At 61.1% G+C, this 57671-nt stretch carries 50 protein-coding genes and 1 tRNA gene (2 of these 51 cut by a window edge); 37 read left to right on the forward strand and 14 right to left on the reverse strand.

Annotated elements, in window-relative coordinates; all coding sequences use genetic code 11:
• Positions 1–51: the 5' portion of an amidohydrolase family protein gene (locus tag KGJ62_05730; protein ID MDE2126070.1), read on the reverse strand. 1206 nt of this gene lie to the left of the window's left edge; the window shows 51 of its 1257 coding nt (coding positions 1–51); it begins with the start codon at positions 49–51; the stop codon falls past the left edge of the window.
• A 114-nt stretch (positions 52–165) separates the two neighbouring features.
• Between KGJ62_05730 and KGJ62_05735 the strand changes: the two genes are divergently transcribed.
• Complete coding sequence (locus tag KGJ62_05735; protein MDE2126071.1) at positions 166–2661, forward strand: DPP IV N-terminal domain-containing protein; 2496 nt, start codon at positions 166–168, stop codon at positions 2659–2661.
• A gap of 6 nt (positions 2662–2667) precedes the next feature.
• Here KGJ62_05735 and KGJ62_05740 read toward each other — a convergent pair whose 3' ends face one another.
• Entirely contained in the window at positions 2668–3570 is a 903-nt protein-coding gene (locus KGJ62_05740) for a hypothetical protein (GenBank protein ID MDE2126072.1), read from the reverse strand.
• 163 nt (positions 3571–3733) lie between these two features.
• Between KGJ62_05740 and KGJ62_05745 the strand changes: the two genes are divergently transcribed.
• Entirely contained in the window at positions 3734–4141 is a 408-nt protein-coding gene (locus KGJ62_05745; GenBank protein MDE2126073.1) for an MscL family protein, read from the forward strand.
• A gap of 27 nt (positions 4142–4168) precedes the next feature.
• Here KGJ62_05745 and msrA read toward each other — a convergent pair whose 3' ends face one another.
• On the reverse strand, positions 4169–4639 hold the full coding sequence (gene msrA, locus KGJ62_05750) for a peptide-methionine (S)-S-oxide reductase MsrA (protein MDE2126074.1): 471 nt from the start codon (positions 4637–4639) through the stop codon (positions 4169–4171).
• A 301-nt stretch (positions 4640–4940) separates the two neighbouring features.
• Between msrA and KGJ62_05755 the strand changes: the two genes are divergently transcribed.
• The 3 genes from KGJ62_05755 to KGJ62_05765 all read left to right on the forward strand — a co-directional run bounded on the left by KGJ62_05755 (position 4941) and on the right by KGJ62_05765 (position 10789).
• Entirely contained in the window at positions 4941–6488 is a 1548-nt protein-coding gene (locus KGJ62_05755) for an amidohydrolase family protein (GenBank protein MDE2126075.1), read from the forward strand.
• Positions 6485–9211: an amidohydrolase family protein gene (locus tag KGJ62_05760; protein MDE2126076.1), complete on the forward strand. Its 2727-nt coding sequence runs from the start codon at positions 6485–6487 to the stop codon at positions 9209–9211. The genes KGJ62_05755 and KGJ62_05760 overlap by 4 nt, the downstream gene beginning before the upstream one ends.
• A gap of 78 nt (positions 9212–9289) precedes the next feature.
• Entirely contained in the window at positions 9290–10789 is a 1500-nt protein-coding gene (locus KGJ62_05765) for a chloride channel protein (GenBank protein ID MDE2126077.1), read from the forward strand.
• Positions 10790–10854: 65 nt separating this feature from the next.
• Here the strand turns inward: KGJ62_05765 and KGJ62_05770 are convergent, their stop codons facing one another.
• A complete protein-coding gene (locus tag KGJ62_05770) occupies positions 10855–11553 on the reverse strand; it encodes a protein phosphatase 2C domain-containing protein (protein ID MDE2126078.1) in 699 nt (232 codons plus the stop codon).
• A 118-nt stretch (positions 11554–11671) separates the two neighbouring features.
• On the reverse strand, positions 11672–11977 hold the full coding sequence (locus KGJ62_05775) for a hypothetical protein (GenBank protein MDE2126079.1): 306 nt from the start codon (positions 11975–11977) through the stop codon (positions 11672–11674).
• Positions 11978–12134: 157 nt separating this feature from the next.
• On the opposite strand from KGJ62_05775, the gene KGJ62_05780 reads away from it, so the two are divergent.
• From KGJ62_05780 to KGJ62_05790, 3 genes are read left to right on the forward strand one after another with little or no spacing between them, the layout of a single operon-like run.
• Entirely contained in the window at positions 12135–15191 is a 3057-nt protein-coding gene (locus tag KGJ62_05780; GenBank protein MDE2126080.1) for a tetratricopeptide repeat protein, read from the forward strand.
• Between the two features lie 24 nt (positions 15192–15215).
• Entirely contained in the window at positions 15216–15962 is a 747-nt protein-coding gene (locus tag KGJ62_05785) for a phytanoyl-CoA dioxygenase family protein (GenBank protein ID MDE2126081.1), read from the forward strand.
• Between the two features lie 2 nt (positions 15963–15964).
• The gene (locus KGJ62_05790; protein ID MDE2126082.1) at positions 15965–17926 is read left to right on the forward strand and encodes an acetylxylan esterase; all 1962 of its coding nucleotides are present in this window, start codon (positions 15965–15967) and stop codon (positions 17924–17926) included.
• Here KGJ62_05790 and KGJ62_05795 read toward each other — a convergent pair.
• Both KGJ62_05795 and KGJ62_05800 read right to left on the reverse strand, forming a co-directional pair.
• Positions 17923–19581, reverse strand: a complete 1659-nt coding sequence (locus KGJ62_05795; GenBank protein MDE2126083.1) for a family 20 glycosylhydrolase — start codon at positions 19579–19581, stop codon at positions 17923–17925. The two genes, KGJ62_05790 and KGJ62_05795, sit on opposite strands and share 4 nt — an antisense overlap.
• 140 nt (positions 19582–19721) lie before the next feature.
• Positions 19722–20129, reverse strand: a complete 408-nt coding sequence (locus KGJ62_05800) for a hypothetical protein (protein ID MDE2126084.1) — start codon at positions 20127–20129, stop codon at positions 19722–19724.
• A gap of 131 nt (positions 20130–20260) precedes the next feature.
• Between KGJ62_05800 and KGJ62_05805 the strand changes: the two genes are divergently transcribed.
• From KGJ62_05805 to KGJ62_05820, 4 genes are all read left to right on the forward strand, one after another.
• Positions 20261–21289 (forward strand): aspartate-semialdehyde dehydrogenase, encoded by a 1029-nt coding sequence (locus KGJ62_05805; GenBank protein MDE2126085.1) that lies wholly within the window; start codon positions 20261–20263, stop codon positions 21287–21289.
• Between the two features lie 52 nt (positions 21290–21341).
• Positions 21342–22226: a 4-hydroxy-tetrahydrodipicolinate synthase gene (dapA, locus tag KGJ62_05810; protein ID MDE2126086.1), complete on the forward strand. Its 885-nt coding sequence runs from the start codon at positions 21342–21344 to the stop codon at positions 22224–22226.
• A 74-nt stretch (positions 22227–22300) separates the two neighbouring features.
• Positions 22301–23902 (forward strand): ribonuclease J, encoded by a 1602-nt coding sequence (locus KGJ62_05815; GenBank protein MDE2126087.1) that lies wholly within the window; start codon positions 22301–22303, stop codon positions 23900–23902.
• Positions 23903–23907: 5 nt separating this feature from the next.
• The gene (locus tag KGJ62_05820; protein MDE2126088.1) at positions 23908–24465 is read left to right on the forward strand and encodes an HAD family hydrolase; all 558 of its coding nucleotides are present in this window, start codon (positions 23908–23910) and stop codon (positions 24463–24465) included.
• A 9-nt stretch (positions 24466–24474) separates the two neighbouring features.
• On the opposite strand, the gene KGJ62_05825 is transcribed toward KGJ62_05820, so the two are convergent.
• Genes KGJ62_05825 through KGJ62_05835 form a run of 3 tightly spaced genes read right to left on the reverse strand, consistent with a single transcriptional unit; the run spans position 24475 to position 27796 of the window.
• Positions 24475–25173, reverse strand: coding sequence for a methyltransferase domain-containing protein (locus KGJ62_05825; GenBank protein ID MDE2126089.1), 699 nt, complete (start codon positions 25171–25173; stop codon positions 24475–24477).
• Positions 25170–25991, reverse strand: a complete 822-nt coding sequence (locus tag KGJ62_05830) for a metallophosphoesterase (protein MDE2126090.1) — start codon at positions 25989–25991, stop codon at positions 25170–25172. Before KGJ62_05830 ends, KGJ62_05825 begins: the two co-directional genes overlap by 4 nt.
• 14 nt (positions 25992–26005) lie before the next feature.
• Positions 26006–27796 carry a protein kinase gene (locus KGJ62_05835; protein ID MDE2126091.1) on the reverse strand — a complete coding sequence of 597 codons (1791 nt, stop codon included), beginning with the start codon at positions 27794–27796 and terminating at the stop codon, positions 26006–26008.
• Between the two features lie 98 nt (positions 27797–27894).
• On the opposite strand from KGJ62_05835, the gene cdaA reads away from it, so the two are divergent.
• From cdaA to KGJ62_05890, 11 genes are all read left to right on the forward strand, one after another.
• On the forward strand, positions 27895–28830 hold the full coding sequence (gene cdaA, locus KGJ62_05840) for a diadenylate cyclase CdaA (protein MDE2126092.1): 936 nt from the start codon (positions 27895–27897) through the stop codon (positions 28828–28830).
• Positions 28827–29846, forward strand: a complete 1020-nt coding sequence (locus KGJ62_05845) for a hypothetical protein (protein ID MDE2126093.1) — start codon at positions 28827–28829, stop codon at positions 29844–29846. The genes cdaA and KGJ62_05845 overlap by 4 nt, the downstream gene beginning before the upstream one ends.
• Positions 29833–30882, forward strand: coding sequence for a hypothetical protein (locus KGJ62_05850; protein MDE2126094.1), 1050 nt, complete (start codon positions 29833–29835; stop codon positions 30880–30882). The genes KGJ62_05845 and KGJ62_05850 overlap by 14 nt, the downstream gene beginning before the upstream one ends.
• The gene (locus KGJ62_05855; GenBank protein ID MDE2126095.1) at positions 30879–31667 is read left to right on the forward strand and encodes a DUF4129 domain-containing protein; all 789 of its coding nucleotides are present in this window, start codon (positions 30879–30881) and stop codon (positions 31665–31667) included. Before KGJ62_05850 ends, KGJ62_05855 begins: the two co-directional genes overlap by 4 nt.
• Positions 31668–31670: 3 nt before the next feature.
• A complete protein-coding gene (locus KGJ62_05860) occupies positions 31671–32777 on the forward strand; it encodes a DUF4350 domain-containing protein (GenBank protein ID MDE2126096.1) in 1107 nt (368 codons plus the stop codon).
• Entirely contained in the window at positions 32774–33766 is a 993-nt protein-coding gene (locus KGJ62_05865; protein MDE2126097.1) for an AAA family ATPase, read from the forward strand. The genes KGJ62_05860 and KGJ62_05865 overlap by 4 nt, the downstream gene beginning before the upstream one ends.
• A 21-nt stretch (positions 33767–33787) precedes the next feature.
• Positions 33788–34903, forward strand: a complete 1116-nt coding sequence (locus KGJ62_05870; GenBank protein ID MDE2126098.1) for a glycosyltransferase family 4 protein — start codon at positions 33788–33790, stop codon at positions 34901–34903.
• Complete coding sequence (rsmG, locus tag KGJ62_05875) at positions 34900–35595, forward strand: 16S rRNA (guanine(527)-N(7))-methyltransferase RsmG (GenBank protein ID MDE2126099.1); 696 nt, start codon at positions 34900–34902, stop codon at positions 35593–35595. The genes KGJ62_05870 and rsmG overlap by 4 nt, the downstream gene beginning before the upstream one ends.
• A 1-nt stretch (position 35596) precedes the next feature.
• A complete protein-coding gene (locus KGJ62_05880; protein ID MDE2126100.1) occupies positions 35597–36124 on the forward strand; it encodes a hypothetical protein in 528 nt (175 codons plus the stop codon).
• A gap of 237 nt (positions 36125–36361) precedes the next feature.
• Positions 36362–37177 carry a prepilin-type N-terminal cleavage/methylation domain-containing protein gene (locus tag KGJ62_05885; protein ID MDE2126101.1) on the forward strand — a complete coding sequence of 272 codons (816 nt, stop codon included), beginning with the start codon at positions 36362–36364 and terminating at the stop codon, positions 37175–37177.
• Between the two features lie 266 nt (positions 37178–37443).
• Positions 37444–37683 carry a hypothetical protein gene (locus tag KGJ62_05890; protein ID MDE2126102.1) on the forward strand — a complete coding sequence of 80 codons (240 nt, stop codon included), beginning with the start codon at positions 37444–37446 and terminating at the stop codon, positions 37681–37683.
• A 96-nt stretch (positions 37684–37779) separates the two neighbouring features.
• On the opposite strand, the gene KGJ62_05895 is transcribed toward KGJ62_05890, so the two are convergent.
• The gene (locus tag KGJ62_05895; protein MDE2126103.1) at positions 37780–40194 is read right to left on the reverse strand and encodes a sodium-translocating pyrophosphatase; all 2415 of its coding nucleotides are present in this window, start codon (positions 40192–40194) and stop codon (positions 37780–37782) included.
• Positions 40195–40501: 307 nt separating this feature from the next.
• Positions 40502–41635, reverse strand: coding sequence for an ABC transporter permease (locus KGJ62_05900; protein MDE2126104.1), 1134 nt, complete (start codon positions 41633–41635; stop codon positions 40502–40504).
• A gap of 204 nt (positions 41636–41839) precedes the next feature.
• Here KGJ62_05900 and KGJ62_05905 point away from each other — a divergent pair, with 204 nt between their 5' ends.
• From KGJ62_05905 to KGJ62_05950, 10 genes are all read left to right on the forward strand, one after another.
• A complete protein-coding gene (locus KGJ62_05905) occupies positions 41840–43000 on the forward strand; it encodes a vitamin K epoxide reductase family protein (GenBank protein MDE2126105.1) in 1161 nt (386 codons plus the stop codon).
• On the forward strand, positions 43000–44109 hold the full coding sequence (locus tag KGJ62_05910; GenBank protein ID MDE2126106.1) for a carboxypeptidase regulatory-like domain-containing protein: 1110 nt from the start codon (positions 43000–43002) through the stop codon (positions 44107–44109). Before KGJ62_05905 ends, KGJ62_05910 begins: the two co-directional genes overlap by 1 nt.
• Positions 44110–44126: 17 nt before the next feature.
• Positions 44127–45050, forward strand: a complete 924-nt coding sequence (gene hemC, locus KGJ62_05915) for a hydroxymethylbilane synthase (protein ID MDE2126107.1) — start codon at positions 44127–44129, stop codon at positions 45048–45050.
• The gene (nadB, locus tag KGJ62_05920; protein ID MDE2126108.1) at positions 45051–46613 is read left to right on the forward strand and encodes an L-aspartate oxidase; all 1563 of its coding nucleotides are present in this window, start codon (positions 45051–45053) and stop codon (positions 46611–46613) included. It abuts the gene before it with no gap.
• Positions 46610–48214: a uroporphyrinogen-III C-methyltransferase gene (gene cobA / locus KGJ62_05925; protein ID MDE2126109.1), complete on the forward strand. Its 1605-nt coding sequence runs from the start codon at positions 46610–46612 to the stop codon at positions 48212–48214. Before nadB ends, cobA begins: the two co-directional genes overlap by 4 nt.
• The gene (hemB, locus tag KGJ62_05930) at positions 48168–49127 is read left to right on the forward strand and encodes a porphobilinogen synthase (GenBank protein ID MDE2126110.1); all 960 of its coding nucleotides are present in this window, start codon (positions 48168–48170) and stop codon (positions 49125–49127) included. Before cobA ends, hemB begins: the two co-directional genes overlap by 47 nt.
• A gap of 37 nt (positions 49128–49164) precedes the next feature.
• Positions 49165–50502 (forward strand): GAF domain-containing sensor histidine kinase, encoded by a 1338-nt coding sequence (locus tag KGJ62_05935; protein ID MDE2126111.1) that lies wholly within the window; start codon positions 49165–49167, stop codon positions 50500–50502.
• A 161-nt stretch (positions 50503–50663) separates the two neighbouring features.
• Positions 50664–51422 carry an alpha/beta fold hydrolase gene (locus tag KGJ62_05940; GenBank protein ID MDE2126112.1) on the forward strand — a complete coding sequence of 253 codons (759 nt, stop codon included), beginning with the start codon at positions 50664–50666 and terminating at the stop codon, positions 51420–51422.
• A 75-nt stretch (positions 51423–51497) separates the two neighbouring features.
• The gene (locus KGJ62_05945; GenBank protein MDE2126113.1) at positions 51498–52598 is read left to right on the forward strand and encodes a Gfo/Idh/MocA family oxidoreductase; all 1101 of its coding nucleotides are present in this window, start codon (positions 51498–51500) and stop codon (positions 52596–52598) included.
• A gap of 121 nt (positions 52599–52719) precedes the next feature.
• Complete coding sequence (locus KGJ62_05950; GenBank protein MDE2126114.1) at positions 52720–54027, forward strand: MFS transporter; 1308 nt, start codon at positions 52720–52722, stop codon at positions 54025–54027.
• Positions 54028–54093: 66 nt separating this feature from the next.
• Here KGJ62_05950 and KGJ62_05955 read toward each other — a convergent pair whose 3' ends face one another.
• The gene (locus tag KGJ62_05955; GenBank protein MDE2126115.1) at positions 54094–54909 is read right to left on the reverse strand and encodes a sugar phosphate isomerase/epimerase; all 816 of its coding nucleotides are present in this window, start codon (positions 54907–54909) and stop codon (positions 54094–54096) included.
• Between the two features lie 142 nt (positions 54910–55051).
• Between KGJ62_05955 and KGJ62_05960 the strand changes: the two genes are divergently transcribed.
• Entirely contained in the window at positions 55052–55717 is a 666-nt protein-coding gene (locus KGJ62_05960; GenBank protein MDE2126116.1) for a ThuA domain-containing protein, read from the forward strand.
• A gap of 15 nt (positions 55718–55732) precedes the next feature.
• On the opposite strand, the gene KGJ62_05965 is transcribed toward KGJ62_05960, so the two are convergent.
• A tRNA-Leu gene (locus tag KGJ62_05965) sits at positions 55733–55815 on the reverse strand.
• A gap of 70 nt (positions 55816–55885) precedes the next feature.
• Here KGJ62_05965 and KGJ62_05970 point away from each other — a divergent pair.
• The 3 genes in view from KGJ62_05970 to KGJ62_05980 are tightly spaced (at most 5 nt apart) and all read left to right on the forward strand, a layout consistent with a single transcriptional unit that may run on beyond the window.
• Complete coding sequence (locus KGJ62_05970; GenBank protein MDE2126117.1) at positions 55886–56872, forward strand: polysaccharide deacetylase family protein; 987 nt, start codon at positions 55886–55888, stop codon at positions 56870–56872.
• Between the two features lie 5 nt (positions 56873–56877).
• Positions 56878–57480, forward strand: a complete 603-nt coding sequence (locus tag KGJ62_05975; protein MDE2126118.1) for a sigma-70 family RNA polymerase sigma factor — start codon at positions 56878–56880, stop codon at positions 57478–57480.
• A protein-coding gene (locus KGJ62_05980; protein MDE2126119.1) for a zf-HC2 domain-containing protein crosses the window boundary here: on the forward strand, positions 57477–57671 show its beginning. It continues 420 nt past the right edge of the window; the window shows 195 of its 615 coding nt (coding positions 1–195); its start codon is at positions 57477–57479; its stop codon lies beyond the right edge, outside the window. Before KGJ62_05975 ends, KGJ62_05980 begins: the two co-directional genes overlap by 4 nt.

The following is a 57671-nucleotide window of genomic DNA, read 5'->3' on the forward strand; positions in this document are numbered from 1 at the left end:
CGTATCGACGACGCGCATGTTTTCGATATGGAGTTGGAGGTCGGTTGGCAAGGGCGATACTCCCCGATTGGTTAGTTCCTCGCGATACTGTTCGATCCTGCTCGGCGCCGGCAGGGATACCAACTTAACGCCGAGAACAACCGAACGCACGGGGTGCAGTACACAATGAAGCGTTCAAGCTCGCAGTCGGCAAACAGTGCGGAGGCCGCGCGTCAGGCATGGGACCGTTATCAGTCCCTACCGACCCGTGTGACCGGTATCATTGCCGGCGACGCAGTAACGGCGCGCTGGATCGGCGACACCGGAGACTTTTGGTATGTGCGCAACCTCGGTGCCGGCCGGCATCAGTTTATTCATGTGGATGCCACAGGACGGAAGCAGGCGCCGGCTTTTGATCACGCAGCCGTTGCCGGGCTGCTCACCAGAGAACTGGGCCGAACGGTGGAGGCCGACCTGCTGCCCATAGAGTTCCTGCACTATTCGGATGCCGGTGAGTTGAGCGTTCAGGCCGAGGGCCGGGTCTTCTCACTAAAAGGCGCCGCCGGGCCACTGGTCGAAGAACCCGGTGAACTCAACTCTCTGAAAGCGCTTGACCCGGCACATGGTCCCACCCGCTCCGGCACGGCCGGCGGCGATACCAGCGTTACGTTCGTCAATCGCACGGATGAGCCGTGCTCCGTCTGGTGGCTGGATGGAGCGGGAAACCGCCGCAGTTACGGCCAGGTTGAGCCCGGTCGATCCAAAACGCAGCACACGTTTGCCGGCCATGTCTGGCTGATAACATCGGCCGAGAATGTGCCGCTGGCTGTATTCCGGGCAGAGCCCCTGGCGGCTGCAGCCGTGGTGACCGGTCCTGTGCGCGATAACCCGGAGCCGCGGGCCGCAGCCGGCTACGCGTCGCCGGATGGTAAGTGGCGCGCACTCGTGAAAGACCACAACCTGTGGCTGACCGACGCGGGTTCCGGCGCGCAGTCGCAGCTATCGGCTGATGGCTCTGCCGCGAACGCCTATACGGAACCGGTCGTATGGTCGCCCGACTCGCGCTCCATTGCCCTCTACCAGACCGAGCCCGAACAGGAGCATCTGGTTTCGTTTGTTCAGTCTTCTCCGACCGACCAGCTTCAGCCGAAGCTGCATCAAAACCAGTACCTAAAGCCCGGCGACCGCGTTGCTCATCGCCACCCCAGGCTGTACCGTCTCGATCGGAAGGCGTGGCTACCGATCGAAGAGAGTGAATTCCCCAACCCGTACGAATTGGGCGACCTGCACTGGGAGCCGGAGAGCCGATTCTTTACATTCCTCTACAACCAGCGCGGTCACCAGGCGCTGCGCATCATTGCAGTAGACGCCCGCACTGGCGCGGTCCGCGTGGTTGTGGACGAATCGAGTCCGACCTTCATCGACTACGCGGGAAAGTACGCGGCGGAGTATCTGTACGAGAGCGGCGAGCTTATCTGGATGAGTGAGCGGAGCGGGTGGAACCATCTCTACCTGTACGATCTTCATACCGGAAGAGTGAAGAATCCAATCACACAGGGCAACTGGGTCGTGCGATCGGTAACGCACGTGGACCCAATCGCACGGACCGTCGATTTCGTCTCAAATGGTAACTTCCCGGGCCAGGATCCCTACTTTCTTCAACACTGGCGCGTAAAGCTGGACGGAACACAGTTGACATGGCTGACGCACGGCGCCGGCACGCACAAGGTGCAGTTTTCGCCCAACCGCCAACTCTTTGTGGATACCTGGTCCCGAGTCGACAGCCCACCGGTGAGCGAATTGCGGAGCGGCGTCGACGGCACGCTGGTGATGCCGCTTGATCGGGCGGTGATCACGTCACGCAGCAGAACCGGTTGGCAGCCACCCGAGCCGTTCGTGGCGAAGGGACGGGACGGAGAAACCGACATTTACGGTGTTATCTACCGTCCGACGAGCTTCGATGCGCGCCGGAAGTATCCGGTTTTGGAGGCAATCTACGCCGGACCGCAGGATGCATACGTTCCCAAAGCTTTCTCGCCATTTCATCAGCCCCAGCAGTTCGCCGAACTGGGGTTTATCGTGGTGCAGATCGACGGCATGGGCACCAACTGGCGGAGCAAGGCGTTTCACAATGTCTGCTGGAAGAACCTGGCCGACGCAGGGTTTCCCGATCGCATTCTCTGGATCCGGGCGGCAGCCGCAAAATACAGGCAGATGGACCTTCAGCGCGTAGGAATATACGGCGGATCGGCCGGTGGCCAGAATGCCGCCCGAGCCCTGATGGCACATGGAGACTTCTACCATGTAGCGGTTGCCGACTGCGGCTGTCACGACAACCGCATGGACAAGATATGGTGGAACGAGCTCTGGATGGGCTGGCCGGTTGGCCCACAATATGCAGCCAGTTCCAATGTTGTGGACGCACACAACCTTCGCGGCAGGCTGCTGCTAATGGTCGGCGAGATGGATACCAATGTCGACCCGGCATCGACAATGCAAGTGGTCAACGCACTCATCCGGGCAAACAAACCATTCGAGATGCTCGTGGTTCCCGGATCGGATCACGGTTCGGCGGAAACGCCTTACGGTACGCGCGTACGCGCGGCGTTCCTTGCACGCCAACTGCTTGGCCTGGAGATTCCAGCGTTCGATCAGCCCTTCACTCCCCCGGCTGCACCCTGAACGCAGCTATTGTGCGAACGGAAAGCTGAACTTTCGCCCCAGCATCGTATGCCAGGTCTGCAACTGCTCCGGCGAGAGCGCCTGCAGCACCGCGGCCTCCTCCTTCGCCTGAACCACTGCGGCGTTCTTCTGAGCCGCGGTCACGGCCTTCTGGGCGGCGGCCTGGTCAAACGTTCCTCCGGAATTGAGCGGATTGGTTGCGGCCAGAGCCTGCGTTGCCCCACCAGCGTCCGGCTTGCCGCCATTGGTTTTGGCGTTGTTTGCATCCATCAGCGCCTGCATGGGCGACATCGTATAGCGGATTGCGGTCTGCTCGGCCGTGTTGAACGTGTTGTACGCTGCATCGATCGCGACTCGCTGCGGCCCACTGAGCTTTAGCTGTTCACCAATGCTTTTAGCCGCTATAGCGAGCGGCCCGCGCCACTGCAGGTCTATCTGATCGAGCCGCTCCATCTGTTGCGGCGTGAGTATCTGAGCCAGTTGGCCGTCAACGTTGTCGATATAGTTGCCGACCACGTTTTCGATCTTCACGCGGCGGTCAGCCATCACCTGGCGCCGTTCCTCGATCGGGATGCCGCGATATCCGCCCATCTTACGCACCTGTAATCGGATCTGCGCCTGAACGCCTTCCACAGAGGCCAGTTCAAGTGCATCCAACTTCTCACGCTCGGGCGAAGTAATCGACAGCTCGGCGTAGACGTCTGCCCGGTGCAGCAAGGCAAACTTGTGCGACCGCACAGGGTCCTTTTGTCCGTACGGACCGCCAATCTGCAGATAACTCAGGGTTCCAGGCTGGCCGGTGCCCACGCCGTTTGCGATCCGCTGCGGCGCCTGCGCCCGCGATGCCGGCGCCAGTACTGCCACACCAGCCACAACAACCAATCGGCCAATCCGTCTGGCTATTTGCATATCAACCTCCTACAACCCGCGAACTGCTCAACAAGTGCCAACAGCCCATTAGACGCCTGCCGTCGCCGTTTTGTATCGCCAAAATCCTGCGTAGATTGGTCTACAACGCGTGTTATACTATGCGTAATTCGTGGGCCTATTTCCTTCTTGAAGGAGTGCAAGCATGATTCAGGAGTTCAAGGCGTTCCTTACGAAAACGAATGCCCTGGCGCTGGCCATCGCGTTCATTATCGGAGCCGCGACCGGAAAGGTAGTTACGGCGATCGTCAACGATGTCCTGATGCCGATTGTTGGTCTTATACTGCCCAAAGGCGACTGGCAGTCTGCTCAGTTAGTCCTCTCCAAGGCGGTGGATGCCACCGGTAAGACGACGGTGAATGCGCTGAAGTACGGCGACCTCGTTGGCGCCCTGGTCGATTTTGTGGCCGTGTCGCTTATCGCGTTCTTGATTGCCAAGATGCTCATCCGACCTGCCCCTGCCGGTCCACCCACGAAGGAGTGCGGATTCTGCAAGGAGACCGTACCTCAGGCCGCAACCCGCTGCAAGTTTTGTACTTCCACACTGGAGTAGGCAGGCGATCCGGGAACGGCCGCCACGCTAAATGTGGCACGCAGCGCGGCCATGCTTTACCAGATACTGCTGGTGATACTCTTCAGCCGGATAGAATTCGCCCGCATCCTCCACGCTGGTGACAATCGGTCGACGTAGCGTACCGGAGTTGGCAAGGGCCTCCAGGCTGGTCAGCGCTTCGCGCCTCTGCTCGGCATCCTGAACGAAGATCGCGGACCGGTATTGACTCCCGTGGTCCGGTCCCTGCCGATTAAGTTGCGTGGGGTCATGCGCCTGCCAGAATATCGCAAGCAGGCGACTGTAGGTTATCTCCGCTTCCACGTACTCAACCCGTACCGCTTCCGCATGGCCGGTGTTGCCCGAACAGACGTCGGGATATGTTGGATTAACGGTGTGACCACCCGTGTAACCGACGGTTGTGCGGATAACTCCAGGCACGGTCCGAAACGCCTCTTCCACACCCCAGAAGCAACCTGCCGCAAACGTGGCTATGGCCATGGGAAGCTCCTCTCTTCCGGTCCGCTCTCAACGCTGCAGTTTACCACGCCGGGTGAGCGAGTGACAGTGTGCTAGTTGCACTCGTTATAATATAGATTCGGATTGTGTGGTACACTATTCACTACATCGGCTCCGGGCTGCCCATCGAGTGCTGCAACGACAGGGCAGCCCGGAGAAAACTTCCTGAAGCGGACCGTTGAATTTCCGGCAGGAAACCGTTGCATTCGCGGCCAATACCCCGGCTGTTCGCCTACCCACTCGGGCTTTGCCTGTTCACCCTGGTAGTCGCGGAGGTTCTGCAATGCGCCGACCCTGCATCTCTCTTCCGGTGTTGTTGACGCTGCTCTTCCCCGCCCTGGCGCACGCGCAGCTACCCGGCTTACCCAAGGTGTTTGCGATCGTTGGCGCACGGGTTGTGGTAGGTAACGGCCAGGTCTTGCCAGGCGCCACCGTGGTGATCCGCGATGGCGTTATAACCGCCGTCGGCGCCAACGTCCAGCCGCCGGCAGACGCGCGCATTACGCAAGGCGCGGGGCTGGTGGTCTATCCCGGATTCATCGACGCGCTCGACAACCCCACTCTGGACCTGCCCGCTGTAGCGGCTGATCAGGGCGTGCCGGTGGATACCAGCGACACGCCGCCGGTTATGATGCGCGAGGCCGACCGTAAAGGCGTCCGAGCGGATGTACTGGCTACCCGGTTTCTAACGTACACTTCGCAGGAGCTGGCGGCGCTTCACAAGGATGGCTTTTGTACGGCGCTGGTAATGCCAACCGGCGGCATGATAAACGGCATCGGCGGCGTTGTAACGTTGAGCGGCGCCCCAACGCGTGATATTGTGGTGAATGGCGCGGCCGCGATGGGTTTTGGATTCGCCACAGGCGGCGGTCCGCGGTTTGGCGGGGGCGGCCCAGGACCGGCGGCTGGCGCACCGGCCGTACCGCCCTACCCCGGGACGCTGCTTGGCATATTTGCAACCATCCGCCAGACGCTGCTGGACAGCCAGTGGCTCAACAAGTGGGATGCCGTCTACCGGAAGTATGGCGGCCAGCGCCCACCGGATGATCCTGTGCTCGGGTTTCTTCACCTTGTGTTCAATGGCATGCCCGTAGTCTTCGAAGCGAATACTCGCAATGAGATCTACCGTGCCATCCACCTGGATGACGAGTTTAAGCTCAACACCGTTATCGGCGGGGGGCTGTACGCGTACCGATGGGCTGCAATGCTGGCTTCGAGGAAAATCCCCGTTGTGGTAGCGCTCAATTTCGGCGCCGAGCCTTATGCTCCGCCTATAGCGCGTACCGCTGGTCTGCCCCGCTTTGGCGGCCGCCGTTTTGGCGGGCCGCCAGGCACAAGCCGCCGGCCGGATGGCGTCGGCGGTCCCGGCATGACAGCAGCCACGGATGCCAATCAGGATGTGCCGCTTGCAGCGCAGCGCGATGCCCAACGTCAGTGGCGTGCCCGGCGCGACAATGCGGCCGCGCTCGCCCGCGCCGGCGCCACATTCGCCTTTACTGCGCGCGGCTTGCCGCCACAGACCGATTTCCTCACCCAACTGCGCAGTGCGGTTCAGAATGGGCTGCCGGCCGATGCAGCGCTTCGGGCGCTGACCATCGACGCGGCGCGCATTCTGCACATCCAGAAGCAGTTTGGTACCGTGGAGGTTGGCAAGCAGGCCTCGCTGACGGTGATGACAGGCGACTTTACAAAGAGCGACTCCACGGTCAAGTACCTGTTCATCGATAACAAGCGGATCGAACCGGCGAAAGAGACCGCCGGTTCCGGCGCCCCTGCGGGGATAGGCGGCCGGGTTCGCCGTCCCACAAGTGAAGACGGTGACCAACGATGAAATGGATCGCAAGCCCACTCTGCCTCCTCACCCTGGCGCCTGCTCTCACAGCGGCCGTGCTTGCTGCCGACGCGGTTGCTCAAAGGCCGGCACGGCCCGCGCAGAGCATGCCCGTTGAGCTGCCGGCCCAGCGGAAGCCAACCATCATCACCAACGGCAGCTGCTTCATTCGCGGCGGAACCGTGATGACCGTGTCGCACGGCGATATCAAAAACGGCGACATCCTGATCGAAGGCGGAAAGATCACGGAAGTTGGTCCAAACCTCACGCCGCCCGCTGGAATAACCGTGATTGATGCCGTTGGCAAGTTCATCACGCCAGGCATCGTTGATGCACACGAACATATCGCACTGGATACGATCAATGAGGGAACGGATGTAGTTACGCCGGAAGTGTCCGTGCGTGACGTCATCGATCCGTACAGTCTTTCTATCTACCGCGGTCTCAGCAGCGGCGTCACATCAACACTGCTGCTGCACGGGAGCGCCAATGCTATTGGCGGGCAGAGCGTGGTGGTAAAGATGAAGTTCGGCAAGCCTGCCGACGAACTGCCGGTGCCCGACGCCCCACGGATGGTGAAGTTTGCGCTCGGTGAAAACCCAACGCAGATGAACTTCGGCGGATTCCGCCAGGGGCCGCAACGCTATCCGCGCACACGGATGGGAGTGGAATCGGTCTATCGCCGCGCATTCGCGGCAGCGAAGCAATACCAAAATGAGTGGGCTGCCTATAACGCCGCAGTGGCGGCACATCCCGAGCTCGTTCCACCACGGCGCGACCTGCGCCTGCAGGCGCTGTCCGATATTCTTGAGCGCAAGCTCTGGGTTCAGTGTCACTGCTACCGCGCCGACGAAATACTGATGCTGCTGCGACTCAGCAAGGAGTACGGGTTCAAGCTGGCAACGCTACACCACGCTCTGGAAGCATACAAAATCCTGCCCGAGATCAAGGCCTCCGGCGTTGGCGTCTCGACCTTCTCGCAAGACTGGGCCTACAAGGCTGAGGCGTACGATGCCATTCCGTACAATGCCGCAATGTGTATGGACGCGGGCATCGTAACCTCCGTAAACTCCGACAATACGCAGGGAAGCTACCACCTGAACGTTGAGGCGGCGCGCTGCATTCCGTATGGCCGCCTTAGCGAGCAGCAGGCGCTTAAGCTGATCACAATCAATGCCGCGATCCAGCTTGGCATCGACCATCGGACCGGCACGCTGGACGTTGGCAAAGACGGCGATGTCGTGATCTGGAGCGGCGACCCACTCTCGAACTTCTCGCGGTGCGAACTGACGATGATCGAGGGAGATGTCTACTTCCAGCGCCATGACGCATTTGGCTGCGATGCGACGGCAACCATCAAGAACCACGCACGCATGGATCCGGTCGACCCACTAGCCCTGGCGCCACTGCGCAGCGGAGCCACATACGCAATTACTGGAGGAACGGTTCATACCATGGCGGGGCCCGTAATCCCCAATGGAACCGTAGTGCTCCATGACGGGCGCATTCAAGCGGTTGGCGCTCACGTTTTGATTCCGCATGGCGCCATTCGTGTGGATGCGCGCGGCGAGCAGGTCTATCCCGGCCTGATAGACGCCGGCTCTCACATTGGCCTGACTGAGGTGGAATCGATCGCCTCAACGCAGGATGACTCCGAGATTGGCGCCTTTCAACCCGATATCACTGCCGCGACGGCCGTAAACGCTTCCAGCGCCATAATTCCGGTAACACGCGTCTCAGGAATCACGACGACGCAAACCGAGCCGGCCTCCGGCGGCGGATTCCGCGGCGGTGGCGCCGTGATAGGCGGCCAGGGTTCTCTCATCACCCTCGCCGGCTGGACGACGCAGCAGATGGACCTGAAGCAGCATCTGGCGCTTCACGTCAACTATCCGGCACCGATTTCCGCCGACCGTCTGGAGCAGTTGCGCCAGTTTCTGCCGCCAGCCCAGGTGGCACAGATGGAAAAGGCAGCCGGCGCTAATCAGGCGAAACTGAACGCGTTCTTTGAGAAGGCTCAGCAGTACGATGCAATGCGCAGCGCTGCCGGAAATCAGGTTCCGCTGGATGTGCGGCTGGAAGCGATGCGCCCGTACCTGCACGGCGCGCTGCCCGTGATCTTCCACGCGAACTCCGCGGCTGCGATCCGCGATGCGGTTACCTTCGCCGGCAAGTTCCACCTGAAACCGATTATCGCTGACGCAGCAGAGGCGTGGCGTGTGGCGCCGCTGCTTGCATCGAAGCACATACCGGTTCTCTATCAGGTTCCCATCAGCGATAGCCTGGGTAACGTGACATGGGAATCGTACGATCCGTACGATACGCCATACGCCTGCGTCGAAGTGCTGCACCGCGCCGGCGTGCAGGTAGCTTTTGAGAGCGAGGATGCCTCATCGGCGCGCAATCTGCCTGCGCAGGTTGGCATGCTTTGTGCCTTCGGCCTGCCACACAACGTCGCGATCGAGGGTCTTACAACCACAGCGGCCGAGATACTCGGTGTCGGCAACGAGATCGGCGCACTCAAGCCCGGAATGCGCGGCGACGTTATCGTCACATCGGGCGACCCGATGAGCATAACCTCCGACGTCGATCGGCTGTTTATCGGAGGCAAGCCGGTGACGCTGCAAACCAGGCAGACGCGACTGTACGAGAAATACTCCCGTCGGCTCGCCGAGATCCCGGGCGCCAGGCTGCCGGGTACGATAAGCGCGGCACGGCGCTAGAACCGCTCAACCCATCATCGTCTGAATCGCGCGAGCCGTAGCCGCAAACCGCCATGGGTATGGTAGTTTCGCAGCTGAATGACCCTCGACAACGATAACCCTACTCCGGAAGCTTCGGAGGCAGCGGCAAACAGCGCCGACCGCATCCGGCCCAAACTCTCCGGCGTGGAACAGGATGCGGCTCATCCGGAGATCGAGCGGCTGGGCTGGTACGTGGAGCATACCGCTCTCCTAATCGCCACGGCCAAATGGGCCTTACTTGGTGGTCTGTCCGGCGTGCTCGTTGGCCTCTGTTCCCGGCTGTTTCTGGCGGTTATGTATGCGGGCATTCACTATGGATCGGCGATCCACGCCGGTCCGATTCGCTCGTTCTGGCTGCTGCCCGCTGCCCTGCCTGTGTGCGTGGGAATCGGCCTCTGGTTTGCTCCCGGCGCCGGCGGCGACGGCACTGATCAGGTAATAACGGCCATTCACACACAGAGCGGCCGGATTCAGCCGCGGGTAACAGCTGCCAAGCTCCTCTCTACACTGATCACCCTCGCTGCCGGCGGCTCCGTTGGTAAGGAGGGTCCGTGCGCGCAGATAGGCGCAACGGTTAACAGCCTTATCTCGGATGTTGTCCGGCTTACTGACGATGACCGGCGCAGGCTCGTCATCTGCGGTATCGGAGCCGGCTTCGCCGCGGTGTTTGGGACACCCGTGTCCGGTGCTATCTTTGGCATCGAGGTTCTCTATCTCGGCCGAATCGAGTATCCGGTTATCTTTCCGTGCCTGGTCGCATCTATCGTCGCTCAGCTGGTGTGCGGCACACCAGCGCCAACGGTCAATGCTGCCACGTTCGGAGCTATTAGTGCACCAAAGGCGTTCCTGCTCGTGCTGGTGTTCGGCGCGATTGTGGGACTGCTTGCGGTTTTCCTGATCGAATTCACAAAGTGGCTGCAGCGGCGCCTCCACCTTATCCGGGGTCGGCGACCGTTCATCACGGCGGCGTGCGGTGGGGCGCTGCTCGCAGTCTTTTTCCAGCTTGTCGGACCGGCGTATTCGGGCCTGGGCGTGCCGGTAATCAACCAGGCGCTGGAAGGCATATTCCATCTCGCGCTGCTGGCTTGCATTATCAAGTGCGTCGCAACCGCGCTCACCTTTGAAAGCGGTGGCAGTGGCGGAATAGTCACTCCGTTGTTCTTTATCGGAAGCACCGCAGGAGCGGCATTCGCAATTCGACTTGGACTACCGGTGCGCGCATTCGCCGCCTGCGGCTTTGTCGCCATGGTGGCTGCGGCGGCTAACACGCCAGTTGCAGCAGCGATCATGGCGATAGAGCTCGTTCACGGTCGTGTCGGTGTCTATGCCGCCCTCTGCGCATGCACCGCCTACCTTATTGTGGGTCACCGGAGCATCCATGCCAGCCAGATGCTGGGCGTGTCGAAAGCCGGCGGACTCGATATGCGCCAGGATGTCCCATTCGGCGACGTTTCACCGCGTTCGGCCAGCCTTCGGGCCGGGTCCCTGGCGTCCAGGATACTGCGCCAGCGGAAGCCGGCCAAACCTGCGCCACGAGACGACGACCAAACTGTTTGATGGCTGCTCACCGAGGCGATTTACAGGTTCCCGCGCGTCCCGACAGGTTTCACTTGATACGCTTGTTACTCTGAACAGCGGGCGGCAACGAACAACGTCACGTCATCGCTCGTGCGCGCTGCCACACGTTCCGACCGCAGCCATTGTGCCAGCTGCGGTGAAAAGTCAGACGGGTTCCGAGTTACCGCATCCAGAATGGGACGGAAGAACCCCGCATGCGGAGTGTGCTGCCTTCGGTCTACCGCCATATCGTACAGGCCGTCGGTGAGAAGCGCCCAGCCGTTGATGACTGCGGTCACAGCACCGACGGCCACGTGGTCCATCGCGTCGCTGTCGGTAATGAAAGCCGTTACGTTAATGTACTCCCCGTTTACAGGCTCGGAGAGTGTCTCAAGCACGCCGCTTTCGTGCTCCACCACGCAACAACCGTCTCCTACGTGATTTACGAACAAGCCTTCCGGACCAGCCGCAGCCACCAGCAGCGTGCAAGCGTACGCAGATTCGGGCTCACCAGACGATAGAGCCTCAGCCAGCAGCCGGTCGCGTGCGGTATGCATCGCGCTGCTAACGGCCTCGGCAGGGTTCGGGGAGCTTCCCGCAAGCTGGATGCTCACCGTTTCAAGTGCAGTTTCACAGGCCAGTTCGGCGCCTAACGCGGAGCGTGTGGCGGAGCCTGCGCCGTCGGCCACCGCGGCCACAAGGTACGGCTCAACAAACGCCCAGTCGCACCAGTCCTGGCACATTGTGGCTGCTTCAACGTGCACCGATCCGGCGACAGAGCAGCCGGCCACCCTCCAACAGTTTCGCCGCGTCAAAGTACGCTACACGCCGTCGAGATACGAGGGCCAATCCATGGCGCTCGGTGCGGTGAACTGCGCGGGATTACGGGTTGATAGAGGTCTCGGGCCGCTTTTTGTCGGCGTTCGGTTCCACACCCGGGAAGTTGCCACTCTTGCCCGCGCCCGTCCCATCGCCGGTCAGCACCGAATCGGTACCCGTTCCTTTTCCTTTGTTCGGTGTTTCGGGCCGTTCACCTACGTCATAGCCGCCGCCCCCGGTGTTACTGCCCTTGATATATGCAGGTCCTGGCTCCGGCCCCGGCGCCGAGTAACCATCGCAGCCTACGATGGCCGAAACCATTACGGGAAGAGCAAATGCAAACACGATCAGGCGGAATCGATGGCGCATCCAGGGCTCCCTGCGACCGGTACGGATACCAACAATTATACCTCCACACCGGTTGTTTGCGGCCACATTCACGCCTGCCCAGGTGGAGGCGTTCTGCTTACCACCGGCGTCCGCGTCGGGTACGATAACGCGAATTGATCTGCCCTCGCGTCCCACTATGAACGGCCTGCCCACCGGAAGGATCACCTTCCTGTTAACCGACATCGTGAACAGCACGCCACTGTGGGATACCCACAGCGAAGCGATGCGTATCGCGCTCCAGCGCCACGATGCCATCGGTCAGTTTCAGATCACGCGGCATGGTGGACATTTGGTCAAGGCCCGCGGCGAAGGCGATAGCCTGTTCTGTGTGTTTGAGCGGGCAGACGATGCTGTTGCCGCATCGCTGGCGCTGCAGCGGCGCATGGTCCACGAGGACTGGAATATCGAAACGGCGCCGAATGTATGTGACCGTTTGAATATCCGCGTTCGCGTAGCGCTGAACACCGGCGAAGCGGACCACCGTGACGGTGACTATTTCGGTGGAGCTGTAAACCGGTGCGCGCGAATTCGGGCGCTGGCGCATGGCGGGCAGATACTGCTCTCTGCCGAAACCGTGGAGGCCTTGACGGAGCCGCTGCCGGAGGGAGCCCGGCTCCGTGATGTCGGCAGGCTAAGGCTGCGCGGCTTGAGCCGACCCGAGCGAATCTATCTGCTGACACATCCCGAACTGCCGGCCGATATGCTTCCGATTCGGCTCGACTCCGACTATCCGAATAACCTGCCGCGCCAGCTTACCACGTTCGTCGGGCGCGAAGATGACATCAGCGCGGTGAAGGACCGGCTGCTCTCGAGCCCCATGGTCACGCTGGTTGGTCCCGGTGGCAGCGGCAAGTCACGCCTCGCCCTCGAAGTCGCGGAGGACCTGCTGGCGGAATACACCGACGGCGTATGGCTGGCTGAACTCGCCACCACCACCGATGCGATGATGGTGGCTCATCATGTGGCAGGCGTGCTGAACGTACGCGAGGAACCGGGGCGAACGGTCGAGCGTTCTATAGCGGACCACCTGCGAGATCGCCGGGTGCTGCTGCTGCTCGACAATTGCGAGCATCTCATCGCGGCGACGGCTCAGCTTGCTCACAACCTGCTGCAGGCGTGCCCGAGGCTGCATATTCTGGCGACCAGTCGCGAGGCGCTCGGTATACCCGGTGAAAACGTCTACACAGTCCGGTCGCTCTCGTTTCCGGCATCCGGTCAGCCAACCCACTCGTTGATCCACGCACCAATAACGGCGAGCCCTCCAACAACGGCGCGACATATCGAGAAGTTTGAGTCGGTGAGGCTGTTTGTGGACCGCGCTGCCGTTGCGTTCCCCGGCTTTCGTCTCGCCGACGATAACGCACCGTCAATCGCACAGATTTGCCGCACGTTGGATGGGATTCCGCTAGCGATTGAGCTGGCTGCGGCGCGCGTAAAGTCGATATCCACCGAGGATATCGCCACGCGTCTGAACGACCGGTTCCGACTGTTGACCGGCGGTGCGCGCACCGCCCTGCCGCGACAGCAGACGCTCAGGGCGCTGATCGACTGGAGCTACGACCTGCTCACGCCGGAAGAACGCGAGATGTTCCACCGGTTGTCGGTTTTTTTGGGTGGATTCAGCCTGAAGGCGGCCGAGGAAGTAACGGCAGATCGGGACGAATCGGGCCGCGTCCGCGATGGGCGCCGCGCAAGCGCTGGTGGCGAACGCTATAGTACCCGGATGATGCTGCAGGCGCTGGACGTTGTGGACTTGCTGGGTCGACTGGTAGATCGCTCGCTGCTGGTGTGCGAAGACGATCACGACCAGGTGCGGTATCGCATGATGGAAACGCTACGACACTATGCCCGCGAAAAGGCGGTTGCGTGCGGCATTCTGCCGATACTGCAGCGGCGCCACCTGGATTACTACGTCGGCCTGTCTGAGGAGGCTGAGAAGCGGCTGCGTGGCACGGAACAGGCTGCGTGGCTGGAGCGGTTGGAGACCGAGCACGACAATATCCGCGCTGCTCTGAACTGGGCATTGAGTGCCGGGGCCGATCCTCAAGCCGGCCTACGAATCGCGGCGAACGTCTGGTGGTTCTGGCACGTTCGCGGCCACTTTACCGAGGGGCGGGAATGGCTGCATGCGGCACTCGAGGAGGCGCCGGAGCGGACGGCTCTCCGCGGACGCGCTCTGAACAGTGCATCGGTCCTTGCTCGTAATCAGGGTGACTACGATTCTGCTCAGCGGCTGGCGAGCCAGAGCCTCGAGATCAAGCGGGCAATGGGCGACCGTCAGGGCATAGCATCATCACTGAACAGTTTGGCCACTCTGGCGCTCTCGCGCAGTGACTACGATGCCGCGCGCCCATGGTATGAGGAGAGCCTGGACATCGAGCGCAGCCTGGGCAATCGTCAGGGAGTAACTGCTTGTCTTATCGGCCTTGCAAACATTGCCGTTGAGCAGGGCGACACGGCACAAGCAAGGCGACTTTATCAGGAGAGCCTGAACATCAAGCAGGAGTTCGGTGATCGCAGGGGCATCGCGGCGTCGCTCGTCGGCCTTGCCAAGGTGGCCACACTGGAAGGAGACTGGGATGAGGCGCATCGCCTCTGCAACGAGAGTCTGGATCTTAGACGCGTTCTCGGCGACCAGCGCGGAATCGCGCACTCTCTCCAACATCTTGGCGAGATCGCCATGGCGACCGGACGATGGGCGGCCGCAGCAGACCTCCTCGACGAAAGCCTCGCGCTGCGTGTGGTGCTCGGCGACAAGCAAGGTGTTGCCACTGCCCGCCGCTTGCAGGGGCACGTAGCCCTTGAAACTCGCGACCTGCCGCTGGCGCTTGACGCCGCGAGCGAAGCGCTTGTTATTTCACGCAAGCTGGAGGCGCGGCGCCCGATCGCAGCCGCGTTATGTCTCTATGCCTGCATCGCGAGCTACGTCGGCGCATTCGAGTCGGCGGTGCGCCTTCTGGCTGCCGGGAATCGCCTGCGAGCGGAGGTTGGGTCACCGGCGAACAGGACAGAGGCGGAACTCTACAGCGTGGTTACCACGCGTGCCTCCAAGGCGCTTGGCGCACAGGTAGTAGCTCTCCTGCAACATGAAAAGGTCCCGTTGGCAGACGCTGAACTGGACCAACTGATCGCGGCACTCCCACAAACGGCGCCTGGTTTCACCACCGCGGGCGCCTCCGCCGCCGCAATATGAGGCCGCCTAACCGTGAATGACGACATGCGTGCGCGGTACGCAAACGATGGGTATCTGGTTATGGACGCGCTTGTTTCGGCTGAAATGTGCGCCGAACTGCGCGAGCGTGTCGATGAGCTGATTCATGCCGAAGCCGTCCCGAACGGTATTGTAATGCAGGTTGAGCCGCGCGTTGAGCGCGGCGAACGACGAGCAGCCAGCAGAGCGCACGCCATCCGTAAGATCGATGGCCTGGCCGTTAACGATCCGCTCTTCCGGGCGCTGACCGCTCACGGTGCGATCCTCGATGTGGTCAAAGCGCTGCTAGGTCCAAATCTGAAGCTCTTTCGGAACTCGCTGCTCCTCAAGCCGCCCTCCGTTGGGAGCGCAAAGGGCTGGCACCAGGACTCACCATACTGGCCAATTCAGCCGATGGCGCTCTGTTCGCTCTGGCTTGCGCTGGATGACGCTACAACGGAGAATGGCTGCATGGTGGTTCTACCGGGCCAACACATGCGTGGGCCGCTGGCGCACCAGGCGGTCTGCGATGATTACGTGATTGAAGATGGTCTCATCGACCCGGCGATGGGCGTCGCGGTACCGATGCCGGCGGGCAGCGGACTGTTTTTCCACTCGCTGCTGCCCCACTACACGGCCCCAAACACTTCGTCCCACTGGCGCCGCGCCATGGTTCTGTCGTTTATGTCTGCCGACTCGCGATATACGGGCGATGGCCCAGGGCCGGTCTATGCTCACGTGGCAGGCGAGACTCTGGAAGGATGCGTCCGGTAAACATGGCAGACCTCGAACAACTCTCCCGGCGATCACCCGGTGACTGGTTCTACGATGTGCGCGATCAGTTAAAGCAGCACATCTACAACCGTTCGCGCGCAGCCTTCGACGCCGGTGACGCCGAGCGCGACGCGCTCGATTCAGCCGATGCCGTAGAGGCGCGCAGTCGAGCAATTCGCGAGGCGCTCGTCGCGGGATTTGGAGGTCTCCCGGAGACAGGCGGACGGTTGAACGCGCGTACGGTGGGTGAACTGGACGAAGGCTGGCTGAAGATTGAAAAAGTGATCTTTGAGTCGCGACCCGGTCACCACGTTACGGCAAACCTCTATCTTCCGGAAGACCGTCCGCATCCGGCGCCGGCCATCCAGTTCCTGTGTGGCCACTGCAGCCGCGCAAAGCACGAGCCGGAATACCAGCGCGTCTGCCGCTACCTGGCGTGTGCCGGATTCATCGTGCTGGCGCAGGATCCAATCGGCCAGGGCGAGCGCTTCAGCTATTACGACGCGCAGCTCAGGCGGGAAGTTGTAAGCAGCTGCTGTCCGGACCATGATCACGCAGGCGCACAGTTGATACCGCTTGGCCAGGGTCTGGCACGCTATTTCCTGCATGACTCCATGCGGGGCATCGACTACCTGCTCTCGCGACCCGAGGTAGACGGCGCAAGGATCGGTGTGACCGGCAACTCCGGCGGAGGTACTCAGACATCGCTCATGATGATGGGTGACCCGCGCATTGCCGCGGCAGCGCCAGGCACGTTCCTGAACAGTCGGCGCAGCTATCAGCTGGTGGGCGGCGCTCAGGATGCCGAGCAGATTTGGCAAGGGTTTACGGCGCGCGGATTCGATCACGAAGATGTGATTCTGGCCATGGCGCCCAAGCCGGTCTGCGTGCTGGCAGTTACTCAAGATTTCTTCCCCATTGAGGGCACGCGCTCATCGGTAGAGCGATGCCGGAGAATCTGGAAGCTATTTGACCGCGAGTCATGCGTGCAGCTCGTTGAAGACACCTGTGGACACTGCTACTCGCCGGTACTTGCCCAGGCGGCGGCGGACTTCTTCTCGCGCCACCTTCTGCATCGGTCGGCGGAGCCGGCGCCACCAGCCAAAACCGCCACACTACCGCCCGAACAGTTGTGGTGCACCGAAACCGGGCAGGTGCAGGCTGCTTTTCCTGGATGCCGGTTCGTATGGGAAGAGACGTCGGATGTGTTGGCGACCGCGCTCCGACAGCGGGCGGGCGACGACGAAGCTCGCGGGATCGCGACATCCTGGCTCAGGCAGCGAGTTGAACGCTTCCGGTCATTGGCGCCGCTGAATCCGAGATTCTATGACCATGTAGAATCGCAGCAGCTTGCCGCCCAGTATGCGATGTGGTGGAGTCAGCCGGAACTGTGCGGGCACGGCTGTATGCTGAAAAGCGAAACTGCCGCGAGCCATACAGACGAAATCGTGCTGGCGCTATGGGATGGCGGCGTGAAGGGCATTTCCTCACACGGCGACTGGATCCGAAGTCGCTGCGAGGCGGGCGATGGCGTATTTGTGCTTGACACCTCCGGCGTTGGAGGACTGGAGCCACGGCCAATCAATGCCGCGCCAATCCATGGCTTTTATGGCACTATACATAAACTGGCTGACGACCTGTTGTGGTTGGACGACGATCTCGTCTCGCTGCGAGTTTGGGATGTGCTGCGCGCGCTGGATTTGCTGGAACAGTGGCCCGGCTTGACTAACCCCAGGATATCGGTTTACGCACATGGCGGACACGGTAGTTACGGCCGGTTGGCCGCCCTTCTAGATCAACGGATAACGGCAGTAACCGTAGCCGGACCGCGAGCATCCTGGTCGGAGTGGGTGGGCAGCCGCTTCTACGATGAGTTCGACATCTACAGCTTGATACTGCCCGGCGCGCTTCAGCACTTTGATCTTCCCGACGTCGACGCGTGGAACCGACTTCAGCGCGACTAGCCCGGTGAGCCGGAGGCGACCGCGTGGTACCAGGCACCGGAGACCGGCCCTATCCTGCGACCGGCGGACGTAAACGCTGCGGCCCGCACCCACACGGAGTGGGTAATCGTCAATGGCTGCGTGTAGACCTTCGAGGCAGCCGTCGGCAGCCGGTTGTTGAGGTTGTACCGAGTCACCGAACCCGGGATGCGATTGGTCATGCGGATAACGAGCCTGCCCTGAAAGCGGTTCTCATCGCCGCGGAACGTGCCGGAGCCGCGGATCGTGACGTTGTGGATCAGGCGCTCCAGCAGCCGGTCGGTGTGCGCCAGACGCGAACGGAACGCGTGGTACGTTCGCGCCGGCTGGTTACTGGCCCACAGCCTTTCCGCCATTGCGGCCAGCCGGGTCCGTAACGCCTGTATTTCGGCGCAGTCGGGGTTCTCCCACGAGAGCATCTCGGCGCCCAGTAACCGTGGACCGGTTTGCGCGGTGATCCACTTGCCCTGAAAATATGGCGGCTGGTAACCGAACTGATTGACGCTCCAGTGGTAGATGAAACGCGCCGACCGTTTGTTTTCCCGGACGATGTAGAGCGGCGTCCATGATCCGTTTACAACCTGCGCGCCGCTCCGAAGCATGTTTTCCGGATTGCTGTCCAGGGTCCACTCCACACAAATGGCGTCGAGTGGGAGAGCGTAACTGAGGCCCGGGCGCCAGGCTTCCTCATAGACCAGCATCTGCTTTTTGTGCGCATTTGCCGCCAGGTTGAGGTCCACGATAAACTTCCGGTAGAGACCTTCGGGCGATCGTACATGGGCGCGCCGTATGGCCGATGCGAATCCGGGCGCTTTCTCCAGGCCACCAAGCCATGCCTCATCACCGCCGACGCTGATATAGGGTGATGACCGGAATATCGCCATCTCCTCGTTCATCAGCGTTATCACAGCCGCTTCCGTCTTACGGCTGGCGATATCAACCGTTGAACTGCCACCGCCCGGAACGCCAAAGATATCCGGAGCATCTGAAACCATTCGTCCCGCGTGTCCCGGCACGTCAATCTCCGGCACAATCGCGACACCACGATCACGGCTGTACCGTTCCAGACCTTCCAGTTGCTGGGCTGTATACGGAGGAATCGGTCCGTCTCGCGATGGCGGATCGAAGCGTACGAACTCGGCATTGGAGCGCCCAAGCTGCGGGAATGCGGCCGAAGGAAACATAAAGAGGTGGTCGTCGCTGAGGTGCAGCCGCAGAAAGCGCACCTTGTAGAATCGACAGAGCTCCACACACTGTTTAATGCAGTCTATGGTGTGGTACTTGCGGGCCACATCCAGCATCAGGCCTCGATAGCGTGTGCCGGGAAAGTCGGTTACCTGCATGCGTGGCGCCAGCAGGCCGTGACCAACACGCATCAGAGCCTGTAGAACCGTGACCGTACCTTCCGCAACATCATCGTACGTGCCGGCGGATACAACTACGCGATCGGTCGTACGTATCGAGTAACTGTCTCGCGCCATGCCGGATACCAGACGCAGGCAGATAACGCCGGAACCGGAGATCCGCGGCGAAACGCGGCTCGGCATGCCGAAGCCACGTTCAAGTTCGCCTGACAGCACTCGAGCGAGCGGTATCAGCCGGCGATCGGTGGTCTGCACGGAAACCGGCAAACGCAACGCAAGCGGCGCTCCTTGAATCACGACATGCGTCGGCCAAGGAACCAGCTTCGGTATGCGCGCAGAAGCCAGGACGGCAAAAAGCAGAAAAGTCAACATGGCTCGTGCGATAGAATGGCCGGGCAGCCAACCCGGCTCCGCTACTGCTTCGAGAGTGTGATCTGCGATACCCCCGAAGCCTGTGAGCCGCCGGTGTCGGTGAATGTGCCCTTTAGCTGCATAAGGGCGTTTATATTCACGCCGCCCTTACACGTGAACTTATCGTTTGGCAGAGCCATCGTAATCGTCGCGGCGCCGCTACCCACGATCTGGCCGGTAACGGGTCCTGTGACATTGGCGTTTGTCGTAAGTATGCCCGCCACGAGCCCGGCTTTTGTCACCGTCATTGAAAGCGTACCCGTTCGGCTCGCACTGGACTCGGTGAAGGCGCCCGACCAGGTACCCACAAACGGCGATGGCGAGCTGAACAGGCTGGCAGCAGCCCCGCATCCTGCCAGAAGCGCGCATGCCAGCGCCAGAGTTAACAAGCCGAGTGATCGCTTCAGCATCCGTACACCTCTCGCCGAGACCCACTACCTTACATCATTGTAGCGCAACTTCCACCACGGTGCGGTGAGGCGCGGCTCCAGTACGGCGGGTAGAATAAGCCGGAACATGCGCGGGAGGATGAAGAGAGCCGTTGACAAAGAGATGGCGCGTTGCAATTGCAGGAGCTACTGGAGCCGTCGGCACCGAGTTGATGCGCCTGCTGGAGGAGCGTGCATTTCCTCTTGAGTCCCTGACGCTCCTCGCATCCGAGCGCTCCGCCGGCCGGTCGCTGGCATTCGGCAGCCGGATATTGCCCGTATCGCTGCTGGATGCGAACGCATTTGCCGACGTCGATATCGCCTTTTTTTCTGCGGGCGCAACGAGGAGCCGAACCTTTGCTCCCGCCGCAGTGCGTGCCGGCGCAATCGTGATCGATAACTCCTCGGCATTTCGCATGGACGAAGACGTGCCGTTGGTTGTGCCGGAGATCAATGCCGCCGACATCGCGGCAAGCCGCGGCATCGTGGCTAATCCGAACTGCTCCACCATTCTCCTGCTGATGGCGATAGCGCCGCTGATTCGGCTGGCCCCGATACGGCGCGTTGTTGTTAGCACCTACCAGGCGGCAAGTGGCGCGGGCGCCCAAGCCATGCAGGAGCTGCTGGATCAAACCCACGAAACGATCCACGACCGCCCCATCGTGCCGCGCGTCTTCCCATGGCCGATCGCCTTTAACCTCTTCTCGCACAACACGCCCGTTGACGAGACAGGCTACAACGACGAGGAGCGCAAAATGATTCGGGAGACGAGAAAGATTCTCCACGATGACTCGGTTCGCATCTCGGCCACGTGCGTTCGAGTACCGGTATTGCGTGCTCACTCCGAAAGCATCAATCTCGAATTCGCCGATGGAATGCGCCCGAACTTGCCGGCGATTCGACAGGCAATAACGAATAGCCCCGGCCTGGCCCTCATCGATGACCGCGCTGCGAACCACTTTCCGATGCCGGTTGAAGCCACCGGCCGCGGCGACGTTCTGGTTGGACGGTTGCGAGACGACCTCTCCAACCACAACGCGATCGAGATGTTTGTCTCCGGAGACCAGATACTCAAAGGCGCCGCACTCAACGCCGTCCAGATCGCTGAGCACTGGATGGCGCAAGCACCCGTGCTGAGCTGACCTCGGGGAGACCACCGTGACAGAACCACCGTTCGGCCAAGTGATTACAGCCATGGTCACACCATTCGCATCGGATGGCGCCATCGACTGGCCCGGTGTTGATACACTGGTTACTCACCTTCTGACCAGTGGTTCGCACGGGCTGGTGGTTTGCGGTACTACCGGCGAGTCGCCGGCGCTTTCGCACAGCGAGAAGGTAGCCATGTTTCGGCGTGTGGCCGGCTGCGCAAAGGGCAAACCGGTAATAGCGGGCACCGGAACCAATAATACGGCCGAGAGTATTGAGCTCTCGCGCGAGGCAGTGGACGCCGGCGTGGACGGACTTCTGTTAGTGGTGCCGCCATACAACAAGCCATCGCAAGCCGGGATGTATTCCCATTTTGCGGCCATCGCGCAATCGGTGCCTCATACGCCGTGCATTCTGTATAACGTCCCGTCTCGAACGGCGCAGAATCTTACTGCGGACACAACACTGCGTCTGGCACGCGACGTTCCAAATATCGTGGCGATCAAGGAGGCATCGGGCAATCTCATGCAGATTTCCGAGATCGCTGCCGGCGCGCCAACAGCGTTCGCCATCTACAGCGGTGACGACGGAATGACGCTGCCAATCCTGTCGATCGGTGGTGTCGGTGTGGTCAGTGTCACGGCCCACCTGGCAGGCGTTGAAACGGCCGAGATGGTGCAAGCATGGTTCGAACGAGACGCAGCGCGCGCAACACGCATTCACCATAGCCTGCTGCCGCTGGTACAGGCATGTTTTCAACCCAGCACGCCGAGCCCTGTACCTTTGAAAGCGGGCCTGCGAATGATGGGTCTGCCTGGCGGCGGTGTGCGCCCGCCGCTGGTACAGGCAACGCCTGATGAGGCGGCTGTAATGGCTGCCGCCCTCACTGCCCGTGGATCCGCCATGGCGCGTGAGAGCGCCGTACTTTGAGTATCACCGGATTACCGAACGACGGCGCGTTGCGGGTTCTCTCGCTGGGCGGCAGCGGCGAAGTTGGCAAAAACATGCTCGCCTTTGTGTACGGCGAGACTATCGTGTTGGTAGATGCCGGCGTGATGTTTGGCAACGATGAGTTCCCGGGCGTAGACCTCATCATTCCGGATATATCATGGCTGGCTGAAAATCGCGAGCATGTGCGCGGAATCTGTCTAACCCACGGCCATGAGGATCACATCGGCGCACTCCCTTACGTGTTAAGGCAGATCCAGGCGCCGATCTATGGAACGGCGCTCACCCTGGGAATGGCACGGGGAAAGCTTTCGGAGCACGGCCTTGCCTCGGCGTCCACCCTCATCGAGTTCGGCGCCGATCCGGTGATCCTGGGCGAACTTCAGGTTACGGCCATACACGTGACCCATTCGCTTCCTGATGCCGTCAGCCTCGCTATAGGCTCCCCAGCGGGCATCGTGGTGCACACCAGTGACTTCAAGCTGGACGCATCGCCGATCGACGGTCGGCTTACCGATTTGTCGGCGTTCGCGCGTTTCGGCGATCAAGGCGTCCGGCTGCTGATCAGCGACAGCGTGAACGTGGAGCGGAAGGGCTGGAGCCCCTCGGAGCAGAGCCTGGTGCCTGTGTTCGACCGGTATATCCGCGACTCGCGTGGACGTATCATCGTGGCGACCTTCGGCTCGAACCTTCATCGCCTGCAAACGGTTTTCAACGTGGCGCACCGATATGGCCGCAAAGTGGCTGTATATGGCCGGAGCATGGTCCAGAATGTGGACATCGCGCGCCAGCTCGGTTTCATCCGCTTCGAGGACTCCGATCGCATCAAGCCGGAGGACATCAACCAGCACCATCCGGGCGAAATCGTAATCTGCACAACGGGCAGCCAGGGCGAGCCGCTTGCCGGACTCACGCGAATGAGTCGCGACGACAATACGCGCATTCATATCGATCCAACCGACACGATCATCCTCTCATCCACACCGATTCCCGGCAATGAGGATATGGTATGGCGGGTTGTCAACCGCCTGTTCCGTCGCGGCGCCAATGTCATCTATGATCAGGTGCAGAACGTGCACGTCTCCGGGCACGGGTACCAGGAAGAGTTGAAGATGATGATCAATCTGGTACGCGCGCACTATGTAGCGCCGTACCATGGAGAGCCGCGCCACTATCACGCCTTCCGGGATATGGCGATTGAGATGGGTTATGAGGAAGACCAGATTGTGACTTTTGAAACCGGTCAAATGCTCGTTGTGAACGACGACGGAGTGCATATGGAACCATCACCCGCACAGACCGGAAGCGTGTTGGTTGACAGCACCAGCGCGGCCGAAATCAGCGATGTTGTCCTGCGAGACCGGCGGCACCTCTCGCAAGACGGCACCGTGGTGGTTACGGTGAGCATTGACCGAGCCACTGGCGAGATACTTGCGGGCCCCGACATTTTATCGCGTGGCTTTCTTACCGAGTTGGAGAGCGTGGCGCTTTTCGAGGAGGCGCGACAGAAGGTTGTGGAGGCGCTTGCGGAGTTGTCTACGGCCGATGAGACGGACCGTGATATCGCCCTGCTGGCCGTTCAAGATACCGTTGCGCGCTTTCTGAGGCGACGCACCAACAAGAGGCCCGTGGTGGTGCCCGTGGTGATGGAGGTTTAACGGCGGTGCCGGATTGGCCGGCGGCCGTGTTTCTGGACCGCGACGGGGTGGTGATGCCGGAAACGGGCGCCTATATCGTTCGCATCCATGAAGTCCAACTGCTTCCAGGGGCCGCGGAAGCCATACGGCGCCTGAACGACAACGCGATCCCAGCTATTGTGGTAACAAACCAGGCTGGGGTTGCGCGCGGAGCACTCACCAGCACGATGCTTGCGGCAATCCACCTTGAATTGACGCGACGGCTGGACGAAGCCGGTGCGCGCCTGGATGCCATCTACGCTTGTGAGCACCAGGACGGCGACGACTGCACGTGCAGAAAGCCGCTTCCCGGCATGCTGGTCTGTGGCGCGGAGAAGGCGGGCGTGCGTCTGAATAATTGCTTAATGATTGGTGACTCGCCGCGGGATATTGCCGCGGGAGCCGCTGTCGGCTGCACGACGGTGCTGATAGGCCCTAGCGACGGCGCCGCCAACGATTGCACTCCCGCGCCGGACCACGTATTCACCTCGCTATACGAGGCTGTAAAGGCACTCGTAACCGACTCCTCCGAAGCGCGGTTGTAGGCCGTCCGTTCAGCCGGCCGCATCGCACGAGGTTGACCGCCTCTCCAGTTTCAGCAGGCTGATTCGGCGCGGAGTCGGTTCGTCGGGCACTGAAGCTGACCGGAATCCAACGATCTCTGCTTCCCATCCAGCACGCTCAGCACGAGCGAACCACTCCAGCGCCTGCGGGCGTTCCGGATCCGCGGCAATGAAGGCTCCGCCCAAGGCGACGGTTCGACCCACCACGTCTAGAAGCGCGGGACCCGCGGCGCGCTCGTACAGCACGTCGGCAGCAACAACCAGATCGTAACTGGCGCCGGTCGGCCAGTCCGCCCAGTCGGCGACAAGCACATTGGGCCGGGGAAGGCCGTTGAGCGCCGCGTTTTCGAGCGCCAACTCAATGGCAGCGGGCTCGTGATCGCTCAGTGTTACCGATGCGCCGGCGGCCAAAGCCGTGAGACCAGGCAAGCCCAGACCGCAGCCCAATTCCAATACGCGGGCGCCCGCCAGGAGATCCGCCTCCGAAGCGAGAAGCTCGGCCAATGCAACAGCAGACGGCCAAAGCAGCAGCCCGTACGGCACCGACTTGAACCGACCGGAGGCCTCCAGCAGAGCTGCCTGATCCAGCACTCCTCTCAACCGCCAATCGCGGCCGTCAACACACACCTCAAAGAACCGATAAGGTGCACCGGCCGGCGGATATGCGCCGGCGCTCGAGTTGCCGCTCACGCCGAACCGGAAGTCGCCGTTTGCGGAACCGACGGAGCGAGCGTAAAGAATGCGACTTCCGCCGGACAGTTGATGCGAAATGGCTGCCCCGTTACTCCGACGCCTCTCGAGACGTACGCCTGAGCGCGGCCGTTTGTATACCAACCGGCAACCTGCCTGCAGTTCAGGTGCCAGCGGCAGACCATACCGGGCGTGGGAAATGGCAGGCGGAATTGGCCCCCATGCGTGTGGCCGCTGAGCACCAGCAGCGGCCGATCCCCAACGCGCTCGATAGTACGCGGGTTGTGCGACATCAGAACGGCAGGCTCGCCCGTTTCTATGCCTCGTAAAGTCGCCTCCAAATCCGGCTTGCCATCATCAAGATCATCAATACCAGCCAACCAGAGGCCGCCCGGCAGCCGTACATTGGCGTTGCAGAGGATGCGTACGCCGGCTGCCTCCACATCTTCAAGCGTTGCCTGCCAGCCTCGCCGGTGGTCGTGGTTGCCGGGGCTGCCGAACAAGCCACACGGCGCGCTGAACCGGCTCAGCAGCTCCCGAATACGGAAGCTGTTACCGGGCCGACTGTCGTTCACGAAGTCGCCCGTGAACAGGATCACGGTTGGCCGGCGACTGCATACCAGCCGTACCACCGTATCGTACACCGATTCCAGTCGAGCGAATCCGGCATGGATATCCGTAATCTGGGCAATGGTTGCCCCAACCCACGCCTCGCTGATGCCTTCCAGCCGAACCGTGTGCTCGGTAACCTCCACGGGATAGGAGATCCGACGACCGATATTGATGCGATGAATTGTGCGGGCCGAGGAGTTCGTCATGCTAAAACGAGGGTCTACTGCGGTATCTGCTCCTGCCCGGCAGTCTGGTCCAGGCGCTGCTGTGCGGCGTCGCGCTCCGGCGTGCCCGGTGCCAAAGCGATTGCCTGGAGCCATTTGGCGCGGGCGCCATCGGTGTCGCCCTGTTGCTGCAGTGCGTCGCCCGCCCGAATCAACTGCTGAGCTTGCAACCGTTGCTGTTCTACGTATCCATCGCCGACTGCGCCGGTAGCGTCGGAGGAGGGGCTTTCGTCGACACGGGCTGGAACCGACACACCGCTTTGCGAACCTGCCTGCGTCCGTTCCTGATCGGCGTTGCTGGTCTGACCAAGTTCCGTCAGCACACGTGCGTACTCCACGTGCGCGTTGGCGGCGGCGCCGTTAAGCGCGATCGCCTTGCGACACCATCCTGCGGCCGCATCCAGCTGGGCCGCCTGGTCGGCATGCATGGCTAGCTGCAGGTACGTGTTATAGAGGTTCGCGGTGACGATACTCCGATCCGGCTGCGGCGGATCCTCGCGGAGCGCCTTTTCGAACAACTTTGCAGCTGCTGTATATCTTCCCTCGTTATATGCTGAGTCCCCGCGCTGTATCGCGACCCGGGCACGGGTCAGAAGCGAGCTCTGCGCGTACTCGGAGTATCCGTTCACCACACCAAGCACACCGAACGATAACAGCAGCGCGATGGCAGCGCCCGCGGCGAGACAAATGAGTATGAGCCGCGCCGCCGGACTGAGGCGGAGTGGTTTGCGTCGCCGGCGCGCCGCCGGCTGGGCATTAAATGCCAACACCGTTTGGCCACTGGTAATAGGTGGCGGCGGCGCGGAAGTCATGGGAAACGGCGTTGAGGGGAGCGGCAAGCCGGGATGCCCCATGCTGGGTTCAACCGGCGGCGTCAACCATCGTCCCGAGATCGCCGCTTCGGCCTCATTCAAGGCCGCGTTCATCTCCTCCGCGGAGCGATACCGCGCCTCCACCGGTTTGGACATTGCACGGCGAGCAACGGAGTCGAGCGGGCCCGGAACCCCGCGCATCTGCGCCGGCTCACTGTTCATCACGGACCACGTGATTGAGACCACGGAATCGCCCAGAAATGGCTTATGTCCGCTTAACATCTCGTACAGCACCACGCCGGCCGAAAACAGGTCGGACCGCGCGTCGATTGCGCCACCGGTAATCTGCTCTGGCGACATGTAACTTGGCGTTCCATAAACCTGGCCGGCATTCGTCATGTTTGGCTCTTCGACCAGCCTGGCGATGCCGAAATCCGTAAGCTTAACGTGACTGCCAGGCAAAAGCTGAATGTTGTCAGGCTTGATATCGCGATGCACTACGCGGTGCGCGTGCGCATACTGCAGCGCGTCGAGCACCTGACGCATGATCGCGATCGCGTCCAGAATAGGAACGGCGCCCTGGGTCTGGAGACGTTCGCGCAGCGACTGGCCGTCCAGGAACTCCATCGCAATAAAATAGCGGCCATGTTCTTCGCCGTAGTCATATACCGAAACGATGTTCGGGTGACTCAGTCGGCCGGCTGCTCGTGCCTCGCGATGAAACCGCTCAATCCGGTCGCGTCGCGCTTGCCCGGCAAGGGTGGGTGCGATGTTGAGCTCTTTGATTGCAATTCTGCGGCCAAGTGTTACGTCTAGCCCCTCGTAGACAATATCGTTGCTTCGTGCAAGCTCGCGAATGATACGATATTTTCCGCGAAAGAGATCCGCCACTCCGTACTCCGTCTGGTGGAGCGCCTGAATGCAGGCGCACAACGACTCACACCCTAGAGACTGGCTCACAGGGCCGGTTGTCATTATACGCCGATTCGCGCGTGAGCTGTGCTCGGAACGCGGTATTACCGAACCCAGCCACCCCGGCAGGAGCGTATGATATACTGGACAAGCGTGCCGAGGTGGGTGCGCCGTTACCCGGGAACGAAACCGCGCTCAGCACGATCATGGGACTTCATCCGCTTCTCTCCGCAATGCGCGGTCTGGTCACGTGGGCCGGCGCACTCGACGTACTGGTGGTGGCATGGCTCATCTACCGCCTGCTTTTACTCGTGCGCGGTTCGCGGGCCATGCAGATCCTCGGTGGTCTGTTGACCCTGGTGCTGGCCCTGTTCGTCAGCGAGAAGCTGCAACTCAACACACTCAACTGGCTGCTGCACCAGGTGCTTCCGTTGGGGCCCGTTGCACTTGTTATTCTCTTTTACCCCGAATTGCGCCATGCCCTGGAGGAGTTCGGCCCCAGGTTCTGGGGCATGGGATTGCACCGCAACAGCCCCGATGACAACGCCATTGAGGCGGTGGTATCGGCGCTTACCGGGCTCAGCGATAGCAAAACGGGCGGTTTGGTCGTGTTTGCTCGTACCACCGGATTGGACGAGATCATCGCATCGGGAACGCCACTGGATTGCGCGGTATCGCCCGCGATAGTGGAAACCATTTTCCACAAAGGCACGCCACTGCATGACGGCGCAGTGGTCATCAAAGCCGGGCGGATCGCCGCTGCCGGCTGCATTCTGCCGCTTACAGACCGCCCTCGGCTGGATGCGGCTTTCCACACGCGTCACAAGGCCGCTTTAGGTATGTCCGAGAACAGTGATGCTGTTGTGGCTATTGTGTCGGAAGAGACCGGTACGATATCCTTGGCAGTTGGCGGCAAGCTGATTCGCGGCCTGCGTGGCGACTCGCTTCGGCGCCGTCTTGACGCCCTCCTTTCGCCTCAAGACCGGCTGCCCTCGGTCGTAAGCCTGCGCAAGGTCGCCCGACGGCACGCGCAGCCACGCCCAGAGGAGGACGACGCGCCGGCCGACCGACCGCACGCCGGAGCTGGCCACCGATGATCCGCTTGCGACAGAACATTGGCCTCAAACTGTTCTCGCTCCTGGCTTCCGTAATGCTCTTCTACTATGTACAACAGGAGCGCGACCCGACCGTCACACGGACACTGGTAGCTACCGTGGTGCAGCAGAAGAAGCCGCCGAATGTGGACGTACAGAGCGACGTACAGCAGATTGGAATTACCGTTACGGGACGCAAATCGGTAGTAGACCGGCTGAAGGATGGAGACGTTCAGGCCGTTGGCGACCTCACCGGCATAACGTCGCGCGGCACGACAACGCAATTGATACGGCTTGCCTACGTGCTGCCGGCGTGGCTTCATGCGCGGCCTACGGACCTGTCGATCGATCCGCCGGTAGCCACGATGCGCATTCAGGTCTACCCGCCGCGCGTTCGAACGATGCTGGTCCGCGTTCAGTTTCCATCGGACCCACCCGCCGGATTTCGATACGGCCCGTACCGGGCGACACCCCAGCGCGTTACCATCGCCGGCCGCGCCGACCGTGTCGATCGAATCGAACAACTGGTTGTATATGCCGAGCCGTCTGAACCCGGCGCCCAAATCGACGGTGACTTTGCGGTGACGCCCAGAGATATCGATAACGATCCGGTGGAGAATGTTGCGCTCAGCCCACCCAGTGTGCGGGTTGTGGTGCCATTGGTCGCCGAGCCATACTCCAAGACTGTGCCCGTAAGCCCCAATATCATCGACCTGCCGACGCCACCGAACCACCTTGCCGGACTGGCCGTAACGCCACCTACCGTCAAGATCACCGGCAGGCCGGAAGTGCTCGACACCATCTTCACGATCACCACGATGCCGGTCGCCCTCCACAGCGAAACGGCCACGCGCTCAATCTCTGTCGGGCTTGCTGCACCAGCCGGCGTGACTGTGCTCGACCTGACCGGCAAACCGGTTCACTCGGTTATACTTAATGCTACCGTTGCCGCAGTAACGCCTCCGAAGTCCCAACCAACTATTCAACAGCCACAACTCCCTAACATTGGCAACCACTAAGCGCCCACCACGAGCCAGGCGGCGCCGCCGGCCCGGCATCTCAACCACGCGCATTCTTGATACCGCGTTTGAGCTGCATCGATCTGAGTTACGCTGGCTGGCGCCGGCAGTTGCCGTTTTCTATGTTCCGGCGATGGTGGCCAGTAACCTTATCACGGCATATGGCATCACGCCAATCCAGCACCAATTCGCTCAAGGCGGTTTGAACGACGCGGGCCGGCTGACGCGCTTCATCGCCGACGTCTTCCTTGCCGGGAGTCCCAACGGACTGTTTCCCGGCTTGATCAATTGGGCGGCGCTTACCATGGCTATGGTGCCGGTGACAATCGGCATCGTCCAGAAACTGAATCTCCAGGAAGTAGACCTAACGCACGTTCTGAAGCGCAGTTCGGTGAGCCTGCCGGCATCAGCGCTAGCCGCAACCCTCGGACTGTTTGTAACCGCATCCGCGGCATGTGCAACCGCATTCGTAACAGCGGCATGTGCAACCGCATTCGTAACAGTGGTGCTTGGCGTTATGGCACCGGTGAGTCATAGGCCGGCTCCTGCCCTGGTTACCGTGTTCGTTGTGCCGTTTTACTTTGTCTGGATCGTGACCACGGTGTGGGCTGCCGCATGGATCTACACCACCCTGTTTGCGTTCTTGCCAGCGATAATGGCTGTGGAGCATCCGCGGAAACCGATCGATCTCGGACGAAATGAACGGATTTCCCAACAGGCCGGAAGATATGCGGCAACAGCGACGGTAGCTATTGCTATACTCATCTCACTACTGATTCAAGTCCTGCTGCTTAGCGCCATCCACTCGTTGGCGCAGTTGCTCGGTTGGAGCGGATCTTCCCTCATGGCGCTCAGTGGTTTCGCCGACTTGGGTGTTGCCCTTCTGGTACAGCCGTACTGGTTGCTTGCAACCGCACTCATCTATATCGAGACGCGCCGGATCCGCGAAGGCTGGCAGCTGATGCCGGGTGAAGCGGATGCGCCCGTCAGCGTTATGTTTGCCGGCGCCACTTCGAGCCAGGACAGCGCGGCTTGACGGCGCTGCAGATTCGAGTCGGCACGCCGATATCACGGTGTGTCTGGCGCCTGGCGCCGATATGGCTGGTGACCTGGATGGCGGTGCCGCTCGGCGCGGCGGCGCAAACTCCACAGCGCATTCACCAGGATTTGCATGCGATTCTGTCGTCACACGCCTTCCACACCGGACCTCTCAAAGAGAGCGACCTCAATCGCCGTGTAAAGGGCTTTGCCGATTGGTTTGCCCAGCACGCACCCTGGCTCCGGCGCCTACGGTTGGCTCCGGCGTTCGGGCCGGGATGGAGGATACCGTCAACGCCTGGGCTGCAGTGGCTGATAGTGCTTACCACGTTCGGCGTAGCGGTTTGGCTCCTCCTCAAGTTATGGCCAAGCATACGGGCCGCTCTCACCAACCGCACTCGGCGCACGCGCGCCGGCCGGTTCCCACCGGTTGAGGTAAAGCGGGCGCCTGCAGCCGCAACTCCGGAATCGCACCTCGAAACAGCGCGCGACCTGGCTAGAAACGGCGAGTATCGCGGCGCATTCCGCGAAGCTTACCTCGCCTTGCTGGGACTATCCGCACGAGCGGCGGGGTGTGGCCTTTCTGACGGATGGACCAACGTTGAGGCCGTTTTGCGCCTCACTCCGCTGCTTCCCGCATCCATCTCAACGCCTCTATCCAGGCAGACGGCACAGTTCGAACGGATCTGGTATGGCAGCGCAGTTACGCACGCAGACCAGGTGGCGGCGTGTATTTCGGAATGCAGCCGGATAATTCAGCCACACGTGCCGGTGGACGCCTGACCGTTGACGACCACAAGGCACTCATCCGGTCCGGCGCCGTCGCAGCTCGCATCGGTATGCGTGTTGACCGCCGTGTGCGCAGCCTTCGGTCTGTTTCGACTTGCCCTGGACCGTGCCGTAGCGACGCCGTCCAACGCGGCAGCGCCCTCGGTTGGTAGCGCCACGCCGGCGGGTGTTAAAGCAGCCTACGAACTGATGCGTGCCGAAGGCTATCGCGTAGGCACCTGGAACGCCGGATTCTCCAAACTTCATCAGAGCACCGCAGCAGTGCTTCTTGTAACACTACCTATCCAGCAGCCAATCACGATGCAGGAGGAACAAGATCTGAGTCGGTGGGTACGAAATGGCGGTACGCTCGTCGCGTTCTTATCACGGCGCGGCTCGGCCGCGCTCCTGGCCTCGATGCCGGCAGGTTTGCAACTGGCTGCCGGAGCCGGGTACGACTCCGGTGGGCCGGTGAGACCCGTGATCGATACCTTCCGCTTCGGCCCGCTGGCGCCGGCCTCTGCAAGCCGGCTCGAATTGTCGCCACACTCCGCCTGGACGCCGATTTACGTGGACACCGGCGGCGTACTCGTAGCCACCGCAAGATCGGGAAAAGGCCGTACCATGGCAGTGGCGGATGGCGGAATCATCTCAAACCGTACGATCGCCGAAGCGAATAACGCGGTTCTGCTCGTGAGCAGCGGACGCGTACTGAATTACACGCGAACATCGCGCATACTTTTTGACGAGTATCACCATCAGAGCGGCAGAACTTCGCCATTACCTGAAGTCGGAATGTGGAGGTTGGCACCGCCGTGGCTGAAGTACCTCGCCGTTGCGCTCGTCGTTCTCGGCCTGTTCTCCCTGGCTAGCGCTCAGTTCTGTATACCGCCGGTGGGCGCGGTCACCCCTCGAGCAGAGGGAGCTGCCACGGATTACCTCGAGGAGCTTGCCCGCTGGTACCAGCGCTGCCACGCGCAAGCATGGGCGCTGTCGGCACTGAACGCATACTATTTCCAGCAGAATCCGGCATCGGGCGGATCTGCGGCCGACGAGCCGCAGATCGGCCTGTTGGAGCACGCACGGATGCTGCATACGCGCTGGAAGAAAGGGACTGACGCATGACGGCCATCGACGACATCGATCCCGAAGCTGAACAGCGATCCGTTTCCGTGGCAGTGGTCTGCGCCGCGATCCGCCAGGAGGCGCATCGCGCGCTCGTCGCTCAGGACGAACTACTCGACAGCTTACTGATCGCGCTGCTCGCTCGTGGGCATGTGTTGGTAGAGGGACCGCCCGGAGTCGCCAAGACTCTTGCCGTCCGCGTGCTGGCCCGCTGCCTGGGTCTCTCGTTCGGGCGTATCCAGTTTACACCCGACCTGATGCCGGCAGACGTTCTCGGATCCTCCATCTACGATCAGGCTGCGGGGACGTTCCGATTTCGTCCAGGTCCGCTGTTTGCCTCATTGATTCTGGCAGACGAGATCAACCGAACGCCGCCACGGACGCAATCTGCGCTGCTGGAGGCTATGGAGGAGCGTCACGTGACTGCGGATGGCGTTGTGCACCACCTCGGCGAATTCTTCATGGTATGCGCCACGCAGAATCCCATCGAATTCGAAGGCACCTATCCGCTGCCCGAGGCACAACTGGACCGCTTCCTTCTGAAAATCAAGGTTGATTATCCGAGCGAAGCGGACGAGTGCATTTTGCTGGACCGCGTGCGCGACGGGTTTAGAGCAGACGTTCTGGACGCCGTCGGCTTGAGGAGAGTTGCGGGAGAGACCGAGCTTGCCGCGTGCCGTGCCGAGGTGGACCGCGTACTGGTCTCCGACGATATCTGCCGTTACATCGCTCAGCTGGTTCGTTCCACGCGGGAGCATCCAAAGACGATGCTGGGCGCCAGCCCACGCGCAGCGGTACTGATGCTCCACGCAGTAAGGGCAAGCGCCGCGATGCGTGGCATCCAATTCGCCACCCCGGATGACGTGAAGCGCGTCGCATTACCGCTCATGCGCCATCGGCTGTTGATCGATCCCGACGCAGAGTTAGACGGCGTCACGCCCGACGCAGTCATCTCGGAGCTGCTAGCATCCGTACCGGTTCCGAGGTAGACGGCCCAGGCAGGCCACGCAATGCCTCAAGACGACGCCAGCCGCCTCCCCTCCGTCATTCATCTGCTTCGGCCCGCCGCCGGTGGTATGGCAGTTCACGTGCGGCGCCTGGCACAGGGTTTGACCGGTATTGGCGTACCATGCCGGCTTGCGGCTGACCAAGCCACGTTGACTGCGGTGAACGCGCCAGGGTTGCCGCAGATCCTTCTGGAACCGTTTCCCGGAAACGCGTGTTTCGGAACGGTGCCACCTGACCTCGTGGCCGCGTCGCGGGACGCCGACATTCTCCACGCTCACGGACTGCGCGCCGCTCTGCCGGCGCTGCGATGCGCGCGTCGATCGGGCATCCAGGTAGTGCTGACCCTGCACAATGTTCCGGGCAGCACGTCGGGCGCCGAGATGCTGGTCGCGCGCACACTCGCGCGAAGGTGCTGCCGCGTGATTGCCGTGAGCGATGCAATTGCCCGCACACTCCGTTCGCCAGGTAGGGTGCGGGTGGTCGTCAACGGCGTGCCGATTCCTGAATGCGATGATCTTCCAAAGTTGCGTGAGATAAGTCGTCAGCAGCTCGGCGTCGGTCCAGACGTACCGTTGGCAATTGCTGCCGGGCGACTGGCGCGCGAAAAGGGCTTCGACATCCTGCTTCGAGCTTGGGCAGAAGTTAAATCCCGAATACCGGCCGCCGAATTGCGGATAATCGGTGCTGGGCCGGAGCATGGGCGCCTGAGACGCCTTGGTCAAAGTCTCGGCGCCGATGCTCATGCGATACTCGCAGGCCCCGTTCCGGAAGCTTCGCTACTGCTGTCCGGTGCAGACGTGGTGGTGGCGCCGTCGCGGTCGGAGGGCCAGGGGCTCACCATCCTTGAGGCAATGGCATCCGGCGTGGCCGTCGCGGCGTCAAGGACCGGCGGCCTGGTCGCCTCTGTCGAAACTCCACGGTCGGGATTACTGTTTGAACCCGGCTCAACCAGAAGTCTGCAAGAGGCGCTGCTGCGCCTGCTCACCGACGCAGCCCTCCGGCGCCGGCTGGCGTGCAACGGGCGCGCGGCCGCGGAAGCAAGTTACAGTGTGGAGCGTATGGCGCACGATACTGCTCTACTCTACGCCGAGGTCCAATCATTGGGCCGACAAACATGACGAACCCTGCAGTCCCAATTCCAGACGGTTCGCTCGTAAGGACTGCCATACAACTGGGATTCACGCTTCCGCCGGATGCGGAAGGACAAATCGCCACGTTTGGCCGTATGCTGTATGAAACAAACACCCACACCAACCTCACGCGGATACCGGAATCGGACTACATGACGCTGCACGTGCTGGATTGCCTCGCGATTGGGCTGTGTCGCGAGTTCCATCAGGCACACTCGGTCATCGACGTCGGAACCGGCGCCGGCCTGCCGGGGATTCTGCTCGCGATAGCCATGCCACAAACAGAGTTCCTGTTGATTGACGCGCGCAGTAAAAAGATCGACTTCGTAAAGGCTGTGATATCGGCACTGGGAATCGCAAATGCGCGGGCTCTCCATATTCGCGCTGAGGATCATCCTCGATCGACTGCCGTGCAATTCGATATGGCCGTATCGCGCGCCACCGGGCCGTTGGAGCGCGTACTTACGGCGACTGCCGGATTGGTGAAACGCTCCGGGATGGTAGCGGTATGGAAGGGACCCGGGCTCACGGCTGAGTTAGCCGGCGCCGGCACAGGCCCGAGAGGTGACCTGCAACGCGTCATTGAACTAACCCTGCCGGGCACAGACATTTGCCGCCGCATCGCACTGTTCCGAAGCCGAACGCCGGAACCTCGGCGCGCCAAAGGAAAGGTTGGTTGATATGAGATATCTGCTGGCCCTGGTGGCCGCGGCCTCGATGCTGGCAGCCGTGCCGCGGCACACCGCTTCTCATCGCCGCCGCGAGCATTTTATCGTTACCATTATTGCCACTTCCGGTACGCAGCGCATTCAGGCGTTTACGGATCAGACTCCGCCGATGGGCGGTTACAACGCTCGCCCGGTTTTGCGCGTGGTGGCCGGCAGCCAGGTTCACCTGGAATGGAGCATGAAGAGCGCCTTTCCTCACGGCACGATGAAGGGCGTTGGCGTCCACTTTTTTGTCGTTCACGAGCAGGCTGTGAACCAAAAGCCCGTGCCGGATCCGGCCGGGCCGGCCGGAGTACTCGATAACCTCTTCACGATGGACTACCCGCCGTCGGCCGCATCCGCCGGCGCTGCAACGATCCGCCTGACGGATGCCGGCGACTACCTCGCGCGGATACAGAGCGAGAACACGTGGCAGGTGCACGGACACGAACACTTCTCCGCGCTCGATATTGTGGTGTCGCCACCGCCCGCCCGCAATTGAGCGAACATTCCGGCAATGCAACTCCGTCATTATTCTACAACGGTCAACTGTTCGGGAATCCGACCGCATAGCGTGAATTGCGTCACACCATCGATGTGACCTCCATTACGCCATCTCTGCGGAACCATGCAGGAGTCCGATTAACGTTTGCGGAATCGAGGTGGTACCGGCCTCCGATGCCGGAACACGACCACAGGCAGGGCACAGGTGCCCGCCACAACAGGAGGGGAGTTCCGAATGCAACGTCGACGTGCGCATGGCTTTACCCTGATCGAGCTACTTGTAGTTATCGCTATTATAGCGATTCTAGCAGCGATCCTCTTCCCCGTTTTTGCTCAGGCACGAGAAAAGGCACGAACGATCTCATGTCTCAGCAACCTCCGAGAGATCGGCCTCGGCTTTCAATTATATGTACAGGATTATGACGAGACGTTTCCGATAAACCTGTATCTCACCAATGACCCGGCAACGGGTGGATTGTGCAGCGCCTCGACCTGGTCTGAGACCGTCGCCTACATCAAGAACGGACAGATATGGAACTGCCCGTCGGACGCACACGCGCTTAATGTAACGCTCGCGTTCTCGGTTATCGGGCTGCCGCCACCGTGTACATCCACACCGCCGGTCACTACCATCAGCTATCAGCCAAACTATGCGGTGGTCGATGACGGTGATCCGAATCCGATATTTGGAAGCGAAATGGACAGGCCGGTCAAGCGTCTTGCCGATATACAGTGGCCGGCTGATACCAGCGTCATCGCAGACGCCGCCGTGACGCTGCCCGGGGGCACGGCAAACTACGGACTGTTTGACTCGCCGATACAGACGCGCCATACGGGCACCGTGAATTCCGCATACGCCGATGGGCATGCCAAGGCAGTGCACACGAGGCCAAACCTCGGAACCAACGGTGTTCAGTTAGGTGGCAACCAGTTGGATGGGTATCCGATTCTCGACTGGATCGTCACCGATGCTGGCCCATACAACGGCTCGGATGAACTGTGGGGCATTCCGTACAAAGACGGCAACGGCAACTGGCAGCTGGGGAACTAGCCAAAGTCACGCCATCGAGCGTCGGCGCTGCCGCGCTCCTGTCATGCCTGCCGAGTTGAAACGCCTCAGTTCCGGCGGTCTCAGTTCGGCAGGCACAAGGTCGGGTACGCGACCCGGGATGCGGCTTTCGGCTGCCGCTATTCTTCGGAGCACAGCAAGGGCAGAACCGCACCAATGGACGGTAGTTCGCGGAGGCAAGTGACCCTGGACGGTACACTGCAGGAACAGAGTCCGCAACTTGCACGTCGTTCAATGAGGAGTGAAGGATGCTGAAAAATCGAGAGGTTCCGGCGTGGGCTATCCCTGCAGCAATCGGCGTAGGCGTTGTGCTGCTCATTGTGATGTGCTACCGAGCGCTCACCGGATACAATACGCCGCCAGGAAGCTTCCGCCCGGTGCATGCCAACATGTACAACTTCCACAACGAAGCGATGGCCGGCCATATCGGTAACAGGCACCTGAAGCAGCAGAACAATGCGCAGGGTTCCGCTCCTTCCGGTCAATAGCTGGTCATCGGTAGATATCGAGCGTTACAAAGACGGGCAGCTGTCCTGGGTGGACAGCTGCCCGTCTCAGTTTGAACCAGAGCGAACGTGCGTGCCTTAGCTGTTTACGGCAGCCTCGCGCGCAACCGTTGTATCATCGTCGTCGCCGCCGGAGAACGATCCGGACGCGGAACTCCGCTTGCTGAACGTGATCGCGCCTGCCAAAAGCACACCGGCGACACCACAAATAACCAGCCGTGCTCCAATAGATAGATCGCGCGTAACCACACCGGCAATGAGGATTCCGGTGAGGTTCATTACCTTGATCAGCGGGTTAAGTGCCGGTCCGGCTGTATCCTTGAATGGATCACCCACGGTATCGCAGATGACGCCAGCCTCGTGGTTCTTGGTGTTCTTGCCCCCAAACAGTCCATCCTCGATCTTCTTTTTGGCGTTATCCCAGGCGCCGCCCGAGTTGGAGAGCAGAACGGCCATCAACTGGCCGCTCACGATGGCTCCGGCCAGATATCCGCCCAGCGCTGCCGCACCGATGTCCGGCCGCCGGAAGCCGAGCCCGAAGCCCACCAGTATCGGCAGTGAAATAGCCAGGATGCCGGGGCCGAGCAGCTCCTTTTGCGCCGCCGCAGTTGAAATCTGGACGCACCGGGCATAGTCCGGCTTCTTGGTGCCCGCAAGAATGCCTGGCTCCTTGGCGAACTGCCGTCGAACCTCCTCGATCAGCAGGGTTGCGGCGCGACCGACGGCATTGATCGCGAATGAAGAGAACAGAAACGGCGCGGCGCCACCGATGAGCAGGCCGACGAATACCTCCGGCACATCCAGCGGTATGCCGAAAATCCGATGCTGGCTCAGCAAAGCGGCCAACGTAGCCGGATTGGATGGCGGCAAAAGGCCGGCATCCGTCATGAACGACCGGAACAGCGCCACAGCCGCGATGACCGCCGTGGCGATTGCAAAGCCCTTTGTCAGAGCCTTGGTGGTATTGCCTACGGCATCCAGCCGGCCCACAATCCGATCACCGCCGATAGAGCCAACGGCCTTACCGCGGCCCGCAGCCGCATCCTCTTCAAGCACCTTGGACATCTCGAAGATACCGTTGGCATTGTCGGTTATGGGGCCAAAAGTATCCATCGCCAGTATATAACCAGTCGTCGATAACAACCCAAGACCCGACAGTGCGATTCCGTACGCGGCCAACAGTGGATCGCCGGCAAATACGGCAAGCGCGATCAGCAGCGTGATGCCGATGGCCACCACGCTCCAAACCGAGCTCTCCAGGCCGAATGAGAAGCCGGAGATAATCATCGTGGCCGGCCCGGAGCGGCTCTGCATGGCGATCTCAGTTACCGGACGCTTCTCCGTGCTGGTGAAGTACTCGGTGAGCCAGCCAATCGCGATTGCGAGCAAGATTCCGGCAAAGGTACAGAGGAAGAACCGCCACCACTGGTACACGATATGCCCGGTTCCATCCGGCAAGGGCACTTCGATCCCGTGCTGCCAGAAGCCGCCGCTTCCCGGCTGGTTGAAATAGAAGAACGCACAGAACGCAAATGCAATTACCGCAACAAGCGCCGATACACGGAAGCCGACGTTGATCGGCTGCATGGCGTCCATATCATCACGATCTTGCCCGCGCACGGAGAGCACACCAACAATGGATGCCACGACTCCGGCCGCACGTACGATAAGTGGATACATCACAAGACGCAGGGCCGTGTCGCGCAGAGTGGCACCTAAACCGCCTGTGAATGGCACAATCGCCGCGCCGAGAATGATGGCGGCCACCAGCGTGACCTCGTAGCTCTCGAACACATCGGCCGCCATACCGGCGCAGTCACCTACGTTATCTCCCACGTTATCGGCGATGGTCGCAGGGTTGCGTGCGTCGTCCTCGGGTATCCCCGACTCCACCTTACCCACGAGATCGGCGCCTACATCCGCCGCCTTTGTGAAGATGCCGCCGCCAACGCGCATAAACAGCGCTGCGAGAGATCCGCCGAAGCCAAAGCCGACCAGGATGAGCATGGCCTCCTGACGATAGATGATAAATACGAGGCAGGCGCCGATAAGGCCAAGCCCAACGGTCATCATCCCCGATACGGCGCCGGCTCGGAAGGCCGTTTCCAAAGCGCCACGAAAGGTGGTGCGCGCCTGGTTCGCCGTACGTTGGTTGGCGATCGTCGCCATACCCATGCCCACGTAACCGGCGGTGTACGATGCGGTCACACCCAGAATGAAGAAGAGAGCTACGCCAAGCGCTTCCTTGAGGCCATATCCCAGATTGGCCTGGCCACGATACAGGAAGAACAGGCCGACAGCAATAAGCGCCACGAGCAGCAGCATCGTTTTGACCTGCTGGCTGAGGTAGGCTAACGCACCGTCGCGAATCGCCTGCCCCACTTCCTGCATCCGGTCGGTACCTGGGCTCTGAGAAGCTACAGACTTGTACCAGAAGAGCCCGGCAAGCACCGAAATGATGCCGAATGCAAGCACCACATAGATGAGGAGCATGTCCTGATGCCGGAACGGCGGCAGCTTGACAGCCTCACCTGCGCTGGCGGCCGACGGGGCTAGCAAAAGGATGGCTCCGATAAGGGGCGCCAGCCACACAGAAGCGTTGGCCAGGCTGCTGCGCCGCGGTCCGGCGCAGCGGCGGTCATTTGTCACGTGACGATTCTCCTGATTGCCAAACAACGAGATGGGAGTAAAAGGAACAACCGAAGCATTCTGCTTCTACGGGCGTAATTATATGCCACCAGCGGCGATATTGTCAAGCCAATTGGCAGGTGGCCTGGCGCCGACATTCGACACGAGTAGCCTACTCGTGTCGCACGGCTTCAATGGGATCCATCCGCGCGGCGCGTGATGCCGGCAGCACGCCGAACGCAAGGCCGAGTCCGCAGCATACCACCAGTGTCAGCCCGATCAACTGCCCGTTCAACACCGGTGCGAGCGGTGCAAACCGGGCAATGAGCGCGCACGCCAGCGATGAGATGGCGAGGCCGATGATGCTGCCGACCACACATATCGCCATTGCTTCGGTCAAAAACTGCCAGAAGAGATCGGCGCGCCGAGCGCCGACCGTCTTGCGTATGCCAATCTCGTTTGTGCGCTCGTTTATCGAGAGCAGCATCACGTTCATGATCCCGATGCCGGCAACCAGCAGTGAAATCCCGGAAACCAGTACCAGTAGCGCTTGAACCATATTGAGCAGCCGGATGACCAACGCCAGACCGCGCTTTTGTGTAATCACGCCAAAGTCGTTCACACCGTGATGGGAAGCGCGCAGAGCCGCATCCATCGCATCAATCATGCCGTCTGCCGGATGAAGGTAGTCGGTCTTCAACACGATTCGGTTCACCTCGCCGCCAGGGAAGAGATGGTGCGTAATCCCGAGCGGCAGGTATACAAGATCACCAAGTCCCAGCAGATGACTGCCAAGCAAACCCTCATCGTCGGGCCGTTTGAGCACCCCGACGACGCGGAACGCCTGGCCACGCACCCAAACGCGACGACCAACGGCCGGAGCAGCCCCAAACAGATCGCGGCGCGGACGATCTGCCAGCACGCAGACTTTGGCATCGGTCTCACCAGCTGTAAAGTACCGACCGGCCACAATTGGCGATGGGTTCATCCGCATTCCGCCGGAGCTTGTTGCAACAACGAAGGCGGCGTGCGCACTTCCGCGCGTCCGCGAGGCAGAGCCGGCCACAAATATGACGGGCGACGCGGTAACCACACCGGGCACTCTCTTAAGTGCGGCGGCATCTGCCGCCGTCAGGGTCGATATGCCCATCATCGCCATGGGATTGGGCTGGCCGCTGGAATTCAGTTGGCCGGGAACAACAATAACCACATTTGCGCCGAGGCCCTCTAACTGCGACCGCACTTCGCGCTTTACACCCTGTAGAACCGCAGTGATGGTTACGATGGAGACAACACCGATTACCACGCCGGACACGGTGAGTAAAGTGCGCGCGGGATGCGTACTTATTGACTGTGCTGCGCTGCGAAGGGCTGCCGAGGCAGCGGCTGTACGGCGGCCGCTCTGAGAGACTGGCTGGGGCATGAGAAGTGAGGGCTGGTGCTTAGGTTACCACGGTCGAACCGGCGTTCGGTAATGACCGCGAGGCTTTGCAGTATAATGAACGACAAGATGACGCGCAAAATTGTGAACGGCATAGCGCTGGTGCTGTCGGCATTTGGAGCCGTTTTGGCCCTTCTGCTTACCATTGAGCACTATTCATCGCAGGTGTCGCTGCCTTGCGGCCTGCATCGCGGTTGCACCGATCTCTTGAAGAGCCGGTTCGGGCAGCTGGGTCCGCTGCCGACCGCGGCTCTGGGAGTTCTGATGTACGGCGCGATTTTGGCGCTCACGATAGCGGCCATGCGGAGTCGTGCGTCAGCCTCCGGAGACGGCGCCGGGCCAGATGCGGCTATTGCGCGCGCCGAGCGGTTTGAGATGATCCGTGCAGTGCTGGCGGCATGCGGCTTCGTGGTTTCGTGGCTGCTCCAGTATGCCGCGCTGTTCGTGCTCCTGGGCTTTTGTCCGTACTGCTTCACCAGTGCAATTACGATCACAATAATTGCTCTGGTTACTGTGTGGCACCACTTCCTGGTGGGGCGCAGGATCACAGGTGAACAGAAGCTCCTTGGCGGAGTTTGCTTCTTTCTGCTTGCCATGTTCGGCGTGCTGTTCTGGCCCGTCATTGCAGCGCAGTGGCACGTGGTTCACGACAATACACCGCGGCCCGTGGAGATCCTGTCGCAAACGTTGCTGCCCCCCGGCACTCACTTTCTTGGTGAGCCTACTGCCAAGTTCACCCTGGTGGAGTTTGGTGACTACGAGTGTGAGAACTGCAAGTTGGCCGTCAACACAACGAACAGCATCCTGATGCAGCGCCCCACACAGGTTCGCATTGCATTCCGGAACCTCCCGCTTCCGATGCACCCGTTTGCCAAGCTGGCTGCGCGCGCTGCGGAAGCGGCCGGACTTCAGCACAAGTTCTGGCAGATGCATGATGAGATTTACGCCCACCAGCAGGATATGGGTAACGGCACGTACAGCGAGGCGAATCTGATTGGCTATGCCAAGAGCCTGAATCTCAACATCCCTGAATTCCAGCGCGATATCAACTCGCAAGCCGTGCGGGAGCGCATTCAGGTGGATATGCAGGCCGCGCAACAGATGGGTCTGGACGCGACGCCGTCGTTCGTACTGCTCGGCCCGCATTCAACACGGCCCTGGACCTTTGCCGGCACTCTCCAGTTGGCACAGGCAATGGATAACCCAAACCTCCCAATGTGGAAACAGTAGTGGTAAAGTCGCGGCTCGCGCTCGTTTTGGCCCTGATGATACCGGCAGTGGCGATACTCTGCTTACCGTCGAAACCTGCGCTGGCGGATGGATTGGCATGGGCGACCGGCCAGGTATTGAATGCCGACCGGCAGCCAATCCCGGACGCGACCGTGGTCCTCTACGATGATAAGGACCACGTGGTCGATTATTCGCGGACCGACCAGGATGGCGAATACGCTCTGGCGGTGCCGGTTGGACTTCTGCATCTCCCTTCGCACCACGGAAAAGGGTTCATCTCGAGCGTTTTCACCGGCGTCACCCGATTTGTTGGTACCACGGCCGGATTCGTGGCGAACCCCATTCGGGCCGGCGTCCGCGCCGTCACAGGAGCCGAGGCAGCCTTGAACCCCGACATAATCTCCAAGGGTGAGATTGAGGCAGGGGGCGCTGTTGCCGATCGCCTGCTTTTTGGCGCTGAGCCGCGCGCGCGCAAAAAGGCAATCGTTCAGGAACGCCAGATGCCCGGCTCACTTTTTCTCAAAGTTGTTGCACCAGACGCCAGCGACATGGTTGCCGTCGACCAACTCTACTGGATCCAGCACGAGATCCCCACACGGGGCGAGAAACATCCGCCGGAGTTTTCGGTCTGGCTCGATCCGGTTCGTATGGAGCCAGACAGCGCCGTCAAGCCGTCGCAGCCCCGTCACAAGTGGCTCTGCTTCAAGGATCCGCGCGCTGAGCCCGGTGTGGTGGAGCGTGGCGAAGTGGCGCGACTACAGGTAAGCTTGCCGGCCCCACCGCAGCCGGCGACGCCGGTAATCGTGGTCGCGAAAGACGCCCGCACCGGCAAGATCTATCAGTTGGTGCAAACTGAAGGCAACACCTACGAAGCGGATATACACTTTGATCGGCGCGCGCCGTTGGACGACCACCTATTTGCTGTAGTTGCGTACGCACAGCAGCCTTCCAAACCAGGAAGACGCAAGAATGTTGAAGGGGCAATTGACCATGCAAAGCTCTTCGATCCTAAAGTTCCTTATCTCTACGACCCGCTGCTCGTAGCGAGCCGTGACCGGGCAATCATAGACGTTACGGTGGTAGATCCACGCAGCTATCGGCGGCCCTGACCACCAGCCCACACGCCTTGGAGCCTCATTGCATACGCATCGGCACGCGCGGCAGTGCGCTTGCCACTGCGCAAGCCGCCTGGTTTGCCACGCAGCTTGTAGCCGCTGTACCCGGCATCACACCACGAATCGTGGTCGTGCAAACGCAAGGTGATGTGAATCAGCGCCATGACGCGTTTCAGACCGGGGAGCAGGGTCTGTTCGTGCGCCGTCTCGAAGAGGCGCTCGCTGACGGATCGATCGATATTGCCGTGCACAGCCTGAAGGACCTGCCTTCGGAGCTTCATCCCGGCCTCTGTATCGCCGCGTATCCCAAACGCGAGGATCCGCGTGACGCTATCGCCGCGGGTGAAACCGCCGATCTCTTCGGTCTGCAGAACGGAGCGCGAGTCGGCACCTGCAGCCCGCGCCGTACCGTTCAGCTTCTCGCGGCGCGCGCCGATCTCCGCATACTGCCGATACGGGGCAACATCGACACGCGACTCCACAAACTGCGCCAGGGCCAATACGACGCGATCGTCCTTGCCATGGCGGGTCCGCTGCGCCTGGGACTGGATATGGCAGAGATGACGCCCCTGCCGGAATCGGTCTGTCTGCCGGCGGCCGGGCAAGGATGTCTTGGCATCCAGACGCGGGAAGGGGACACTGTCACCCGCGGCCTGGTAGCGGCAATCGACGATCCGGACTCACGGCGCGCTGCGTTGGCGGAGCGCGCATTTATGAGAGCGTTGGGCGCAGGCTGCACCACCCCGACGGCTGTTCTGGCACGGCCACATGGCAGCAACCTGGAAATCTCGGCCATGCTGTCATCACCAGACGGCGCGCACATACACAAAAGCACGGTCACCTCAGCCGGCCTCGATAGCGATGAGCAAGGAGCGGCACTGGCGCACGCGATGCTGCGCCGCTCTGGTCACGACCTGATGCGTGCAACAACCTGAATGAACTACAGAACTGACTTTCTGGTCATCGGCAGCGGATTGGCCGGTCTGACTTTTGCGCTCACGGCTGCTGAACACGGCGATGTTGCGCTGTTGACAAAACGCGCCTCCACCGACGCCAGCAGCAGCTGGGCACAAGGAGGTATCGCGGGCGCCTTCGCCGATGACGACTCCTTCCAGCTGCACGCACAGGATACTATGACCGCCGGAGCTGGCCTCTGTCACGCCGATGCTGTTGATGTGCTCGTAACTGAGGGACCAGCGCGCATCATGGATCTGATCAGCCTTGGCGCCCGCTTTGACACGCAGTTGTCGGGTCACGGCGATACAGAGCTTGCTCTCGGCCGCGAGGGCGGTCACTCAAGAAACAGAATTGTCCACACGGCGGACTATACCGGACGCGAGTGCGAGCGGACACTCCTGGAGGCGGTGCGCAGGCATGAACGCATAGAGATCTGTGAACATCTATTCGCTACCGACCTGATCGTGTGCAGCGCGGGCTCGCAGACAAACTGCACCGGCGCCTGGGCGCTGGATACGCGGACGGGGGCCACTATCGCGTACACAGCGCGAGCAACGCTGCTAGCCACCGGAGGCAGCGGCTGCGTCTACCGACACTCCACCAACCCCGAGGTTGCGACGGGCGACGGCGTCGCCATGGCGTGGCGTGCCGGTGTGCCCGCGGCCAACCTTGAGTTCGTGCAGTTTCATCCGACCACACTTTACGCTCCGGGCCATCGCGCATTTCTCATCACGGAAGCGCTTCGCGGCGAGGGCGCCATACTGCGGAACGGCAATGGCGAAGCGTTTATGCAGGTCCGCCATCCACTGGCCGACCTGGCTCCGCGAGATATCGTGGCGCGCGCCATCGTTGATGAGATGGCCGCAACCGACGCGCCGAATCTCTTTCTGGATGCCACTAGCATCTCGCCTGCCGTGCTGGCTTCCCACTTCCCTACCGTGTCGGAGGCGTGCCGACGTTCCGGCATTGATATCGCCACGCAACCGATCCCAATCGTACCGGCGCAGCATTACCAGTGTGGCGGCGTGGTCACAGACCTGAACGGAGCTACCTCGGTCGGCGGCTTGTATGCCGCCGGCGAGGTGGCGTGCACCGGCGTCCATGGCGCCAACAGACTGGCATCCAATTCGCTCCTGGAGGCAATGGTCTTTGGCTACCGCGCGGGTCAGCATGCAAGCGAATATACCGTTTCGCGCTGTAACGGCGTGCCGTCACGGGAACCGCAGGCACAGGAGTCCCGAGAGCCATGGCGGATCGATGAACTCAGGTCGCAAACGCAGGATGTGATGCAGCGGCACGCCGGTATCGTCCGTACTTCCGCCGGGCTTGCGCTCGCCGCAGAAGAGCTGGCGAACGTAGCCGAGCAACTGGAGGCGCTGGACGGCGGCATGGCATGGCACGAGGCGCGGAACATCGCCACAACGGCCCGGCTGGTTGTAGCGTGCGCCGCGATGCGCCGCGAAAGTCGCGGACTGCACTACTGCACCGACATGCCGGAAAGCATTGAATCCGAGCGGCATGACTCGGTCCTCACGAGATGAGCGCTGCAGCACCCGGCCTGGTTTGGCTGGTCGGGGCCGGACCGGGCGATCCCGACCTCATCACGGCGCTTGGTTCAAGGCTGCTTGGCATCGCCGACGTCGTGGTTTACGATGCGGCGGTGCAACAAGCACTTATCGACGCGGCGCCGGTCACAGCGGAGCGGATACCTGTGGCGGCTTCCGGAGACCCTGCTGCTGCCGCCGGAGGTACCGCCGGCGTTCTGGTTTCACGTGCGCTTCAGGGTAAATCGGTCGTCCGCTTGTTTGTGGGCGATCCGTTTGTTTTCAGCTGTGGCGCTGAGGAAGCCCTTGCATGCGCGGCGGCCGGCGTAGAGTTCAGGGTTGTACCGGGTATCTGCGTTCCACTTGCTGCTGCAACGTGTGCCGGAATTCCGCTGACGCACCGCGACGTGGCCTCTTGCTTAACGATGACGGCGGCCGAAGTTGATGCCGCGAACGACTCGCTACGAGCCTGGCGGGGCATTGCTGAGGCGGCAGACACCCTGGTCTTTCCGATTGCAGCCGGTAAAGCCGGTGAGTTCACGCGGTTGCTCACGGAGAACGGACGAGACCGTAATTCGCCGGTTGCATTCATCCATTCAGCGTCGCTCACGGATCAGCGTGTTACCACCAGCACGCTCGGCGCCGCAGGCGATCTGACCGCGGAATGCAGCAGCATCCAGGATGTTGTGTGCGTGGTTGGCGACGCTGTACGCCTTCGCGAGTCACTTAAGTGTTCCCGTGAAAGAAAGGGACACGGACTATCTGGAAGGCGCATTGTAGTAACGCGCTCTCAGGATCAAGCCGGCGGACTGGCGGCCGATCTCATTAAGGCTGGAGCGGACGTGGAGCTGTTTGCCTGCATTCGAATCGAACCCCTGGACGATTACACCTCGCTGGATCGAGAACTGTTGAACGCCGCCGCTTACCGCTGGGTGGTATTTACCAGCCCAAACGCGGTAGAGGCCGTTGCCGCCCGGCTTGACGCTTTGCACTGCGACGCTCGGCTATTTGCTTCCAGTCGCATCGCTGCAATCGGCCAGGCTACCGGCGCCGCACTACGCCGGTGCATCGGGCTACTCGCGGATTTCACACCGCGTACGGCGTTGGCCGAGGGCCTCATCGACGACTGGCCCGACAGAGACTTCAAGGGTATGCGGGTTTTGTTGCCGCGCGCTGTGGAAGCGCGACCGCTGCTGCCACAGTGGCTCGAAGAGCAAGGAGTGTCGGTCACCGTTGCAGCCTGCTATCGGACGGTGCCGGCAGGCGCTTCCGCTGCGAATCTGTGCCAGGAGATCGCCGCTGGGCGCATCGATGCGATCACCTTCGCATCCGCCTCTACCGTGCGGGCTTTCGCGGCCGCCATAGAATCTAACTCACCCGGCAGCGCCAGACTGCTGTTGAAGGATGTGGCGCTTGCAGCAATCGGTCCAGTGACTGCGGACGCGCTGCACGCATTGGGCCTTACGCCGAGCATCGTTGCTACGGAACATTCAATAGCTGGATTGGTCGCCAAGATGGAGGAGTATTTTGGAACTGTCGATCACCACGCGCATGCGCCGCCTCCGGACGTCACCGGCGATGCGCAGCCTGGTTCGTGAAACCAACCTTTCACCGGCCAACCTGATTCTGCCGTTGTTCGTTCACGAGGGAGACACAAGTGTCCCGATCGAGGCGATGCCGGGCGTCAGTCGCCTGACACTCTGCGACATGCAGCGGACGGTGGAGCGTGCCGCGGCGGCCGGTTTGGGTGGGGTGATGCTTTTTGGCGTACCGTCCGTCAAGGACGAGACCGGGAGTGAAGCGTGGAACCCTTGCGGTATAGCCGCTCGAAGCATTGAAGCCGCAAGACAAACGGCGGGTGACACACTGGTAGTGGCCGCCGACGTGTGTTTGTGCGAGTACACCAGCCACGGGCACTGTGGCGTTGTAGAAAGTGGTGCCATATCAAACGACGCCACAGTGAAACTTCTGGCCCAAACAGCAGTCTGTTATGCTAACGCTGGAGTCGATATCGTGGCGCCATCCGACATGATGGACGGACGCGTCGCTGAAATCCGGAAAGCTCTGGACCGTGAGACCTTCGTGAATACGGCTATAATGGCGTACAGCGCCAAAACGGCGAGCGCGTTTTATGGCCCTTTTCGTGAGGCGGCCGGCAGTACACCGGCCTTTGGTGATCGTCGCACCTATCAAATGGATGCTGCAAACGGACGGGAAGCGATGCGGGAGATGCAAGTCGACGCAGACGAAGGCGCCGACATTTTGATGGTCAAGCCGGGACTGCTTTGCCTGGATATACTTGGCGAAGCGCGTCGGCGGTTTGACCATCCTCTTGCCGTTTACAATGTATCCGGTGAATACTCTATGCTCAAGGCGGCTGTACGGGCCGGATGGCTGGATGAGTCTCGTGCCGTGGAGGAGCTTCTGGTCGCGTTCCGCAGGGCCGGCGCTGACATAATACTCACCTACCATGCCTTGGAGTACGCGGAGCGAGTTCGAAACATTCATTGAGACGCGATGAGCCCAACCGATGCCGGTTAATCCACCTATGCTGAGCGAACCACCAGGCAGCGATACGGGTTCCCGCCTGCTTCAGCAGGTTCTGGCGCTTGCCGCGCTCCTGAACGACTGTCAAGATCTACAGAGCGTGCTCGATGCCGCAATCGTAGCGGCTGCTGAGACTGCCGGCGCTGAACGCGGCTTTGTACTCATTCTGGATCCTGCCACGCGGCGCGTTGAAAGCTTTGCCACACACAATATCGCCCGCGAGACACTCACCAGCTCGCTGTCACAACCCGACGGCGACAACCCCGCCGAAATCAGCCGATACTCGGTCGACACCGTTCTTGAGAGCCTCCAGCCGCTTATCGCCACGAATGCATTCGAAGATCCCACGCTTGGCGCCAGAGAGAGCATCCGGCTCGGGCATCTACGCTCTGTGCTCTCGGTGCCCCTGATTCTCCGCGGCACGCTCCTGGGGGTGATCTACCTCGATAGCCGTATCCAGAGTACGGTGTTCTCGGCCGACCAAAGCACGGCGCTTGCGGCGGTGGCCAATCAGGTTGCTATCTCTACGCACAACGCTCGCCTGCAGCAGGAACTGCGCCGGCAATCCGACGAGCGGCTGCGCCTGCAGGATGAGCTTCATCAACATGAAACCCGGAGGATGGCTCTGGAACAGGCCAACCAGCTCAAGTCAGATTTTGTCGCCTTCCTGGCGCACGAACTTCGGAATCCGCTCACCGCGATTCACGGCGCGGCAGACACGCTGCGAACCCTCGACCCGGCCGAGTCCAACCGGCGGGAGTGGTACGACACCATTGCCGTGGAGAGTGGTCGGATCCAGGAAACCATCGAAGAGTTGCTGGATGAGGCTCGGCTGGATGCTGGAAAGGACCTGGCAATCCGGCGTGTGCCGGTTCACATTCGTGACATCGTGGCCGAACAGATCACGCGCAGGCGACACGACAAGGCATATACCGCCGGCCATACGCTTCAGGTGGACATCGACCCGGAAACCCCCGAAGAGATTCAGAGCGACCCCGAGAAGCTCCACCATATCCTTGGAAACCTGATAGCAAACGCCATCAAATACTCCCCCGGTGGCGGCGCTGTCAAGATCGAGGTCGCACCGGTACCCCCCAACATGCTGCGGTTAGCGGTCTCGGACCACGGTCTGGGCATAGCCGCCGACAAGATGGAGCGGCTCTTCTGCAAATACGATCGTCTCGATCGCGAGTCAATCCAGCATATTCCGGGAACGGGTCTTGGGCTCTACTTCACGCGCCAGTTGGTGGATCTTATGGGCGGCTCCGTAGATTGTGAAAGCGAAGAAGGGCGTGGATCCACGTTCACGGTGCGGCTGCCCATCGACGCGTCCCCGTGACCCGCATGCGGCTTGCGGATGACCACGCTGCAGGTAGCCTACCGTTTCACGAGTCGGCAGGCTCGTCAGGGCTCGCGGCACGCTGCCTGTTGGCGCTGGCAACTCGCCGGACGCGCAGCGGTCGTGGTGCCAGACGCCGATTGGACGAAGTGGGATCCCACGTGGAGCTGCGTACCTCGGATGGGATTCGCATTTCGGGCTGGTTAAGGCGGCGCGATGGTTCGGCGCCGGTCTGCCTCATTGCCTGTCATGGATATCGCGGCTCCAGTTTGCAGTCGCTGCCGTGGTTCCAACTCGCTGAGCGGCTGGGCTGTTCGTGCCTTGCGTTTGACTTCCGCGCGCACGACCACAGCGGCGGCGGCTTCACCACCTGCGGCGCCAAGGAAATACTCGACCTCGCTGCAGCCGTGGATTACGTCTCATCGGAGCCTCGACGCCTCGGCCGGATCGTTGTCTGCGGGCTCTCCATGGGCGCCTCGACCGGGATCCGGCTGGCTGCGCAAGATCCACGGATCAAAGCGGTAATCGCAGAGTCGCCCTATCTCACACTGGAGCACGCCACCCACGCCTGGTGCCGCGCCACAGCCGGCCCGTTTGGCCCACTCCTTTCCGAAGCGATGTGCCGCGCGGCAAAGGCACGTTGGAATGTGGAACCGGCCGAGGTGTCGCCAATGCGCGCAGCCGCTGCGCTGGTGGACACCCCGCTGCTGGTACTGGCGGCCGGACGTGACAAACTGGCGCCACCGGAGAGTGTTCGCAAAATCGCGGAGGCCGCCCCACTCGGCCAGCTGGTGGTACTGAAGCGCGCCATGCACGCCGCGTGCTGGGCAACCGACGGCGCGACTGTCGCCACGGTTGCGGAGGCGTTCATCCGGCGGGTGACAACCCCGATGCAGGTCGCACCGAAACCGGACATTTAGGTGTACAATTTCATAGGATGCCGCCGTTGAGCGGCACGTTTTGCGAAGAGGTTTTCGAAGAGGAGGAGTGATCCGGTGGCTAAGAAAGTCCGCCTGGGCGTAATCGGAACCGGAGGTATCGCCAATGGCGCCCACCTTCCCGGCTACAGCCAGATACCCGACGAGTGTGAGATATATGCACTGTGTGATATCGATGCCAAGGCATTGAACACTACAGCCGATAAGTACTCTGTTACACGCCGATTTGACGACTTCAATGACCTGCTAAAGCTCGACGAAATCGATGCCGTTTCCGTTTGTACGCCCAATTACGTTCACTACTCGGCCACAATGGCTGCTCTAAAGGCCGGCAAACATGTGTTGTGTGAAAAGCCGATAGCCATGAACGCTGTTGAGGCGGCCGAGATGGTTGCAACTGCGCGCGCCAACGATCGCATCCTGCAGATCGGCTATAACTCGCGATTTGCGCCCAAGAATCAGGTGCTCAAGCAGTTTATCGAAGCTGGGGAGCTCGGCGAAATCTACTACGCCCGCGCACAGGCGATGCGCGTTCGTGGTATTCCTGGCTGGGGCGTCTTCATCGACAAGGCCAAGCAGGGCGGCGGGCCGCTCATCGACATCGGCGTTCACATCCTGGACCTCACCCTCTGGTTGATGGGCCACCCGGAGCCGACGTTCGCCAGCGGCGTGACCTACCAGAAATTCGGAAAGCGCGGAGACGTGGTCGGCTTTATGGGTCAGTGGGACTATAAGAACTTCACGGTCGAAGATATGGCTGCAGGTCTCATCCGCTTTGCAAACGGAGCAACGGTGGTTCTCGAGTCGAGCTTCGTGGCCAACATCAAGGACGAGATCAACAACACCACCCTCCTGGGCACCGCGGGTGGCGCCCAGGCGTATCCGCTCACGATTACGCAGGAGCGGCACCGCAGCGTATTCAGCTTTGAACCACATGTGCCGGACGCGCACATCAACACCTACCACGCCGAGATGAAATCCTTCGTCGAGTGCGTTAAGCACAAGAAGAGCCCGTTGGTTACGGGTGAGCATGGCCTTATGGTTGCCCGCATCATGGACGCCATATATGCCTCTAGTGATGCCGGGCACGAGGTGGCTGTCGCTCCGGCGGCAAAACCGGCCCGTACGAAGAAGTCAACGTCCCCCGCGCGGCCGTAACGGGTGCGGCCGCCGATCATGACCACTACAACGCGCCTCTGGAAGCGCCGCGCGCTTCCAGGGCCGCTCGATTCGGTATCGGGCTGCGCGGTATGTCGCGTCACGAAGTCGGCCACCTGATTTGACGGCTTCGGATGCTACTTCACGCGACGGGCAGGCCGTACCCCAGGTATCGCTGACCAAGCTGCTGACTGGTGTGGTCATAGTTGCCGGCTTTGCAGAGCTAGCCTATATCATCGTCAACCTGTCGGCAATGCCCGTCTATATCCGGGCGCTCGGACTGGGACGCTCCTGGGTTGGCATCGTTGGCACCGTCTATCTACTTACCGAGGCAAGCCTCAAATCGCCATTCGGCGTGCTGGGCGACCGGGTCGGACGGAAGTTCCTGATCCTGGCCGGACCCGTTATCTCAATCTTCACTGCGGCACTGACTCCATTTGTGGCCAACCCTTATGGGCTCGTGCTCCTCCGGATCGCCGATGGCATGGGCGCCGCCGCGCTCTGGCCATCGTGCTTCAGCGTAATTGGAGACTTTGTGCCTGAGGCCCGGCGCGGCGCGGCAATGAGCATGTTCAACCTTGCGTACATTATGGGTATTGCCCTTGGACCAGCCATAGGTGGCAATGTGGATGATTGGGCGCAGGTGCACTTTCACCTCTCGGCGGCCGCCAGCAAAAACGCGTCATTTTTCGTGGCTTCGGCGCTTTTTGCGGTCACGGCGATTGCCGTGCTGGCACTCATTCCGCGTCAGCCACACTACGGCTCCCGGCCGGCCGATGCCGGCGAGGCGGCATTCAGTCTTCGCGACTTCCGGACGATGCTTTCGCGCATACCTGCCAATCTCGCTCTCGCCTTCGTCACGTTCCTTGGTATCGGGCTGGTCATGCTGTATGTAAAGATCTATGCTATGGAGCCCGGCGGGCCATTTCATATGACCGAGCGCCTCTTCGGAAACCTCATGGTGGTACCCGCGCTCGTCATCGCATTGCTTTCCGTTCCGTTGGGCAGCCTCGGGGACCGTGTGGGGAAAGCCATCGCAGTCCGCTGCGGCGTTGGCCTGTGCGTGATCGCCTTCTGGTTGTTGATGCTTTTTCCGTCTCGCTATATGCTGGTGATTTGCGGGGCGGCGATCGGCCTCGGCTTTGTTGTGGCGTTTCCTGCCTGGATGGCAATCGTGAGCGCACTATGCCACGAGCGCCAGCGCGGCGCCGCGAATGGCGCGGTCGGTACGGCACAAGGATTGGGTGCGATTATTGGCGCTGCGGCCAGTGTGCCGCTCTATTCGCTCGGCGCCTTTCACGTCGGCCACCTGACAGTACCGGCGCATGTCGTCCCGTTTATTGGCTGCGGAGTGATCCTCACCGGCGCGTTTTTTATCGCCTTATTCGCTATACATGACCGTCCAGCAAGTCGACCCGTAACTTCGTAGGAGTGGTGGACAGCGCCACCACGGTACGGCTCGGTGGCAAGTTATTGCCGCGTCAACGCGGCTCGCTCAGTTCGCGAAACAGGAGCGCAGCGACTCCGCAATGTGCCGCAGCCCAAGTTCAGGATGTACGCGGTACCCATCAACCTCAGCCGTGACGGGGCCCGCATAACCGACTTCCCGCAGCGCACTGTTGACAGCCTGCCAGGGCACGTCGCCCTGCAGCGGGTTGCAAAACCCGCCGATATTCCCAATGCCTGTACGGAAGTCTTTGACATGCACCTTGCGGATTCGGCTACCGAGGATACGGATCCAATGCTGCGGATAACCATAAACCAGCACGTTACCGGCATCGAAATACGCGCCAACATGGTCGCTTCCTACCGCGTCCACAAAACCGGCAAACTCCAGCGGAGAAAGCAGGAACTTGTTCCACACATTCTCTACACCGATGTGAACTCCCAGCCGTTCGGCATCTGCCGCCAGTCGCTTTAGACCCTCCAGCGCGCGACTCCACGCCGCGTCGTATGAAACCTCCGGCGTAACTACTGCCGGCACGACGAGGATGGTATCCACACCCAACCAGGCCGCGGTTTCCAGCTGCCGCCGAATGACGTCTACTGCCCGCTCTCGGTCCGACTCGGTGCCGGCGCTGAGCGGGTACTTCCAGCCAAGTCCTGTCGATAGGCTCGATATCTCGATGCCGGCAGCTTTAGCCAGGGCCGGAAGTGCTCGAATCGAAGCCTCGCCAGAGGAGAGTGCAATCTCGCCATCCTCGGCAATATTGACCTCGATGGTGTCAAATCCCGCGGCCGCGGCCTCCTGAAAGCACCGAGACAACGGCCAGTCACCGGGCAGTGTCCAACGGTTCACGCCAATCTTCATACGTGCTCCTTATGGTTGGCCTGCGGGATTCGCTGAACGTCCGGCCGAAGGACTGGACGGAGGTAGCGGAGAACTGTGGCAGGCCGTTACAGTATCCCGTTCACGGCCCTTGCGGCAAAATCCTGTTTGGCAGGAGCAAATGATGACGAATGCTGCGCTGGTCGTTTGGGGCGGTTGGAGCGGACACGAGCCCGAGCAGGTTGCACAGATTCTTGGGTCGGAACTCAAGGATTCCGGATTTGTAGTCACTATCACCAACACTCTGGACGCGTATAAAGAGCTCAATGCGATCCCGAACCTGAAGCTCGTCGTCCCGATTTGGACTATGGGCACAATCCGTGGAGATCAGCTGGAGCCACTGCTGGAAGCCGTCAAAGGCGGTATCGGCATCGCCGGCTGCCATGGCGGCATGTGCGACTCATTTCGCGACGCAACGGAATACCAGTTTATGACCGGCGGTCAGTGGGTGGCGCACCCGGGCAACGATCAGGTGGAGTACACCGTGCGAATAACCGATCCGAACCACTTCGTCACAAGCGGCTCGACGGACTTTAAAGTGCGGTCGGAGCAATACTACTTACATGTGGATCCAGCGGTAAAAGTACAGGCCGTCACGCGGTTTCCAACGGTAGACGGGCCGCATGCGCCGAACGGCAACGTGGATATGCCCGTGGTTTGGACCAAATACTACGGGCAGGGCCGCGTATTCTACTGCTCGCTCGGCCACAGCGCAGCCACCGTAGCGCAACCTGAGGTTCTTGCCATCATGAAGCGCGGCATGATCTGGGCCGCCGGACAGGATGGATAGTGCACCGCGCCGGGATGCCGAAGGTGGGATTCGAACCCACACGGGGTTGCCCCCAATGGTTTTTGAGACCACCGCGTCTGCCATTCCGCCACTTCGGCGAGTGCGAACGCGAGTATACCCGACCTGGTAGCCGGCGGCGAGCGTGTAACGACCGAGTATAATGGCAGCATGAAGTTCGGCATCGAGGGCGCAAGCAAGCCGGAACGGCACGGCGTGTTGCAGCGCCTGGGATGGCGATCGCTCCCCGTTTGGGCGAAAACTGTTCTCTCAACGGGCGCAGCCGCGGTGATCGCATCAGGTGGCTGGTTTCTCAACGAGCATCGCACCATCGCCCTGAGTGATTTGGTCAGCCCCGTGTATTGGTACCACCGACTTTTAGGCCAGGACCTTTACGACGCAGCGACCGCCAGTCTGATGCACGGCAACCGCTCGCTGCACGAAGTTGCCCTGACCTTTGATGACGGCCCACACCGGGACAGCTGCCAAAGCATCCTCAACACGCTTCGCGCGAACCACATCCACGCTACGTTTTTCGACGTTGGCGAACGGATGGCGCAAAGCCCAAATCTTGTGCGAGAGACATTGGCGGATGGCAACGAGATTGGAGACCATACATTTACCCACCCGCGCCTCGTCAACGTTTCCAGGGCGCGACAGCACCTCGAGATTAACGACACCGACATCACCTACTACCGCATTACCGGGCAGCACCTGGCCCTGATACGACCGCCGGGAATGCGTTTCGATCCGCAAGTGCTGAGGTTGACGCACGCTATGGGTTACATTACGGTCGGCTATAACACCGACGCACATGACTACGACCCACGCTCTTCACCGGAATTCATTGCGCGGCGGACGCTCGACCGAGTCGAAAACGGCAGCATCATTCTGCTGCACGACTATCCACATCCAGCGGAAGCACTGCCGCGGATAGTGGCTAGCCTGAAGGCGCGCGGGTACACCTTCGTCACGATCAGTCAGATGCTGGCGCACTTGCCCCCCAAGCCGCGACGGGCTGCTCTGGCATTCCTGGCCGCACATGCCGACCCCGCAAAAGGCGCCGCGCCGGCAGTGCTTCGACTTGCACGTGCTGGTGGTTCCAGCGTGCCCCAAACCGGGAACATTACCGCCTCCACAAGCCGTATTCCCCGTTAGGAGGGATGTTCGTGAACTTCGCGCGCGTGGCCGTACCAAGTCGATATGTTGAGAGGTCGGCATTTGACCGTCTTGTGGACCGTTACCACCGTCAGGCATACAACGTAGCGTATCGTATGACGGGTAACCACGCAGACGCAGAAGATCTAACTCAGGAGTCCTTCCTCCGCGCATACCGGTTCTTCGACCGCTACGACCCTACCCTCCCGTTTGAAAACTGGCTGTACCGGATAATGTCGCGCGTTCTGGTTGACGAGATTCGCAAGCGCCCCAAGGCGCCGCACCAATCGTTGTATCAACGCACGTCGAATGGCGACACAGTGTGCCTGGAGATTGAGGATACACAACCCAATCCCGAGCAGCAGTTGCTTTCCGAGGCACTGGATGAGTATCTGCAGGAAGCGCTCAATACACTGCCCCACGACTTTCGTGTCGCCGTTATACTTGCCGATGTTGAGGGGCTGTCGTACGAGGAGATCGCTGAGGCTACTGGGTCCTCGGCAGGCACGGTGCGGTCACGACTGCACCGTGGGCGCAAACTGCTCCGACAGCGGATCCATGCCGCGGCGCCTGATCGTGGCTTGGCCGAGGGAGTCACAGCATCGTGAATTGCCGAAAGGTACGAGCCTATCTCTCGGCATACATCGACGCGGAACTGCGCGGGCACGAACATCAGCTCGTCGGCGCGCACCTGCGCACCTGCAGCAGTTGCCGGGAAGAGTACGAGAGACTTCTGCAGGTCAAGCGCTTGCTCGGCCGCATGCCTGTCCGCGATTGTGCGCCCGACCTGGCATCGCGA

Source organism: Armatimonadota bacterium (assembly GCA_028871815.1).
GTDB lineage: Bacteria > Armatimonadota > Chthonomonadetes > Chthonomonadales > Chthonomonadaceae > REEB205.

Bases quoted from the DNA above. Each gene is read 5' to 3' on its own strand.
- KGJ62_05735 (MDE2126071.1), top strand. From the start codon at position 166: ATGAAGCGTTCAAGCTCGCAGTCGGCAAACAGTGCGGAGGCCGCGCGT.
- KGJ62_05740 (MDE2126072.1), bottom strand. From the start codon at position 3,570: ATGCAAATAGCCAGACGGATTGGCCGATTGGTTGTTGTGGCTGGTGTG.
- KGJ62_05745 (MDE2126073.1), top strand. From the start codon at position 3,734: ATGATTCAGGAGTTCAAGGCGTTCCTTACGAAAACGAATGCCCTGGCG.
- msrA (MDE2126074.1), bottom strand. From the start codon at position 4,639: ATGGCCATAGCCACGTTTGCGGCAGGTTGCTTCTGGGGTGTGGAAGAG.
- KGJ62_05755 (MDE2126075.1), top strand. From the start codon at position 4,941: ATGCGCCGACCCTGCATCTCTCTTCCGGTGTTGTTGACGCTGCTCTTC.
- KGJ62_05760 (MDE2126076.1), top strand. From the start codon at position 6,485: ATGAAATGGATCGCAAGCCCACTCTGCCTCCTCACCCTGGCGCCTGCT.
- KGJ62_05765 (MDE2126077.1), top strand. From the start codon at position 9,290: ATGACCCTCGACAACGATAACCCTACTCCGGAAGCTTCGGAGGCAGCG.
- KGJ62_05775 (MDE2126079.1), bottom strand. From the start codon at position 11,977: ATGCGCCATCGATTCCGCCTGATCGTGTTTGCATTTGCTCTTCCCGTA.
- KGJ62_05780 (MDE2126080.1), top strand. From the start codon at position 12,135: ATGAACGGCCTGCCCACCGGAAGGATCACCTTCCTGTTAACCGACATC.
- KGJ62_05785 (MDE2126081.1), top strand. From the start codon at position 15,216: ATGCGTGCGCGGTACGCAAACGATGGGTATCTGGTTATGGACGCGCTT.
- KGJ62_05790 (MDE2126082.1), top strand. From the start codon at position 15,965: ATGGCAGACCTCGAACAACTCTCCCGGCGATCACCCGGTGACTGGTTC.
- KGJ62_05800 (MDE2126084.1), bottom strand. From the start codon at position 20,129: ATGCTGAAGCGATCACTCGGCTTGTTAACTCTGGCGCTGGCATGCGCG.
- dapA (MDE2126086.1), top strand. From the start codon at position 21,342: ATGGTCACACCATTCGCATCGGATGGCGCCATCGACTGGCCCGGTGTT.
- KGJ62_05815 (MDE2126087.1), top strand. From the start codon at position 22,301: ATGCTCGCCTTTGTGTACGGCGAGACTATCGTGTTGGTAGATGCCGGC.
- KGJ62_05830 (MDE2126090.1), bottom strand. From the start codon at position 25,991: ATGACGAACTCCTCGGCCCGCACAATTCATCGCATCAATATCGGTCGT.
- KGJ62_05835 (MDE2126091.1), bottom strand. From the start codon at position 27,796: ATGACAACCGGCCCTGTGAGCCAGTCTCTAGGGTGTGAGTCGTTGTGC.
- KGJ62_05845 (MDE2126093.1), top strand. From the start codon at position 28,827: ATGATCCGCTTGCGACAGAACATTGGCCTCAAACTGTTCTCGCTCCTG.
- KGJ62_05865 (MDE2126097.1), top strand. From the start codon at position 32,774: ATGACGGCCATCGACGACATCGATCCCGAAGCTGAACAGCGATCCGTT.
- KGJ62_05870 (MDE2126098.1), top strand. From the start codon at position 33,788: ATGCCTCAAGACGACGCCAGCCGCCTCCCCTCCGTCATTCATCTGCTT.
- rsmG (MDE2126099.1), top strand. From the start codon at position 34,900: ATGACGAACCCTGCAGTCCCAATTCCAGACGGTTCGCTCGTAAGGACT.
- KGJ62_05880 (MDE2126100.1), top strand. From the start codon at position 35,597: ATGAGATATCTGCTGGCCCTGGTGGCCGCGGCCTCGATGCTGGCAGCC.
- KGJ62_05885 (MDE2126101.1), top strand. From the start codon at position 36,362: ATGCAACGTCGACGTGCGCATGGCTTTACCCTGATCGAGCTACTTGTA.
- KGJ62_05890 (MDE2126102.1), top strand. From the start codon at position 37,444: ATGCTGAAAAATCGAGAGGTTCCGGCGTGGGCTATCCCTGCAGCAATC.
- KGJ62_05895 (MDE2126103.1), bottom strand. From the start codon at position 40,194: ATGCTCCTCATCTATGTGGTGCTTGCATTCGGCATCATTTCGGTGCTT.
- KGJ62_05905 (MDE2126105.1), top strand. From the start codon at position 41,840: ATGACGCGCAAAATTGTGAACGGCATAGCGCTGGTGCTGTCGGCATTT.
- nadB (MDE2126108.1), top strand. From the start codon at position 45,051: ATGAACTACAGAACTGACTTTCTGGTCATCGGCAGCGGATTGGCCGGT.
- cobA (MDE2126109.1), top strand. From the start codon at position 46,610: ATGAGCGCTGCAGCACCCGGCCTGGTTTGGCTGGTCGGGGCCGGACCG.
- hemB (MDE2126110.1), top strand. From the start codon at position 48,168: ATGCGCCGCCTCCGGACGTCACCGGCGATGCGCAGCCTGGTTCGTGAA.
- KGJ62_05935 (MDE2126111.1), top strand. From the start codon at position 49,165: ATGCTGAGCGAACCACCAGGCAGCGATACGGGTTCCCGCCTGCTTCAG.
- KGJ62_05955 (MDE2126115.1), bottom strand. From the start codon at position 54,909: ATGAAGATTGGCGTGAACCGTTGGACACTGCCCGGTGACTGGCCGTTG.
- KGJ62_05960 (MDE2126116.1), top strand. From the start codon at position 55,052: ATGACGAATGCTGCGCTGGTCGTTTGGGGCGGTTGGAGCGGACACGAG.
- KGJ62_05970 (MDE2126117.1), top strand. From the start codon at position 55,886: ATGAAGTTCGGCATCGAGGGCGCAAGCAAGCCGGAACGGCACGGCGTG.
- KGJ62_05975 (MDE2126118.1), top strand. From the start codon at position 56,878: ATGTTCGTGAACTTCGCGCGCGTGGCCGTACCAAGTCGATATGTTGAG.